Annotated in this window: 47 protein-coding genes, 4 pseudogenes and 1 riboswitch (2 of these 52 running past the window's edge); of the genes and pseudogenes, 35 read left to right on the top strand and 16 right to left on the bottom strand. The window is 59.9% G+C overall.

Annotation, left to right across the window (positions count from 1 at the left end; all coding sequences use genetic code 11):
* Positions 1-70, bottom strand: partial view of a response regulator gene (locus SBC1_RS34515; protein WP_165104768.1) — the 5' end (the start) only. Its footprint begins 701 nt before the window's first position; only the first 70 of its 771 coding nucleotides appear in the window; the start codon lies at positions 68-70; its stop codon lies beyond the left edge, outside the window.
* A gap of 247 nt (positions 71-317) precedes the next feature.
* Here SBC1_RS34515 and SBC1_RS34510 point away from each other — a divergent pair, with 247 nt between their 5' ends.
* The 4 genes from SBC1_RS34510 to SBC1_RS34495 all read left to right on the top strand — a co-directional run bounded on the left by SBC1_RS34510 (position 318) and on the right by SBC1_RS34495 (position 4,568).
* A complete protein-coding gene (locus SBC1_RS34510) occupies positions 318-1,067 on the top strand; it encodes a response regulator (protein ID WP_165104767.1) in 750 nt (249 codons plus the stop codon).
* Positions 1,068-1,243: 176 nt separating this feature from the next.
* Positions 1,244-1,588, top strand: a complete 345-nt coding sequence (locus SBC1_RS34505; RefSeq protein WP_165104766.1) for a hypothetical protein — start codon at positions 1,244-1,246, stop codon at positions 1,586-1,588.
* A gap of 284 nt (positions 1,589-1,872) precedes the next feature.
* Positions 1,873-2,250, top strand: coding sequence for a hypothetical protein (locus SBC1_RS34500; protein ID WP_165104765.1), 378 nt, complete (start codon positions 1,873-1,875; stop codon positions 2,248-2,250).
* A gap of 146 nt (positions 2,251-2,396) precedes the next feature.
* Positions 2,397-4,568 (top strand): hybrid sensor histidine kinase/response regulator, encoded by a 2,172-nt coding sequence (locus tag SBC1_RS34495; protein ID WP_165104764.1) that lies wholly within the window; start codon positions 2,397-2,399, stop codon positions 4,566-4,568.
* Positions 4,569-4,634: 66 nt separating this feature from the next.
* On the opposite strand, the gene SBC1_RS34490 is transcribed toward SBC1_RS34495, so the two are convergent.
* Together SBC1_RS34490 and SBC1_RS34485 are read right to left on the bottom strand one after the other, a co-directional pair.
* Entirely contained in the window at positions 4,635-5,228 is a 594-nt protein-coding gene (locus SBC1_RS34490) for a transglycosylase SLT domain-containing protein (protein ID WP_165104763.1), read from the bottom strand.
* A gap of 140 nt (positions 5,229-5,368) precedes the next feature.
* Positions 5,369-6,862 (bottom strand): diguanylate cyclase domain-containing protein, encoded by a 1,494-nt coding sequence (locus tag SBC1_RS34485; RefSeq protein WP_241202335.1) that lies wholly within the window; start codon positions 6,860-6,862, stop codon positions 5,369-5,371.
* Between SBC1_RS34485 and SBC1_RS34480 the strand changes: the two genes are divergently transcribed.
* Positions 6,861-7,121: a hypothetical protein gene (locus tag SBC1_RS34480; protein ID WP_165101771.1), complete on the top strand. Its 261-nt coding sequence runs from the start codon at positions 6,861-6,863 to the stop codon at positions 7,119-7,121. The two genes, SBC1_RS34485 and SBC1_RS34480, sit on opposite strands and share 2 nt — an antisense overlap.
* A 166-nt stretch (positions 7,122-7,287) precedes the next feature.
* Positions 7,288-7,415, top strand: a riboswitch (yybP-ykoY riboswitch).
* Between the two features lie 75 nt (positions 7,416-7,490).
* Positions 7,491-8,060 (top strand): manganese efflux pump MntP, encoded by a 570-nt coding sequence (gene mntP, locus SBC1_RS34475; protein WP_165104761.1) that lies wholly within the window; start codon positions 7,491-7,493, stop codon positions 8,058-8,060.
* A 479-nt stretch (positions 8,061-8,539) separates the two neighbouring features.
* Here mntP and SBC1_RS34470 read toward each other — a convergent pair whose 3' ends face one another.
* The gene (locus tag SBC1_RS34470; protein WP_165104760.1) at positions 8,540-10,078 is read right to left on the bottom strand and encodes a carbohydrate porin; all 1,539 of its coding nucleotides are present in this window, start codon (positions 10,076-10,078) and stop codon (positions 8,540-8,542) included.
* Between the two features lie 108 nt (positions 10,079-10,186).
* Entirely contained in the window at positions 10,187-10,504 is a 318-nt protein-coding gene (locus tag SBC1_RS34465; RefSeq protein WP_165104759.1) for a hypothetical protein, read from the bottom strand.
* Between the two features lie 1,011 nt (positions 10,505-11,515).
* Here SBC1_RS34465 and SBC1_RS34460 point away from each other — a divergent pair.
* The 5 genes and pseudogenes from SBC1_RS34460 (at position 11,516) to SBC1_RS34440 (ending at position 15,256) form a co-directional block, all read left to right on the top strand.
* Positions 11,516-11,662, top strand: coding sequence for a hypothetical protein (locus SBC1_RS34460; RefSeq protein WP_165104758.1), 147 nt, complete (start codon positions 11,516-11,518; stop codon positions 11,660-11,662).
* A gap of 123 nt (positions 11,663-11,785) precedes the next feature.
* Positions 11,786-12,616: pseudogene (locus SBC1_RS34455) on the top strand (NRAMP family divalent metal transporter); the annotation flags it as partial.
* A 150-nt stretch (positions 12,617-12,766) separates the two neighbouring features.
* Positions 12,767-13,993: an ISL3 family transposase gene (locus SBC1_RS34450; protein WP_165096086.1), complete on the top strand. Its 1,227-nt coding sequence runs from the start codon at positions 12,767-12,769 to the stop codon at positions 13,991-13,993.
* Positions 13,994-14,025: 32 nt separating this feature from the next.
* Positions 14,026-14,877 (top strand): annotated as a pseudogene (locus SBC1_RS34445) (divalent metal cation transporter); the annotation flags it as partial.
* Positions 14,878-15,004: 127 nt separating this feature from the next.
* The gene (locus tag SBC1_RS34440; protein ID WP_165104757.1) at positions 15,005-15,256 is read left to right on the top strand and encodes a hypothetical protein; all 252 of its coding nucleotides are present in this window, start codon (positions 15,005-15,007) and stop codon (positions 15,254-15,256) included.
* Between the two features lie 298 nt (positions 15,257-15,554).
* Here the strand turns inward: SBC1_RS34440 and SBC1_RS34435 are convergent, their stop codons facing one another.
* Positions 15,555-16,496, bottom strand: a complete 942-nt coding sequence (locus SBC1_RS34435) for a LysR substrate-binding domain-containing protein (protein ID WP_165104756.1) — start codon at positions 16,494-16,496, stop codon at positions 15,555-15,557.
* Positions 16,497-16,655: 159 nt separating this feature from the next.
* Between SBC1_RS34435 and SBC1_RS34430 the strand changes: the two genes are divergently transcribed.
* From SBC1_RS34430 to SBC1_RS34410, 5 genes are all read left to right on the top strand, one after another.
* Positions 16,656-17,708: an aromatic ring-hydroxylating dioxygenase subunit alpha gene (locus SBC1_RS34430; protein WP_165104755.1), complete on the top strand. Its 1,053-nt coding sequence runs from the start codon at positions 16,656-16,658 to the stop codon at positions 17,706-17,708.
* Between the two features lie 2 nt (positions 17,709-17,710).
* A complete protein-coding gene (locus tag SBC1_RS34425; protein ID WP_165104754.1) occupies positions 17,711-18,835 on the top strand; it encodes a 2Fe-2S iron-sulfur cluster-binding protein in 1,125 nt (374 codons plus the stop codon).
* A 49-nt stretch (positions 18,836-18,884) separates the two neighbouring features.
* Positions 18,885-19,988, top strand: coding sequence for a DUF2817 domain-containing protein (locus tag SBC1_RS34420; RefSeq protein WP_165104753.1), 1,104 nt, complete (start codon positions 18,885-18,887; stop codon positions 19,986-19,988).
* 114 nt (positions 19,989-20,102) lie between these two features.
* Entirely contained in the window at positions 20,103-20,888 is a 786-nt protein-coding gene (locus tag SBC1_RS34415) for an ABC transporter substrate-binding protein (protein ID WP_165104752.1), read from the top strand.
* 85 nt (positions 20,889-20,973) lie between these two features.
* A complete protein-coding gene (locus tag SBC1_RS34410; RefSeq protein ID WP_165104751.1) occupies positions 20,974-22,452 on the top strand; it encodes a M81 family metallopeptidase in 1,479 nt (492 codons plus the stop codon).
* 12 nt (positions 22,453-22,464) lie between these two features.
* Here the strand turns inward: SBC1_RS34410 and SBC1_RS34405 are convergent, their stop codons facing one another.
* Both SBC1_RS34405 and SBC1_RS34400 read right to left on the bottom strand, forming a co-directional pair.
* Positions 22,465-23,550, bottom strand: a complete 1,086-nt coding sequence (locus tag SBC1_RS34405) for an L-lactate dehydrogenase (protein WP_370469703.1) — start codon at positions 23,548-23,550, stop codon at positions 22,465-22,467.
* Positions 23,551-23,666: 116 nt separating this feature from the next.
* The gene (locus SBC1_RS34400) at positions 23,667-25,037 is read right to left on the bottom strand and encodes a leucine-rich repeat-containing protein kinase family protein (RefSeq protein WP_165104749.1); all 1,371 of its coding nucleotides are present in this window, start codon (positions 25,035-25,037) and stop codon (positions 23,667-23,669) included.
* Positions 25,038-25,551: 514 nt separating this feature from the next.
* Here SBC1_RS34400 and SBC1_RS34395 point away from each other — a divergent pair.
* Together SBC1_RS34395 and SBC1_RS34390 are read left to right on the top strand one after the other, a co-directional pair.
* The gene (locus SBC1_RS34395; protein WP_165104748.1) at positions 25,552-26,301 is read left to right on the top strand and encodes a hypothetical protein; all 750 of its coding nucleotides are present in this window, start codon (positions 25,552-25,554) and stop codon (positions 26,299-26,301) included.
* Between the two features lie 184 nt (positions 26,302-26,485).
* Entirely contained in the window at positions 26,486-26,953 is a 468-nt protein-coding gene (locus SBC1_RS34390) for a hypothetical protein (RefSeq protein WP_165104747.1), read from the top strand.
* Positions 26,954-27,109: 156 nt separating this feature from the next.
* On the opposite strand, the pseudogene SBC1_RS34385 reads toward SBC1_RS34390, so the two are convergent.
* Positions 27,110-27,833: pseudogene (locus SBC1_RS34385) on the bottom strand (SDR family NAD(P)-dependent oxidoreductase).
* A 285-nt stretch (positions 27,834-28,118) separates the two neighbouring features.
* Between SBC1_RS34385 and SBC1_RS34380 the strand changes: the two are divergent.
* Positions 28,119-28,754 (top strand): TetR/AcrR family transcriptional regulator, encoded by a 636-nt coding sequence (locus SBC1_RS34380; RefSeq protein WP_165989140.1) that lies wholly within the window; start codon positions 28,119-28,121, stop codon positions 28,752-28,754.
* 170 nt (positions 28,755-28,924) lie between these two features.
* The gene (locus SBC1_RS34375; RefSeq protein WP_241202334.1) at positions 28,925-31,480 is read left to right on the top strand and encodes a glycoside hydrolase family 2 protein; all 2,556 of its coding nucleotides are present in this window, start codon (positions 28,925-28,927) and stop codon (positions 31,478-31,480) included.
* 55 nt (positions 31,481-31,535) lie between these two features.
* Here the strand turns inward: SBC1_RS34375 and SBC1_RS34370 are convergent, their stop codons facing one another.
* A complete protein-coding gene (locus SBC1_RS34370) occupies positions 31,536-32,234 on the bottom strand; it encodes a TetR/AcrR family transcriptional regulator (protein ID WP_165104745.1) in 699 nt (232 codons plus the stop codon).
* A gap of 397 nt (positions 32,235-32,631) precedes the next feature.
* On the opposite strand from SBC1_RS34370, the gene SBC1_RS34365 reads away from it, so the two are divergent.
* The 6 genes and pseudogenes from SBC1_RS34365 to SBC1_RS34340 all read left to right on the top strand — a co-directional run.
* A complete protein-coding gene (locus SBC1_RS34365) occupies positions 32,632-34,086 on the top strand; it encodes a carbohydrate porin (protein WP_165104744.1) in 1,455 nt (484 codons plus the stop codon).
* 218 nt (positions 34,087-34,304) lie between these two features.
* Complete coding sequence (locus SBC1_RS34360; RefSeq protein WP_243830320.1) at positions 34,305-35,543, top strand: glycoside hydrolase family 1 protein; 1,239 nt, start codon at positions 34,305-34,307, stop codon at positions 35,541-35,543.
* Positions 35,543-36,361, top strand: a complete 819-nt coding sequence (locus tag SBC1_RS34355; protein ID WP_165104743.1) for a GDSL-type esterase/lipase family protein — start codon at positions 35,543-35,545, stop codon at positions 36,359-36,361. The genes SBC1_RS34360 and SBC1_RS34355 overlap by 1 nt, the downstream gene beginning before the upstream one ends.
* A gap of 149 nt (positions 36,362-36,510) precedes the next feature.
* Positions 36,511-38,151, top strand: a complete 1,641-nt coding sequence (locus tag SBC1_RS34350) for a 3-(methylthio)propionyl-CoA ligase (protein WP_165104742.1) — start codon at positions 36,511-36,513, stop codon at positions 38,149-38,151.
* 51 nt (positions 38,152-38,202) lie between these two features.
* Positions 38,203-39,624 (top strand): coniferyl aldehyde dehydrogenase, encoded by a 1,422-nt coding sequence (locus SBC1_RS34345; RefSeq protein WP_165104741.1) that lies wholly within the window; start codon positions 38,203-38,205, stop codon positions 39,622-39,624.
* Positions 39,625-39,674: 50 nt separating this feature from the next.
* Positions 39,675-39,833: pseudogene (locus SBC1_RS34340) on the top strand (lycopene cyclase family protein); the annotation flags it as partial.
* 41 nt (positions 39,834-39,874) lie between these two features.
* Here SBC1_RS34340 and SBC1_RS34335 read toward each other — a convergent pair.
* From SBC1_RS34335 to SBC1_RS34325, 3 genes are read right to left on the bottom strand one after another with little or no spacing between them, the layout of a single operon-like run.
* Positions 39,875-40,831 (bottom strand): alpha/beta fold hydrolase, encoded by a 957-nt coding sequence (locus SBC1_RS34335; protein WP_165104964.1) that lies wholly within the window; start codon positions 40,829-40,831, stop codon positions 39,875-39,877.
* Positions 40,832-40,855: 24 nt separating this feature from the next.
* On the bottom strand, positions 40,856-42,424 hold the full coding sequence (locus SBC1_RS34330; protein ID WP_165104740.1) for an NAD(P)/FAD-dependent oxidoreductase: 1,569 nt from the start codon (positions 42,422-42,424) through the stop codon (positions 40,856-40,858).
* Positions 42,421-43,329 carry an SDR family oxidoreductase gene (locus SBC1_RS34325; RefSeq protein ID WP_165104739.1) on the bottom strand — a complete coding sequence of 303 codons (909 nt, stop codon included), beginning with the start codon at positions 43,327-43,329 and terminating at the stop codon, positions 42,421-42,423. The genes SBC1_RS34330 and SBC1_RS34325 overlap by 4 nt, the downstream gene beginning before the upstream one ends.
* A 206-nt stretch (positions 43,330-43,535) precedes the next feature.
* On the opposite strand from SBC1_RS34325, the gene SBC1_RS34320 reads away from it, so the two are divergent.
* The 5 genes from SBC1_RS34320 to SBC1_RS34300 all read left to right on the top strand — a co-directional run bounded on the left by SBC1_RS34320 (position 43,536) and on the right by SBC1_RS34300 (position 49,383).
* Positions 43,536-44,582, top strand: coding sequence for an AraC family transcriptional regulator (locus SBC1_RS34320; protein WP_165104738.1), 1,047 nt, complete (start codon positions 43,536-43,538; stop codon positions 44,580-44,582).
* 418 nt (positions 44,583-45,000) lie between these two features.
* Positions 45,001-46,473, top strand: coding sequence for an MFS transporter (locus tag SBC1_RS34315; protein WP_165104737.1), 1,473 nt, complete (start codon positions 45,001-45,003; stop codon positions 46,471-46,473).
* A gap of 42 nt (positions 46,474-46,515) precedes the next feature.
* Positions 46,516-47,529 (top strand): alpha/beta hydrolase fold domain-containing protein, encoded by a 1,014-nt coding sequence (locus tag SBC1_RS34310; RefSeq protein WP_165104736.1) that lies wholly within the window; start codon positions 46,516-46,518, stop codon positions 47,527-47,529.
* A 210-nt stretch (positions 47,530-47,739) separates the two neighbouring features.
* The gene (locus SBC1_RS34305) at positions 47,740-48,939 is read left to right on the top strand and encodes an alanine--glyoxylate aminotransferase family protein (protein WP_243830319.1); all 1,200 of its coding nucleotides are present in this window, start codon (positions 47,740-47,742) and stop codon (positions 48,937-48,939) included.
* A 177-nt stretch (positions 48,940-49,116) separates the two neighbouring features.
* On the top strand, positions 49,117-49,383 hold the full coding sequence (locus tag SBC1_RS34300; protein ID WP_165104735.1) for a hypothetical protein: 267 nt from the start codon (positions 49,117-49,119) through the stop codon (positions 49,381-49,383).
* Positions 49,384-49,491: 108 nt separating this feature from the next.
* Here the strand turns inward: SBC1_RS34300 and SBC1_RS34295 are convergent, their stop codons facing one another.
* Positions 49,492-50,433: a GlxA family transcriptional regulator gene (locus SBC1_RS34295; RefSeq protein WP_165104734.1), complete on the bottom strand. Its 942-nt coding sequence runs from the start codon at positions 50,431-50,433 to the stop codon at positions 49,492-49,494.
* Between the two features lie 146 nt (positions 50,434-50,579).
* Here SBC1_RS34295 and SBC1_RS34290 point away from each other — a divergent pair, with 146 nt between their 5' ends.
* The 4 genes from SBC1_RS34290 (at position 50,580) to SBC1_RS34275 (ending at position 56,419) form a co-directional block, all read left to right on the top strand.
* Positions 50,580-51,395 (top strand): SDR family oxidoreductase, encoded by an 816-nt coding sequence (locus SBC1_RS34290; protein WP_165104733.1) that lies wholly within the window; start codon positions 50,580-50,582, stop codon positions 51,393-51,395.
* 430 nt (positions 51,396-51,825) lie between these two features.
* On the top strand, positions 51,826-53,976 hold the full coding sequence (locus tag SBC1_RS34285; RefSeq protein ID WP_165104732.1) for a tetratricopeptide repeat protein: 2,151 nt from the start codon (positions 51,826-51,828) through the stop codon (positions 53,974-53,976).
* Between the two features lie 146 nt (positions 53,977-54,122).
* Positions 54,123-54,785 (top strand): glutathione S-transferase family protein, encoded by a 663-nt coding sequence (locus SBC1_RS34280; RefSeq protein ID WP_165104731.1) that lies wholly within the window; start codon positions 54,123-54,125, stop codon positions 54,783-54,785.
* Between the two features lie 230 nt (positions 54,786-55,015).
* A complete protein-coding gene (locus SBC1_RS34275; RefSeq protein WP_165104730.1) occupies positions 55,016-56,419 on the top strand; it encodes a methyl-accepting chemotaxis protein in 1,404 nt (467 codons plus the stop codon).
* 26 nt (positions 56,420-56,445) lie between these two features.
* Here the strand turns inward: SBC1_RS34275 and SBC1_RS34270 are convergent, their stop codons facing one another.
* Positions 56,446-56,691, bottom strand: coding sequence for a DUF4148 domain-containing protein (locus SBC1_RS34270; protein WP_165104729.1), 246 nt, complete (start codon positions 56,689-56,691; stop codon positions 56,446-56,448).
* A gap of 236 nt (positions 56,692-56,927) precedes the next feature.
* Positions 56,928-57,671, bottom strand: the final stretch of a protein-coding gene (locus SBC1_RS34265) for a TonB family protein (protein ID WP_165104728.1). It continues 825 nt past the right edge of the window; the window shows 744 of its 1,569 coding nt (coding positions 826-1,569); the start codon falls outside the window, past its right edge — the gene reads right to left on this strand; the stop codon is at positions 56,928-56,930.

Genomic DNA, 57,671 nt, shown 5'->3' with positions numbered 1-57,671 from the left:
CTTTCAGGAAGCGGCTCAGGAGGTCGCATACGGCCAGGTCGTCGTCGACGATCAATACAGAGGTAGTCATTGTGAAATTTTAGCTAACATCGAAAACGTACGGTTTTTCATCGAGTCAAAGATGGTTACCGATTCTTACTCGAAACTCCCGCAAAAATGACCGGGAGGAGCGGCTTGAAAAGCCCGTGCGCGTTGACCCGGGCGGCTAAGCGCTTTGATCTGACGTATTGAACCGTTGCTTGCCGTGCAATTCGATGAAAGAAGCGGAAAGGAATCCGTGTCGCGAAAAAGCGCTTTGGCGTCTTAGAATGATTCGCATGACCCATCATGTTCTTCTCGTCGACGACGACCCCGTAGTGCGCGACCTCGTTCGCGAATATCTGCAAGGCAATGGCCTTGCAGTCTCGGTGCTGCACGACGGTACAGGCCTTAAACGGCGTCTTGACGCAGAGCGGCCGTCAATTGTCGTGCTCGACGTGATGATGCCCGAGCAGGACGGCATTAGTGCGCTGCGCGAATTACGTGCGGCGGGCGACGATATCCCCGTGATCTTCCTGACGGCGCGTTCGGATGTGATCGATCGCGTGATCGGCCTCGAACTGGGCGCGGACGATTACCTGGCCAAACCCTTCGATCCGCGCGAACTGCTGGCGCGCATTCGCACGGTCCTGAGACGTCGCGACGCGGCGGCGCCGGGTGCGCCGGAGGACCGGCCGCCTTACCGCTTCGGTCCCTACGAAGTTGATTTTGCTGCGCGCGAGCTGCGTCACAACGGCGAACGTGTGCCGTTGCGTTCCGGCGAATTTGCGACGCTGAAGATCTTCGTGAAAAACGAGATGGTCGTGCTGACGCGCGCGCAGTTGAACGAGAAGCTGCGGGGTCAGGCGGAAACGTATAGGGACCGCAGTCTCGATGTGTCCATATGGCGGCTAAGGCGCTTGCTCGAAGCCGATCCATCCGATCCGCGTTATGTCCAGACGGTCTGGGGACAGGGCTACATCTTCGTGCCGCACGGCGAAACCGGCGCGGTGGAGCGTGCTATCCGGCGGGCATCGACCGAGGCGTGAAGGACGCGGAGGCCTTCGAGTGAGGACTCGTCCGCAGCAAACGAAGCAGGAAACGAGGAAACGGCAGATGAATATGTATCCGCTGAAATGATCCGTTACCAACTGCATCAGTTATTTCTTCGGTACCCGCATAAGATCAGCTCCATAGTCCCGACCACGGGATCTGGAGAACTCAAATGAAACGCGTAGCTGCAGTGTTGGTGTTGGCCGGAAGTCTTGCCATGTCAGGTCAGGCGTCCGCGCACGGGGGTGGCGGAGATGGTGGTGCGGTAGTGGGCGCATTGCTGGGCGGCGCAGTGATTGGCGCACTGGTAGGGTCCGCCGTGGCTCAGCCGGTCTACGCACAACCTGTCTATGCGCAGCCGGTGTATCAGCCGGTCTACGCGCAACCCGCTTATGCACAACCGGTCTATGCGCAACCGGGCCCGCCGCCGGGATACTGCTTCGACAACTATCAGCGTGCTTATGTACCGTGCGGACCGCAACCGCAGCAAGGTTATTACCAGCAACAAGGCTGGTAAGACCGAAACGACCGAAATATTACGCAGTAAAGAAACCGGGCCCGCAAGCCCGGTTTCTTGTTTTGCGAGCCCCGAAATCAGTCGACATGGTGAGCAAAAGCTGGTCAAAAAATCAACCCAAGGTCACATCTACTGCTGGCGCACGTTCCCCGGAACGCCCGCCAGGCAAGCGTTACCGCCCGTCGATAAGTTGCTTGCGCGGCATGCCCCTTGCACTGGACAGAGAGCGAGCGTTGCGACATAAGTCCTGCGCAACGCACTCAACGGTGTTCAAGGAGGCTGCAATGAAACACGTATCGAAGAAGATTTTGGTGTCCGCGCTGGTGCTGGGTCTGTCGGGCGCTGCGGGTGGTGTTTACGCGCAGGCGGGCGGGGGAGGCGGTGCAGGCGGTGGTGCCGGTGGTGGTGGTGCGGGAGGCGGTTCAGCGGGCGGAGGGTCGGCTGGTGGCGCGGGCGTGGGCGGCGGCGGCATGGGCGGAGCCAACGCAGGCGGCTCCAACGGGGCGGGAATGAGTGGTGCGCCGGGCGGCAATGCCGTGGGTGGTGGAATGGGTACGGGGACAGGCGCCGCGCCTAATATGAAGAGCAATGGTTCCAGCGCAAATAGCAATTCGACCACTGCATCGCCAAATGGTAGTGGGACAATGTCAAAGCCGCAGTAACAGGGTTGGCTGTTTCGCCTGGTCGCCAGGGAATCGGGCTTACAGGTCTGCCAGTTGCTAACGGTTACTGACTGTTGGCAGGTCTGCTTCGAGCGCGAGCCGATCAACCTTGGCGCGAGCGAACCCAACCTTGGAGCCTTGACGCTTTGCACTCTTCGGATTCCGCTGCACTCGACTTGCCATTGCCGTTGCGCAATTTCGCCGCGACCCGGCGAATCCTGCTGGTCGTGCTGGCGGCGTCGATCCTCTTTCCGATCGTGTTCCTGCTTGGCTACGGTTATTACGATTTCCAGCGCCGCATGAGCGAATCCGACGATGTCGCCGACCGTGTGGCCCGTGTCGCCGACGAACAAGCCGTCAAGGTGCTCGACCTCAACCGCGAAATCTCGACGCGTATTGTGGAAATGCTCGCCGACAGCGACGACGCCCAGATCAGCGCGAATCAGAAAGCCATCCATGACCGCCTGAGCGAAATCGGCGAATCGTTTTCCCAGGTGGCCGGAATCACCATCTTTGGCGTGAAAGGCGAAATGCTCGCCAGCGACCGCTTTTTCCCCGTGCCAGCCGTCTCGATCGCCAATCGCGACGACTTCACTTCTGCTCGCTCCATCCGCCCGGATCCCTATTTTTCTCTGCCACTCCTCGGCAGCGTCCAGCAAACCGATGTATTCACGACCAGCGTTGGGCGCAGCCTGAACGACGGCCGTTTTGCGGGCGTCGTGTCGATCGCGCTCAAACGCGATTATTTCGCAGGCTTCTATCGCGATCTGTCGAATGGTGAAGCTGGCATGAGCGTCGGCTTGTTCCGGCGCGACGGCGGCATTCTGGTGCGCGAGCCGCCCAGCCGCGCCGGCATCACCCACGCCCGCGACACCGGGTTCACCAACGCCATGCGCAACAACGAACTGTTCGGGCGCGTGCGGATCCGCTCGAGTATTGACGGCGTTGAGCGCGTGGTGGCGTTTCGACGCGTGGGGGACTACCCGCTCTATGTGACAAGCGCCATTCCGACCGCCACGATCTTCGGGGAATGGCGGCAGCACTACACGTTGATCGTGGTGATCACGGCGGTGCCGTCTATCGCGGTCTGGGTGCTTGTGCTGTTTTCATTGCGCCAGTTGCGCGCGCAGCAGGCTGCATGGGAGCGCTGGCAGGCGGAAGTCGCGATGCGGCTCTCGGCCGAAGCATCCAGCCGGCAATTGCGGCGCATGGGCGCGCTCGGCAATCTGGTCGCCAACGTGGCGCACGACTTCAACAACTTGCTGATGGTGGTGGCGGCGAATATGGAGCTCGCTCGGCGCAAGAATTTCAATGGGCTTGAAAGGGAAGTCCTGGCAGTGGAGCGTGCCACCGCCGGTGCCGGAGCGCTCGCGCGGCGCTTGCTGAGCGTTGCGCGCAAGCAACCGCTCAAGCAGGAACCGATCGACCTCGCTGTCTGGCTGCCCGCGGCGGCCGGCCTGATCGAAACGGCGGCCGGCGAGAAGGTCCAAGTGAAGATACAAGTCTCGCCGGACATGTGGCAGGTTCGCGCGGACGCCACCGAACTTGAGTTCGCGATCATCAACATTGCTGTGAATGCCCGCGATGCGATGCCTCAAGGCGGCCGTTTTGTCATCCGCAGCCAGAATGTTCGCGTGACGGCCGACAACGCTTTGCCCGACGGTGAATACGCGCTGCTCGCCTTCACCGACAGCGGCGAGGGCATGTCGGAAATCACCGCACGGCGTGCATTCGAGCCGCTGTTCACGACCAAGCTGAGCGGCTCGGGCACGGGGCTTGGGTTGGCGCAAGTGCTGGCGGCATGCGAACAGGTGGGCGGTACTGCGCGTCTTGACAGCGTTCCGGGGCGCGGCACGACCGTGCGTCTTTATCTGCCTCGATACCACGGTCCAGCCGCCGCGTCGGTGATTGCGCCGGACGACGCTGCCCCCACGGCGGATTCCACGGGCAACGCTGCACCGGCCGGGCAGCATTCGGGTTCGATCTTGCTGGTGGAAGACAACGAGGAGGTTGCAGCGGGCGTGGCGGCGGTGCTCTCGACCTTTGGCTGCGAGGTGCGTCACGAGCTCACCGCCGACAAAGCCTTCGACCTGCTCAGCGACGGCAGCCGCTTCGACTTGGTGTTGTCGGATATCCAAATGCCTGGCCGGCTTAACGGTATCGACCTGGCTGAGAAAGTGCGCGGCGCGTGGCCCTCGCAGCGGATCGCGTTGATGACCGGGTATGCCGACGAATTTGAGCGCGCGCGCCACACCGGGGTGACCATTCTTGCGAAGCCGTTCAACATCGACGAACTGCGGGAGCTGGTGCTGGGCTAACTCATCGACGCGCTATTTGGTGATGGAAATAACCGCAGAACGCTGAAGCGGCGGGGAGTCAGGAAGTCAGTCGCCGGTCGTTTCAGTGTTGGTGTCTGCATCGCCATCAGCAACGGTGCCGGAGCCGAATTGCGGAGCGAACGCCTTGGCTCGCAGGCTGATCTTTTCCGCGTAGGCTTTCGAGCCGCCGTAACTCTTCAGGGCTGCGCCCACATCGCCGCGAGCGGACTGGACATAACCGTGAAGAATGGCCGATCCCGCTTCAATATTCGCGCTTGCTTCCGTCAGGTCGATGTTGCGCACGAGTTGCCTGTGGGCGGCTGGCACGACCTGCATCAGCCCGGTCGCACCATTAGAGCCGCGGGCCTTTTCCTTGAAGCGGGATTCAACGGAGATGATGGCGAGGAGGAGGGCGGGGGGGAGCGAGTATTTCGATGCTGCTGACATGACCGCGGCTGAAATCTGCTCCGCTTTTGCCCGCGCGACGCCGAACTTCTGGGAGATCAGGCGGGAGACCTGGTGAGTGGCCTCGACGGTGGCGTTGCTGGCTGCTGCGTCTTGCTGGGCGGCTTCCGGGGCACGTTCCTGAGCCACCGCGCCCTGCATGGGTCCTAGCGTCGCACCTAGTGTCAGCGCAGCAAGCAAAAGGAGTCTGCTCATGGGGAAGTGGCCTTGGAAGGGAAGGTCGCATTATACCGATGAGAAAAATCCTTGCAAATCATGTATTTGCTAGTGCGGCAGCGGGTCTGGGCGCTTTCGTCCGATATTTGATGTGCACGCCGGCATGCTCGCCGGCGCGCTCAGGAACTCACCGCCGCCGCCGCGTGGGCCTGCGGCCGGACGCAGTCGCGCCCTGCGGCCTTCGCTTTGTAGAGCTGCTGGTCGGCAGCGCCGAGCAGGCCGTACGCACCACCCAGGCCCGGCGGCGACGCCGTCGCGCAGCCAATGCTGACCGTCACCGTGCCGAGCGCGCTGGCCCGATGGGGGATCGCGCTGGCCTGCACGCGCTGCCGGATCGCTTCGGCAATATGCCGTGCACCTTCCAGGGGTGTATCGGGCAGCAGCACGACAAATTCTTCGCCGCCGTAGCGCGCCGGGACATCGCCCGGACGGCGCACCGCCGTGGCAATACTGTGCGCGACGGTGGCGAGCGCGTCGTCGCCGAGTGCGTGGCCGTAGGCGTCGTTGTAGGCCTTGAAATAATCCACGTCGATGAACAATACCGACAACGGCGTGCCCGCCCGGCGTCCGCGTCGCCATTCGTCGTCCATGCGTTCGTCGAACGCGCGCCGGTTCGGCAGGCCCGTGAGCGCATCCGTGCCAGCCAGCCGGACGAGCTCCTCTTGTGCGCTTGCGCGCTCGCGCAGCGACAGCGCAAGCAGCCACGACACCGCGATGAAACTTAACCCCGACAGCAGCGTCAGCGCGCCGACGATCCGGCTGCGTTCGCGCCAAGAGCCCAACACATCCTCTTCCGCCGGCGCAACGACCGCGATGAACGGTGTCCCAGGCACGTGCGAGAACGTGTAGAGGCGGCGCACGCCGTCGAGCGGGGAGGTCGCCGTGTACGATCCCGACGCGGCATTCACCATGCGTGCAAAAGTGGGCGAGCTGGCGACGCTCTGCCCGGCCATGTCGTCGTGAAAAGGCTTGCGGGCGATTATCGTGCCATCCTGATGGACGATGAAGATCGATCCCTCGGCGCCCACGTTGAGCTTGTCCAGCAGCGAGTTGAAATACGCGACGTTCATCGCCAGCAGCGCGATCCCGGCGAACGAACCGTCGGGTGCGTTGACGCGCCGGCTCATGCCAATCGTCGGGGTGCCGCGCAAACGCGACGCAAACGGATGCGAGAAGTACAGGCCGGGCGAGGGGCTGCGTTGCTGGGCATGGAAATATTCGCGGTCGGCGAAGGAGCCCGCCGGGAGGGGGCCATCCTTGCTTGCCGCCGTCACCTTGCCGTGCGCGTCCAGCACGTAGGCGCCGGTAATGTAAGCCGCGGAGATCGCTCGGTCGAAGAGGATCTGGCGGCGCAGGGCGGGCGAGATTGCCATCAGGGCCGGGTTCTGTGCGCCCTCGACTATCGCGTTGAGCGAGAGATTGTAGATTTCAACATTGCGGGCGAGGTCGTTGCCGATGATCGCGACCAAGTTCGCCGATGTTTCGTGCGCGTGGTCGAGTACGCCCTGGCGCCCCTGATACAACGTGCCGATGGACAAGCTCGCCATCAAGACCGCGACCACGGTGCCGGCGATGCCCGCGAGCATCGGATGGCGGGAGAGCGCGCTTGCCATGCCGACCGCCGTCCAGCGAGGCCTGATGCGGCGCTTCCGCAAACCTGTTACTGGGGGCGAGGCAGAACTCATCGCGTGCCGCTCGCCACGCATGGGCGGCGCAGAGAATGACTTGACGGGCGGCGGGGGGCGCGGTGTGGCGCTGGACACGCTTGGTCAGGCAGCGGTAGGGATTTCGGATTGGGCATCGCGCGGCAGGTTCGATCGGGAGGCTCGCCATTCTCGGCTGGCCGCATTGTATCGGCTTGAATCTTGGTGACCGATTTGCCGACCGGCAAGATTATCCGGATTTGTCCGCTGTGTGGACCGGTGCGGACCCTCGATTCATGTCGATATGCATGGCAGAAGCTACCTGCAGGCGTCCCCTCAGTGTCACTTCGCTCTGCCGGGGAAAGCTTACAAATTCATTTCGCGCATGGTAGCCTTCGTCCGTCTTTGGGGAGTAGCCGGCTTCCACTTGCTGGAAGCGCTCATGTCAACACGCTTGGTTCAATCGAACCGTGGCATGAGCCGCCGTTAGCTTTTTGGTTGGCAAGACCATCGATGTAGCGGTGAGACCGGTCGGGCTCGCCGCTGCATCGCATGTTCTCGCCCGACCCGAATGCCATAACGACATCCTGACATCCCCATGAATATTGCTTCTACTCTCCTGCTCGCCTTCGCCATGTCGACGGACGCCTTCGCTGCTGCGATTGGCAAGGGCGCCACACTGCATCGTCCCCGGATTCGCGAGGCGCTTCGCACCGGCCTGATCTTCGGCGTGATTGAAGCCATCACGCCGCTGGTCGGCTGGGCGCTCGGCAAGGCCGCCGCTCCGTATGTTGCCGCATGGGACCACTGGATCGCGTTCAGCCTGCTGCTCGTGCTCGGCGTACGTATGATCACCTCGGGCCTGCGCGCGCCCACACCGGAAGTCGAGAAGCCCAACAGTCACGGTTTCTGGCTGCTGGCGCTCACCGGATTTGCCACGAGTATCGACGCGATGGCGGTGGGCGCGGGACTCGCTTTTATCGATGTGAATATCTTGTCGACCGCCGCGACTATCGGATTGGCGACGCTGGTCATGGTGACGCTGGGCGTGATGGTCGGACGTTTTCTGGGCAAGGCTGTGGGGCAGCGCGCAGAGATTGCGGGCGGGCTCGTTCTTGTTGTCATAGGCTCGGTGATCCTGGCCGAGCATCTCGGATATATGAGTTGAAGCAGGGGATTGCCGATTGCGGTCGGCATGCCGCAAGGCGCGCCCTTTTTGAGTGGAGAGTCTTGCCGCGACTGCGTTCAATGCCCCGGGTAGAGCGGACGTCCGGCGGTCTGTGCAGGCAGTCGTGCAGCGAGCTGCCGAAATGAGTGGTTTGCTGATCGTGAGGTTCTTTGTTAATTAATAAGGGTTGCGAAATAATTGTGCCAGAGATTCACGCAATGGCGTCATGGCAGCATCCTTTCCATGAGGCGGTCGCGGTCTATCAACTGATGTTTCGCCGATTGGTTTCATCCGACGAGCAGCAGTCCTACTCGAACGCCCGTCGCGAGATCGCCGGTGTAACGGCGTGGCAGCGAGCGCGCGTTCAATGTCGAAAATAGCGTAATTCGCGGTGGCAAGCGAGCGGACGAGGCGACTGAACGAGAAGCCGCCGGGCGACGTCGAAACCCCGACCGCTTGCGCAGAATGTCAGCGCTTCCTTAAAAATTAACGACGGTGCGTACCCCGACCACCGCTTCGTCATGTACACGCTCGGACGGATTCGCGGGGTTCGGAATGCCTCCGGCCGGCCGGAACGCGTATTGAAAGTCGGCCTGCAATTGCCACCACGGCGCGACCTGATACTGATAGGTCGCTTCAAGCATCGTTTCAGCACTGCGCTGCGGATAACCGGGTGTCGAAAACGATGCGGTATCCCGATCGAGGCCCTGTGCATTCGACCCGATCCTGGCGTAGCCAATAGCAAGTCCGGCAATATCGTTGTCCCGGCCCTTGAACGGCGCTTTCAGGGTGACGCCTGCGTTCACGCCGAGGTCGACCAGGTTGCGGTCACCGGGCGCGCCCATCACGCGGGCGAACACGCCGACCGACTGCGGACTGTCCGCACTTGGACGCCAGACCATCTGATCTGCGACGGCGTAGACGCTATAGTCACCGCGATGACGCGCGGGGATTCCATTGGACGCGGGGTCGGCCAGCGACAAGCCGTTCGTGTCGTGCTGCAGGTCGGCGAAGTTCTGGGTGTTGTACCAGAAGCCGAGTTTGTAAGTGCCTGGGAGCCCGCTTGGCTGAGGTGCTTTCGCATCGGCGGGCGGTTGATTTATCGCGTACTGCACTTCTGCAATGAACAACGCGCCGTTGCTCAAATTGAAGTTCGTGCCGTGATTGTTCTGCTGTTGCGGGTCCCCGGTATTGCTTCCGGCCGGGTTGCCGTCGAACACACCTGCGAGCACGGTCATTGCGTCCGATGGCTTCGCCCGGAAACGAGCGCCGAGTGATGACAGCGGGTAAGCGGGGCCGCCCGAGGGCAGGTCGACGGATGGCAGGACGGGCCAGCCGAACGTCGCGTTCATGAACGGCGCGGCGTACTGGCTGACCATGAATTCCTGATCGAGACTTTGCTGACCAAGCTTTACATCGACCCGTCCGTCAAGCAGGGACTGCTGGTACCAAAGCTCCCACAGGCGCGTGCTTGCATCTGCTTCTATGCCGCTTGCGGACTGCAGCGTAAGCAGCGTGTGCTGGCTCAGGTTGCGGCCATGAATTTGCAGGCCGGAAACATTGAACGTACCGCCCGGTAGGCCGAATGCTTTCGATGTATCGACCTGGATGGATGCTTGAGTGAGGCCGTCGTACGCACCTTCACGCGACACGCCACCGGACAGGTTACGCAGATACTCGCTGGTCTCCTGCACGCTGAGGGTGACGCCGTAATTACCTAGCCATGGCCGCAGCCCTCCCATATCCCCGAACAAGGTCGAGCGCTCCCAAAGCCCGGTTGGCGTCGGTGCAGCTTGCGCGTCGGCAGGTTGTGCGTCGGCGGTACCGGCGCCCGGTGCGTCGACACTCGTCTGTGCCGCAGCGGTGGATAGTGCACCTACCGACAGTAATACGGATATCCCGTGGCGAACACTGGAACGCGCCAGTCTTGAGAGACGCGGCGCTTGTGCAGCGCAGGACGTTGGCGTTGGCGCGGTTTCGAGAAAACTGGAAGGCAAATTCTTAAGGTTTTTATTCATGGTCTGTGGAGAGATAGATGTTTTTACGATCTACATTTTTTTCTCGGTGAAAGTGAAAGGGCGGGTGAAAGGGCGAATGCAAGAATTGAGTACGTGCTGCGGCCACGCTCAGGCAAACCACCAGCTCAAACGCACGGCGCGTCCGAGCTCGTCGCCCACTGAGGTAGTGGATAAAGCGCCTGCGATAACAATGGCTGCAACGGTCAGCGCGATGAGCAAGCAGACTGTCGGCGTAAGCGGGCCGCTGGCGTAACCGGCCATGCGCCGCGCTGCACGAATCGCGTTGACCCCGAAGCGGCGAATGCACGCGTTGCCCGGCGTCGCCAGACAACGCTGAGCCTGCCCCAAGGACAGGTTAAGCATGAACAACCGATGTGCCGGCCGTGATACCGGACCGATGCGCGAGATAAGCGAAACGACAAACATGAGCAGACTCCCGTCCAGCTCGACTGAATCGAGCGACGTGCCAAGACATGACGCGGCCTTGCAAGTGAACTTGCAAGGAGCGATCAGACAAAGGGGAGCGTGCTGCAGACAGACGGGCCTGAAGCCAGTCCTGGATGAAGCGCGCTAACCCGACCAGGCGAGTTAGCGGCTAAGGAGTTTTCCTGTGACGCTATCTCGCGGATGCTTCGCCGGCGCTGGCCGGCATCGAACTTCTACTACTAGGGCATGTGTCCACGAGGGACTCCTTTTGATGAGACGGGCGGATTGTATTCTCGAGCCAAACTTATTGGCAAGTAAAAATGACGTAAGAAAATCAAGTCATGTATTGAGCGAGAGAGCATTCCCACCCGCATTCCCGTTGAGTCCGGAACAGGGCCGGATTAGACGATAAATTATTTCATTGTTCTTACGTGTACATTGCCGACAGTTTAAAAAACGACGCCTCAACAATGCATTAATCACGCGTCAAAACTATTTTTGCTCTGCTTAGCAAATGGGGTTGACTTGACATTTAGCGCGCGCCTAGAATCCGGGAATCGTCACAAACGGGGCCAATGCCTTGGACAGTTGTAGTAGTCGACCTTCGAAGTTTTTCTCTGCCTGACGGGCAGGACGTTCGCGCTTGATTCTTTAGCCGCCGTCTTGCCAGCAGGCAGACGGTGCGCGCCGCAGTAAATACACCGTGCACCTTGAAACAAGCGTATGGACGCCAGAATAGCTTGCGTCCATACGAATCGCGTTGCGAGCTAACCCCTCGCGACTGGTTCCGCTCGCGCCTTTGGAATAAAAAAGCGCGCCGTGCGGATGATGACGTGCGTGCATACGCAAAAGGAGCCGCCATGCCGGACAGTGACAGTTATCCCATACGCTGCAGCACCTTCATTTTTGCCCGGGAAGGCAAGTAGATCCATTTCGTCACACACACCGCGTGTCCGAACTCCGTTCTACTGGCTTTCCAACCACTGAAAAGCCATATGTCGGAGAAGCATCATGAACTTCGGTTTGCTCGTCTCACACCTTCCGCACGTCCAGGAATCACGCCTTCACTACAACGCCATGCTGTCGCTGGAATCGACCAGCCGGCACCGTTGCGCCAATGCATGGCGCACATTCCGCCAATTCGTGTTTCACGCCTGATTAACGTTCCCGCGTACACGCTTGGGTCTCCTGAGTTCTATCAAGGGATGACTCACGTCGTTCATATGCGGGACAAGCACGGCACTTCCTCTATCGGCCACCCACGCTTTCTGGAAAATAACAATGTCCACGCCATCTCGAGTTCTACCATCTCAAGTTCTACCACCACGCAGCGCGGTGCTAGATGACGCTCACGTTGGTGACATCAAGGGTGCACTCGGCACGATCGCCCAACATGACACAGGCGCACGCACCAATTGGTGGGCACGTATCCGCACGCTTCTGGCCATTCTGGGGCCCGGTCTGATCGTGATGGTGGGCGACAACGATGCCGGCGCTTTCGGAACCTACACGCAAGCGGGGCAGAACTACGGCACAACGTTGCTCTGGACGTTGCTGCTGCTGGTTCCCGTTTTATTCGTCAACCAGGAAATGGTGCTGCGTCTGGGAGCCGTTACCGGAGTCGGTCACGCCCGCCTGATCTTCGAACGCTTTGGAAAATTCTGGGGCGCCTTTAGCGTCATCGACCTGTTTATTCTTAACGCGCTCACTATTGTCACCGAGTTTATCGGCATCACGTTTGTCCTCGATTTCTTTGGCATTTCCAAAGTCCTGGGCGTGTGCATTGCCGCAGCCTTGACCATGGCGGCCGTCAGCACAGGAAACTTCAGACGCTTCGAGCGTTTCGCTATTGTTTTATGTCTGTTGAGCTTGCTGCTCGTTCCCGTGCTCGTGTCGATCCACCCACCTGTGTCGCAGATGGCAAGCAACTTCTTTGTGCCGACCTGGCCGGCGCAGTCGAAGCTGAGCGACGTGATGTTGCTCGTGATCGGTATTGTTGGCACCACCGTTGCACCGTGGCAATTGTTTTTCCAGCAGAGCTATGTAGTCGACAAGCGTATTACGCCGCGTTTCATGAAGTATGAGAAAGCCGACCTGTGGATCGGTATTGTGCCTCTTTTGAATTTGGAGTGGGTGGGTTTGGCGGGTCAAGGGCGGGCGTGAGCCCGGCGCAGCGAACCCTTGAGGCGCGCTCACCCAGTAAGATGATTCATGGGTGATTGCGGCAGAATGCGGGAATCACCCATGTAAAGCCAATCAGCTATGACGAATCAATTGTTCGAATCCGCCCTCGGTATCACGGCTCCTTGGTATGTCCGAAGTGTTGACTTCGATGCTGCTCAGCGGCAGCTCAACATCGCCGTTGACTTCGTTGCAGGCAGCCGATTTAGCTATGCCGGGGTTGCCGGCGAGCATCCCGTGCACGACACGCAAATCAAGCGCCTGCGGCATCTGAATTTCTTTCAGCACGAGTGCTTCCTCGAAGTGCGGGTGCCCAGGGTGCGCCTGCCCGATGGTTCAGTGCGTTTGGTTGAGCCAGGTTGGGTGGGCCAGCTCAGCGGCTTCACATTGTTGTTCGAGGCGTTAGTGCTGATGCTCGCGCAGCAGATGCCGTTCGCCGCCGTTGCACGCGCGGTCAATCTGTCGTGGCATCGAGTACATGCCATCTGTTCGCGGTATGTGGAGCTGGCACTCGCGGCCGCCGACCTGTCGGGTGTGACGGCCGTGGCGATTGACGAAACCTCGTACCGTCGCGGTCATGAGTATCTGACGCTGGTCGCCGACATGCAGGCGCGGCGGGTCGCGTTCGTCACCACAGGCAAGGATGCCAGCACGATAGAGCGCTTGGCCACCTACCTGAGCGAACACGGCGGCTCGCCCGAGCAAGTGAGCTCGGTCAGCATCGACATGTCGCCGGCTTTCATCAAGGGCGTCAATGAGCATCTCCCCGAAGCGCGAGTGACCTTTGACAAGTTCCACGTCGTCGCTCACGCGTCCAAGGCGCTCGACACAGTACGTCGGCAGCAGCAGAAACTGGACCCTCAGCTTAAAGGCATGCGTTGGACGTTGCTCAAGGACGCCGACAAACTGAACCTTGCGCAACTCACCGACCTTGAGGCGTTGGTCAGTCAGTACACGACCAATCGCACCGCCCGAGCCTGGCTTTACCGAGAACAATTGCGCGACATTCTCGAGCGCAAACAAATCAACGTCGTCTCCGAGATGCTGCATCAGTGGTGCACCAACGTCATGCGCTCCAAGGTCGAGCCCATGAAGGATGTCGTGCGTTTGGTTCGCAGACATTTCGATGGAATCGTTGCCTGGACCCAGACCCGTCAGACCAACGGTTTCATCGAGGCCATCAACGGCCTGTTTCAGGCAGCAAAGCGCAAGGCTCGTGGATATGCACGCTTTGAAACCATGCGCACGGTCTTGTTTCTCATTGCCGGAAAACTTAACTTCACCGCGTTCAACGCGCATGCCCGCTGAGCCGCATTACCCACTGAGTTTTCAAAAGAGCCGGTATTGTCTTCGTGATGATCGGCGGCGTGGCAATGATGTCCTTTTGCGCGGCGCTGTATGCCGGCAAGCCCGAGTTCGGCAACTTCACCGATGCAGGCGGGGTGATCGCGGGCTTGAGCAAATACGCGGGACGCACGAGCGCCACGCTGTTCGCCGTGGCTTTGCTTGACGCATGCATCATTGGTGCTGCTGCGGTGTCGCTGTCGACAGCCTATGCCATTGGCGACGTATTCAAGATTCGTCACTCGCTGCACCGTGGTGTGTCGGACGCAAAGGGTTTCTATCTGGTGTATTTCGGCGTCGTTGCTGCTGCCGCAGCACTCGTGCTTATTCCCGGCAGCCCGCTTGGACTATTGACGGAAGCGGTGCAAACACTCGCGGGAGTTTTGTTGCCTAGCGCAACGGTTTTTCTGCTGTTATTGTGCAACGACAAAGCGGTGCTGGGACCGTGGGCCAACTCGAAGAAGCTCAACGTTTTCACGGGCGCTGTTATTTGGGTCCTGGTAATGTTGTCGATTATCCTGACGGCATCCGTTGTGTACCCGGACATCAGCGGCGAGACCATTCTTGAAGTGCTGGGCGGTGGAACTGCATTGGCCGTGGTGGGATATCTGGCCATGGTGGTCTTGCGCAAGCGTGGCCACGAAGTATCAGGCAGCGCGCAAGGGCGCACCGAGCAGCGCTATCTGAAGGAAACACGGGATACGTGGCGCATGCCGCCGCTAGATGAGCTGCCACCGCCTAATCTCACGCTGACCAAGCGGATCTGGATGGGTGTGCTTCGCGGTTACCTGATCGTGGCGGTCGGGCTGGTGGTGGTAAAGGTCGTGCAGATGATCTGGTTGCACTAAAAGCAATGCGCGGACGTGGCTGCGTGCGTTATGACGGCGCCATGTCCACTCAATTTGGTCTTGGTGGGCTGACGTGTTTTATCGTAAGTTCATCAAGCCCGTTCAAGCCCGTTGAAGCGCGCAATCAATGCAAGCCGACGAAGGATTGGCGATGGACCAAAATCAGCTTCGCCGCACATTCAGCCTGGCGCGCCGCCTGATAGGGCTGGTCGTTCTTCTGCTAGTCGCCATTCTCAATCCCACTATGCGGTCGTTCACTCCCAACCTGATGCGCGTGTCGGCGCAGTCAGGTGTGACAGTTGAGAAAAGCCTGACCGTTCCGGTCCATTGCCGAATCTATGGAAAGTATTGCCTGGGCAAATTCCTCGGCGGCATGTAGGAAGCGCGGGAAGGTCGCTGGAAGCAATCCGCACGTTTGCATCGTCGAAATAAATCATACGGGGAGCGGTAATGCTAAGCCATCACGAGATTCCGGCTCTCCTGAGCATCGGCGATCGGGAGCCGGCCGTTCGCACCCTTGCTCCGGAGGTGCTCGCTTTGCGTCACCGGCGTTTGCTCAAGGTAAATCGCAGGGATAACGGCACTATGATCGTTCGACTGACCGATAGCGGTCGAGAGCTTGTAGGGCGCGTGCGTAGTGCAGTCGCCAGGGAGAACACGAGCGAGTAAAAAGGGCGCTACCCCGGACCAAGCAACCGGTCGTTAAGCGCTTGTTGTTCGCGGCTGCGCGTGAGAATCCAGCGATGGAAACCACGGCAGTGCGGCTGGTCGAAGCTGCTGGCCTGCCAGGTCAGGAAATAGGGCGAAGGAAGCGCGACGCCGACCGGAAAAGGCAACACGAGTCGGCCCGCGTTGAGGTCATCGACGATCATTGATGTCTGCGCCAGCACGAACCCATGACCTTCAATGGCGGCCTGTATGGCGAGTCCTGACAACGAAAACACCAGGCGATTGCTGCGCATGTCCTCGGGACAATCAATGCCATTGGTTGCAAACCATTCGCGCCAGGATGGCGGCGAGGAAAACTTGGGAAACCAGTCTATCGACAGCAACGGGTAAGCCAGGATGTCGTCCAGCTTGACGAGCGAGCGCCCAGTGTTGAGCAACCCGGGGCTGCATACGGGTACGACACTGTCGCGAAAGAGTTCGACCGTGGTGCCCGCATGATTGATGCGCTCGCCGTAGGTAATGCGGAAGTCGATCTCGGGGCCATCGGGCGACGGTTCCGAATGCGTGCCGTCCAGATACACATCGAGTTCCGGGTGCGCGCTTTGCCACTCGTAGATGCGCGGTGCAAGCCACTTTGACAGCAGCGAGGGTAGCGCGCTCACACTGAGGCTGCGCCTGTTCCTGACTCGCTCTATCTCGGCGCCCGCCACGCGGAGGCTTTCGAACGCCGCTGCGCAGGTCTCGTGATAACGCACGCCGGCCGCGGTCAGACGAAGCCGCTTGCCTTCTTTCGCCAGCAGCCGCATGCCCAATGAATCTTCCAGGATCTTGATCTGCTGGCTGACCGCGCCCGGCGAGACTCCAAGCCGGCGCGCTGTTTCGACCACTCCGCCGCAACGGCCCAGAGTGTCGAATACCTGTAACGCTCGCAGTGGCGGAAGTGTGTCCATGGCTAGCGGGTGGGGACCCAAGTCGTTTTAGAAATTCTAAACGATGCCAAAGCTTTAGCCCTCTGTTCTTTTCAATTTTGAGTTCCTAAGCTGAGTCTCAAGGGATTAGACGGATAGAACAACCGCAATGGTTGTCTTCCGAATGGAACGGAGAGGGCAATGTTCTTAAGAAACGCATGGTATGTGGCGGCGTGGAGCAGTGAGATTGGCGAAGGGCTGCACCCGTTGACCTTGCTTGGCGAGCCGGTGGTCTTATATCGCAAACCCGGAGGCGCAGTAGTCGCGCTGGAAGACGCATGTCCGCACCGGAAGCTGCCTTTGTCGATGGGACGCTTGCAGGACGGCCAGATTGAATGCGGTTACCACGGCCTCACGTTCGATTGCTCCGGAAGCTGCGTGCGCGCACCCGGCACGACAAAAATCCCGCCGGCGGCACGCGTTCGCGCCTACCCCATTGAAGAGCGTTATGGCCTGGTCTGGATCTGGATGGGCTCGCCGGAGCAGGCGAGTGCGGACACTATTTTCGCGGTCGAGGAATGGGACGACCCAGCCTGGGGCATGAACCAGGGGGATGCAATGACGGTCGCGTGCAATTATCTGTATGTGACGGACAACCTGCTTGATCCGTCCCACGTCGCGTGGGTTCATCCGTCCTCGTTCGGCAACGCGGCATGCGAATCCGAGCCGCTGAAAACGACGGTGACTGATGACGGCGTAGTGGTGTCGCGCTGGATGAGAGACGTGGATGTGGCGCCCTTCTACACGCGCTTCGTAAAATTCTCGGGACGCTGCGATCGCAAGCAGCATTACGAAGTGCGGTTTCCATCGCACGCGATCATCAAGGCGGTGTTCACGCCGGCCGGCACGGGGACCGACGAAGGTCCGCTGCACGAGCACGTCTTCCTGATGAACTCATACAACTTCATGACGCCGATAGATGAATCGAACACGCGTTATTTCTGGTTCCAGATGCGCAATTTCGATCAACGCGACGAAAACGTGTCGCGTCAGTTCAACGAGGACGTCCGTCATGCATTCGAAGAGGACCGCGTGATTCTGACCGCAGTCCACGCGGGCATGGCAAATCGGCGTACGCCTAATCTCGACCTGCCGCTCGACGCAGGGCCGATGCGCTTTCGACGAAGCCTGCAACGGCTGATCGAGACGGAGGCGCGGGCTCAGGAACCTGCAGCGCTCGACTACGTCCGATAGCCATGCAACAGGCAACAGAACAGGCAACAGAACCGCAAGCGTTCAAGCGGATGCGCGTAGCTGAGGTGCAGCGGGAAAGCAGCGTCATCAAATCGTTCGTGCTTGAAGCGGCGGACGGTACGTTGCTGCCGGCTTTCTTGCCGGGACAATTTGTTCAGGTGCGTATCACCGGGTCGGACGGACAGCGCCTGCTACGGCATTACAGCCTGTCCGGTGATCCTGCCGAACGCACACGCTGGCGTATTTCGGTCAAGCATCAGCTGGCGCCGTCGGGTCGAAGTGAACTGCCTGACGGGCTGGTATCGAGCCATCTACACGGGGTGATCGAGGCGGCCGCTACGCTTGATGTTGCAGGTCCAGCCGGTGCGTTTGTACTCGATGAGCTTAGCGATCGACCCGTCGTGTTGTTAAGCGGCGGCGTTGGCGTGACGCCGATGCTTAGCATGTTGCATCGTTTGTGTGCCACATCCCGGCGTCGCGTCTATTTCATCCACGCATGCGAAAACGGCGCGGTCCATGCGTTCCGGGATGAAGTGGCGCGCTTGCAGGCGAGCAGGGAGGGTGTATTGACGCATATCTGTTATCGCATGCCTGAATCACTGGACGTAGCCGGGCAGTGCTTTGACAGCCACGGCCTGATCACGCGCGAGACCATGCAACGCCTGCTGCCGCTCGACGACTACGACGTTTACCTGTGCGGTCCAACACGCTTCATGCAGACGAACTTCCGATTGCTACGGAGTCTTGGTGTCGAAAAAGCCCGCATCCGGCATGAGTTCTTCGGACCTGCCTCAGTGCTTGAACCGGAAGAGGTCGACGTGCCGTCTTCGCCCGAGCCTTCTGTTACATCCGAAGCGCCTGAAGCGTCCGTTCCCACGGTTTGTTTTATGCCTTCCGGCAAGACCGTTGCATGGGACCCGTCATGTCATTCATTGCTGGATTTTGCCGAAGCCGCGGGCCTTAAACCGCCGTTCAGTTGCCGCGCAGGATTGTGCGGGAGTTGTGCCAGTCAGTTGATCGACGGTACGGTCGAGTACTTCGAGCAACCGCTCGATGAACCGCGCGACGGAGAGCTGTTGCTGTGCTGCGCAAGGCCATCAACTGCGGTCACTATACAAATTGTTTAGCAAAGCAAACTAGTTTTCCACCAGCGATTAAAAATTTCGGAACGAAAAGATGAACCGGCATTTCATTGAAGCTCCAGGCTTTACCGCCCAGCGAGAGCGTTTTATCGAAGCCGCGCGGGCTGCCGGCGCCGAGCTCACGGAGTTCGAGCATCCAATGCGTGGCCCCCGCCGTGAAATGCTCGCCACCGACGTAGCAGTGATCGGCGATCCGCTCGCACCCAAGCGGTTCATCGTCGTCTCCGGGACGCATGGCATTGAAGGGTATTACGGCTCCGAATCGCAGATCGCACTCCTTGGTTCATTGCAAAAACGCGCGCTGCCAGCAGATGTCTGCGTGGTCATGGTGCACCTGATCAATCCTTGGGGAACGGCCTGGTTACGTCGAGTGAATGAGGACAATGTCGACCTTAACCGGAACTACGTCGCGTTTGACGAGCCGCTGCCGGACAATGCGCGCTATGAGGCTTTTCACAGTATCTATTTGTGCCGCGATCTCGACGGTCCCGCTCGCTGCCGCGCCGACGAACGGCTGGCAGATGAGATCGAAAGACTAGGTCTTGCCACGGTAATGAGCATTGTTGAGGCAGGGCAGTACGCTCACGCAGACGGCATCTTCTTCGGCGGTCAGCAGGCAACCTGGAGCAACCGTACGTTGCGGGCAATTGCGAAGCGTTTTATGGAAGGCGCGCGTACTGCAATGTGTTTCGACCTGCATACCGGCGCAGGCGCGTTCGGTCATGCCATGTTGATGGCGGTGGCGCAGGAAAGCTACCCCGCGCTCGCCAAGTCACAGTCGGTTTTCGGCCCATGGCTCTACACGGTCATCACCGGACCTGCAGCTACGACCGATTCAGGAATCGCGGCGACTGCGACTGGTTATACGTCACAGGCACTCCTCGATTCACTGCCTGGAACCGACCTGATGCAATTGGTTATCGAATGTGGAACCTACGATGGCGTCCGGGGACATCGCGCGCTAAGAGACGATCACTGGTTGCATCTGCACGGCGATCCTGAAGATGAAACGGGACGCCGGGTCAAGACGGCGCTAGCGGAACATTTCTATCCCGCCGATCAGGACTGGCGCGAATTGACCCAGCTACGCACGCGGCAGATTTTCGAACGTGGGCTCCTGGCTCTGCAGACAGCCTAGCGACCGAGCCTCGAGCAACGTCAAAAAACGCGCAACCCGCTGTAGAAGCGGTCTTATCAACCTTAGCCAGCAACGCATTCAACAATGCGGCTATTCCGTCGAACTGGAGCATCCATGAAAAAGGCACTTGTTGGTATGGCGTTTAGTATGGCGATGTCGCTCGCAGCGTTCTGCGTGCAAGCGAAAGACGCAAGCGAACTTCGCTTTGGCGTTGACCCGACCTATGCGCCGTTCGAATCGAAGGCGCCATCGGGGCAACTCGTGGGCTTCGAGATCGACCTGGGAAACGAAATCTGCAAGCGGCTCGATGTCAAATGCGTCTGGGTCGAAACGGGTTTCGACGGCATTATTCCGGCGCTGCAGGGCCGCAAGTTCGATGCCATCCTGTCCGCGATGTCGATCACCCCGAAGCGCGAGGAACAGGTTGCGTTTTCCGTGCCGTTGTTCAATACGCCTAGCCGGCTGATCGGAAAAGAGGGCGTGGATATCAAGCCGACGGTGGCATCGTTGAAGGGCAAGAAGGTCGGTGTCGCACAGGGCTCAACGCAAGAGGCTTACGCGAAGGCGAACTGGGCGCCGGCCGGGATCGAGGTGGTGTCGTATGCTAATCAGGAGCAGGTGTTCACGGACCTGCTGGCCGGCCGTATAGATGTAACCCTGACCGACATGATTGCCGGCAGCCAGGGGTTTCTTAAGACGCCGCAAGGCAAGGGCTTTGCGTTTGTCGGCGACCCTGTAAGCGACGCGAAGACCTTGGGTAAGGGCGCGGGTATCGGCGTGCGCAAGGACGATACGGCGTTGCGGACAAAACTCGACCACGCAATCGACTCGATGATGAAGGACGGAACCTATCGAAAAATCGAGCGACGCTACTTCGACTTCGATATTTCGGGGAGTTGAAAATGTATGATCGAGCGGGAGACGAACTCGCTCGCAGTGTGGGAAGGAGCGTTCGCGTGGTCTGAACCTTTTGACTGGAAGCCTCATGAAAATTCTTGTCGCGCGCATGAATCACGAGACCAATACGTTCTCGCCGGTGGCGACGCCGCTGGCGGCTTTCGGTCGTAACGGTCCCGCGTTTGGCGAGGACGCATACAACGAGAACAAGGGCATGCGAACCGCCATGTCCGCGTTCATCGACGCCGCCGAACGCGCGGGCGCGCAACTTGTCACGCCGGTTTCGGCGTCGGCGAATCCGAGCGGTCCGGTCGCAGCCGTTGCGTACGACACCATCTGCAACGCCATTGTGGATGCCGCGCACGGTTGCGATGCAGTCATGCTCGACCTGCACGGCGCAATGGTCGCCGACAATTCGAACGACGGCGAGGGCGACCTGCTTGAACGCGTGCGTGCTGTGTTGCCGCATGCGCCCATAGCCGTCGCGCTCGATCTGCATGCGAACGTCACACAGAAGATGATCGACAATGCGGATGTCATGGTCAGCTTCAAGACCTATCCGCACGTCGATATGTTCGAATGCGGCGCTCACGCGGCACGGCTGTTGTTCGATCTGATCGAAGGCCGTGCGCGGCCGGTGATCGCGTGGTCGCAGCCGCCGCTGCTCACGCACACGCTGCGCAGTGCGAGCGCTGCCGGGGCGATGAAACGTGCAGTGGAAGCGGCGCAGGCAGCGGAACGCGATGGCATGCTCGCCGTCTCCGTGCTGGCGGGATTTTCGCTCGCCGATATCCCGGCGCCTTGCATCAGCGTGGTGGTGGTCGGCGACGGTGATCGCGAGGCTGCCGCGCAAGTGGCGGAGTGTATTGCGCGGCAAATCTGGAGCGATCGCGAGGGATTCTTCTATCGTAGTCCGCCGCTCGCGGATTCCGTTGCCGAGGGCGCCGTGCTCGCACGTGGCGCCGATAAACCCGTGCTATTGCTCGACCACGGCGACAACTGCATGTCGGGCGGCACGTGCGACACCATGGATGTGTATGAGGAAGCCATCCGCCAGGGCTTGACGGGGATCGTGATGGGGCTGCTATGTGATCCCGGAGCCGTCGCTGCATTGTTCGCAGCGGGAGTGGGCGAGACCGTCACGTTGGCGGTGGGCAACAAGCTCAGCGGGGGAGCCGCGAAGCCGCGTCCGCCGGTCATGCTGACTGGCGCCGTGCGTGCGTTGACCGATGGGGAATACGTGATCAGTGGACCGACCTACACGGGGCAGCGCGCCCACATGGGCCGCGCCGCCGTGCTTGATATGGGTGTGGCGAAGATTGTGTTGACGGAGCGCACACACGAGCCTTGGGACCTTGGCGTGTTTGAAAGCGTTGGCATCGATCCGCGGCGCGCGACGTTCCTAATTCTGAAGTCGCGTATGTATTGTCGCCCGGTATTCGTACCGATCGCGCACGGCCTGGTTGAATGCGATAGCCGTGGCGTGACCAGTTCCGATTTCGGCTTGTTCGAATTCAGGAACGTCCGGCGGCCGGTCTATCCGCTGGACGCCGGCACGACCTGGTAACGGCACCCGCTTTCAAAAGGTCCCGGGCAGCAGGATCTGATTGTTCACGCGACGGATGTCGGTGTGCCCGCAAAAGGCCATGGTGGTGTCGAGTTCCTTGTGGATGACTTGCAGGCATCGCTCGACACCCGCTTCACCCATTGCGCCCAGCCCGTACAGGAAACTCCGGCCAATCAGCGTGCCCTTCGCGCCGAGCGCCACGGCTTTCAGCACGTCCTGTCCGCTGCGAATGCCACCATCCACCCACACTTCAATTCGATTCCCCACGTCGCTGGCAATCTCGGGTAACGCGGAGATGGACGATGGCGCACCGTCAAGCTGGCGGCCGCCGTGGTTGGAGACGATCATTGCGTCGGCGCCGCTGTCGGCGGCAAGGCGCGCGTCTTCCAGATCCATGATGCCCTTCAGGATGAGCTTGCCGCCCCATAGCTTCTTGACCCACTCGACATCTGCCCAGCTCAGGCCCGGATCGAATTGCTCGGCGGTCCATGAGCTCAGGGACGAGAGATCCCCCACGCCCTTTGCATGCCCGACAATGTTGCCGAAAGTGCGCCGCTTGGTGCCGAGCATGCCGAGGCACCAGCGTGGTTTGGTGGCGAGGTTCAGGAGGTTTGGGAGCGTCAGTTTGGGTGGTGCCGACAGCCCGTTCTTGATGTCTTTGTGGCGCTGACCGAGGATCTGCAAGTCGAGCGTGAGCATCAGGGCGCTGCACTTCGCCGCCCGGGCGCGCTCGATCAATCGCACGATAAAGTCGCGGTCGCGCATCATGTAGAGCTGGAACCAGAACGGTTTAGTGGTGTGTGCCGCCACGTCCTCGATCGAGCAGATGCTCATGGTGGACAAGGTGAACGGGACACCGAACTTCTCTGCTGCGCGCGCGGCGAGGATCTCGCCGTCCGCGTGCTGCATGCCGGTCAATCCCGTGGGTGCGAGCGCCACGGGCATCGCGACCTCCTGCCCGACCATTTCCGTGCGGGTGCTGCGACCCGCCATGTTGACCGCTACGCGCTGGCGCAGCTTGATACGCTGGAAATCGCTTTCATTGGCCCGGTAGGTACTCTCGGTCCACGAGCCGCTGTCGGCGTAATCGTAGAACATGCGCGGCACGCGCCGTTGCGCGAGCACGCGCAAATCCTCGATGCAGGTAATGACTGGCACGTTTTTCTCTCGCTACAGGAACGGGGAAATGAGTATACGTTTTAAAGCGCCTGAATTTAACTTGAAGTTGCCTCGTTCCGATGCGAATTCCTCAGCGCAGACAAGGTATTCACGATGTCGCCGAACAGGGGCCGGTCGCCGGTCTGCTCGCTGAGGCAGTCGTTCTTCAGGCTTGCGAGCGCTGCCATGCTGCTTTGCGCGGACTCTTGCACATCGCATCGATCGATCAATTCTTCGAGCAAGCAACCAAACGCTCTTACTTCAAGGCGCTGGAGTGCGGGGGCCAGCGCTTGATCGTCGGTTGCATAAAACGACGCCGCGCCAAAATCTCCCATTAGCGCCTGCCCCTGTCCGCCATGCAGGATGTTGTGGGCGTACAGGTCGCCATGCATGATGCCCTGCTGATGCAAATGCCGGGCGGCCGATGCGATTCCATGCGCAACGCTTAGCGCCGAAGTCAGGTCGAAGCGGGTATCGAGGTCATAGATATCGCGAGTGCAGGACTCGAGGCTCGGCGGCCCGGCAAGGTTCCTGAGCTGCGGGTTGATCAGTTCCATCACGAGACCATGGACGCCAGTGGGATGACCTTCTATCTTGCCGAGTACCGGGATCAGATTGGGATGTGCGCCCGCCGCAATGCAAGCAGCCATCTCGCAGTGCGGCAGACCATCGCTGGTCACAGCGCCCTTGAATAGCTTGACTGCGACGGGCTGGGTTCCATCGCTAATTGCCGGATATTCCGACCGATGTTCTGCTCGATGAATGACGCCCGATGCACCTTCACCCAGCCGATGCTGCAGATCCAGCGCCTGCCACGGGATATCGGCAACAGGCGTATCCGTCATTGCCTTGGCTTCCAGTTGTTCGTTGAATGGATTGCCCGCGCATGCCAGCCACGATAGCCGGGGCAAGGACGCCACCCAGACCGGCAGTTCGGTAAGCTGATTAGCCGAGAGCCGGATCAATTCGAGGCGAGAGCATTCCGCCAACTCCACTGGCAGCGTGCGCAACAGGTTGCCCGCCAACATCAGCTTTTGCAGCTGAGTGCAGTTTCCGATCTCGGGCGGCAGCGCCTCAACTTCATTGTCAGTGAGGATCAGCCAGCGAAGTTTGGGCGGTAGCGAAGCGCCTGATACCTTGCGTATGCGGTTTGCCTTGAACCCGACCATGCTCAATTGCGTGCACCGCCCGAGGACTTCGGGCAGCTCGACGAACTGATTGTTCGAGCAGAAGATAGTGTGCAGATTCGTCAGGCGCGGCAAATCGTCGGGCAGCGACGAAAGCGCATTGCCGGACAGGTCGAGGACTTCCAGCGTGTCAGACAGATCGAATATCTCGCGTGGAAATTCGGTCAGGCCGCAGGTTAGTGCCAGTCGCTGGGTACCGGCAAGTTGTCCGGTGCGAAGTTGTTCGAGTGTGCTTGTCACAGTAGCGGGAATATCCAGGATGGGCGGCAGGTTGGCGTTGCCCGTGCGGGATCGATTTTACTGAGTATTGGGCAGCCTATCGGTAATGTATTGGCGACACACACGCCTGGCCGCTCGAAAATGCCTTGAAGCTGCGATAGCAGGCAACGGTTTGTTTAAGCCTTCCACGCGGCCGGCGCTTGGAATGACCGCGCAGTTCCAGACCTTGTTCTGCAAATCAGCCATGTTGTATTTGACACTTCGCGGCTATTTTCTTCCTCGCCACAGCCAGCCTGGCCAATCATTTTTCGAGCGTTCTCAATCGGCTTTGATCCTGATAAGGGTGAGTGAGTATTAACTTCCATTCGCGGTTGGTTTCGCAACTGGTTGTACCTACATCTCTGCTTCGACCCACCCCGAAGGCCCGGAAATATGGAACATCATTTCGATTATTCAGTGAAATGAAATATTCATATGAACAATAAAATAGCGTGCTACCGTACGCGCTCAAACCACAAAAGAGAGGGCCGAAATCATGTCACTAGAGGATATTCAGGGCGACGTTCATCAAGCAGTTGATGTTGCGTTTTCAATCGCAGATTTGATCGGAAACTTGTTCTCAACAGTAAGGGATCCGAATCGTAAAGGGTCACCACACCACTTCAAACTGGGAGGGACGGTAGGGGGGCCGCAGGTGGTATTGGCATTCACTGGCGCAGCCGGCGAACCTCCGTCTTTGCAGTGCTCGGGCAATGCCGCAGCGGTCGTGACGGTTACTTCGCCGGAGCCGCTTCTTTCTGGTCAGGATGCTGTGAATAAGGGTCCGTTGCCTCTTTATTCGCAGGCGATTTATGTCCCGCAGAACAGCAGCGTCCCTCTGACGAACTTCAACAAGATGACCAAGGGTGTGTTCACCGCCTCCCTTGTTCCGGTCGCGGACCCGGGATATCCGGTCATTCTCATGGGACTGAACGGGCGCAATTTCTTGTCGCATGAGTCGCAACTAACATCAGATTTGTCCGTAACGCTGAATTCGGCCGGGATCACGTTGGCGTCGCAGTCTGGAGCGCCGTATCAGATGACGGCCAACGTAACCTCGGCAGCCCCAATTCGGTCTCAAACACATGTCGCCGCCATTCCACAAGGCGAGTTTTCGACAACCGTTCCGTTCGACCCGGCTGATTTTGCCGCATCTGCGATCGCGACCGTCTCCTACGTATTGTCGGGGCCATTCAGCATGCTTCCGGTTGCGCCTGCCAATGCCCGGAGGATTGCGGTCGGTTAGTCCAGTACGGGCTCGCACCCTGCTCTCTGTTCAAGAGAAATGGAAAAGATGAATAGGGGCGCATGACGCACCATACGTTGTTCAATGCTCCCAATAAATCAAATGATCGGGCGTAGCCACTTAGGCGTACAGACTGAGTGGTGCGCCCACATCAATGCCATAAATATCTATTGAAGGATTGTTTATGATTATCGTTTGCACCACAGATCAAAACATTGTCCAATATGCTCAATCGCAAGGTTCAGGTGCTGCGCAATGGGGAAACGTGAATGTGCTAGCTGCTGCGAACAATCTCGCAGGGACAATTGCGCAGCTTCAGCCCAACGAACCTTTGTGCCTTTGTGCTCACGGCAACAATTCAGAAATCGGCGACGACAACGCACAGGGTTGGGGATGGACTTATAGTCAAATCGCGACGATTTTGGCGGCGAACGTGCCTGCGGGTTTCTCTACGGTCCTGATCTACGCGTGCGCGACAAACGTCGCGAATTTCTCTGCTGCTCTCGCAGTGGAACTGGAGAATAATCAGGCTTTGAACGGGCTTTGGTGCTACGGTTGGAATACGCCTTTGGATATTGGAACCGCCTATCCGGCTCCTGCAAACCTTGCCAACCAAGTCGCGTTGCAGGGATCACAGGTTAATTTCAGCTGATCAGAATCAGCCGTCTCCAAGCCCCTTCGGGGGCTTTATTTTCTGAAAGTCACATCGTCCGAACATGCTGTGCCCGGGAATACGAGAGGCACTTCGTGACGGTCGCCTTGAGGAGATTGCTCCAGCGTCGTGGACCATTCGCGACCAGCTTGTTCTCTAGATCTGCGCGGACCCACCATCGACGAACGGTTCGCTTCCGGTGACAAAGCTGCTGTCATCCGAAGCAAGGATCAATGCCGCACTCGCGGTCTCCGCGGGAGCGCCAAGGCGGCCAAGCGGTGTTGTGGTCTGCACGAACCTGATCATCTCCTTGCTCGCTTCTTCCGAGGTGGCGAGGCCATGCCATCCCGGCGTGGAGGTTGCTCCCGGAGCGAGCACGTTAACGCGGATCTTGCGCGGCGCGAGATCGACGATCCAGCTTCGCGCGAAAGTTGCGGATCGCTGCCTTGCTCGCACTGTAGACGCTGAATGACGGGGTGCCGGTGACCGCGGCAGTCGATCCGGTAAGAATGACCGAGGCGCCGTCCCTGAGCAGCGGAAGCGCCTTCTGCGCCGCGAAAAGCGTACCCTTTACGTTGGTCGCGAAGGTTTTATCGAAGTGTTCCTCCGTGATCTCGCCGAGCGCGGCAAATTCGCCACCGCTGGCGTTGGCGAACAGGACATCGATCGTTCCTGCTTCGTCTTTTACGACGGCAAAAAGACGATCCAGGTCCGCGAGTCTGGATACGTCGCCCTGAATGCCGCGGGCGGTTTCTCCAACCTCGGCCACGGCCGCATCGAGTTCCTTCTGGCGCCGGCCGCTCATGAAAACCCGCGCACCTTCCTGCGCAAAAAGCTTTGCCTTCGCGAGGCCAATTCCGCTATTCGCGCCCGTTACCACTGTCACTTTCCGCTGAGCTTGCCCATCTGAAGTCTCCTGGTCGAGTTTGGAGATCCATTATGGTCGAGTACATTCTGTTAGGCTAGGGAACGCATAGATGGTTTGCTGCTGGACAAGACAAAGACCGAATAGATGATGTTTGGTGTACTGATGAATAGGATGTGATCAAGCGCGTGGATTGGCGCCGCTGACTCTGGCTCGTTTGCGTGGACCGACGAACCGGACGGGCCGCACAATGCGCCCCAACCATGTCCTGCTGGATAAAACTCAACAATGGCAACCGATGTGAAAACCAACTCCGCCTCGCCCGATCCTGACCATGTGCCTCGCAGCCGCTTGAGCGGCGCTGAGCGGCGCGAGCGCTTTCTCGACATGGCGGCGGAAATCATTGTCGAGAGCGGGGTGTCGGCGGTGACCATGGAATCCGTGGCGGCGCGCTCCAGCGTCGACAAGCGGTTGGGCTACCGATACTTCACGAACCGCGACGATCTCATAGGCGCACTCGTCGAACGTGAGTTCGAGGTCATGAGGCAACGTGTCCATGCAGAGCTTCCCGTGATTACGAGCTTCGAAGAACGCTTGCGAGTCAATACGCGCTTATGGCTGGCAACAATCGCCGAGCGCGGGCCGTTGTTGCGCCGCTTGCTCTACGGCGAGGGCCCGCATGAGCACTACGCGAGCACTATCCTGAACGCTGCGGTTGCCGACTGGGCCGCGATGATCGCCACGGAAACGGGCCTCGACAAGACGGTCGCGGAGATCGTGACTCGCATGCTGCTCGCTGCCATGTCCGGCGCTGTCGACGTCATGCAGACGGGCGTCAAATCCCTCGACGAAGTCGCCGAGCTCTATTCCACGATTGCGCTGGCCGGTATGCGAGCGGTCGCTCAAGGTGCCGGCGAAGGCGGCTTGCGCGGATAGAACCGAGCGCCGTCAGTTCATCGTGCCATTTGCTCTCGTTTATAAGTCACGGTATAGTGACTTATAAATTCTGGCTGCTATCAAGTAACAAGCGGGGAGACATTTCATGAACCGTCTGTCAGCAGCCAGCCATTGATTTGCAATCCATGAACGGGCGAGGAATACAAACAGTGGCAGAGACTACCGCCGGCCCTGTCGGGCACGTTTTGCTGGGCGACTGGGAGATCAAGGATTACGCGCCTGGCGAGGTTGAGGCAGCGGAACTGTTCGCTGGCGGCGATGGCTGGATACCTGCCTCTGCACCCGGCGACACCTATCTGGCATTACACGTTGCCGGCCGGATTCCTCATCCTTTTGCCGAGCAAAACGAAGGCGCCTGTGCGTGGGTGAAAGACCGTGAGTGGTGGTGGCGTACACAATTTCCCGCCATGAAGCCAGGGCCCGGCGAACGTTTGATGTTGACGTTCGAAGGCCTGGACACGTATGCGTCGATCTGGCTTAACGGAAGTCTTCTAGGCAAGACCGACAACATGTTCGCGGCGATTAGCTTTGACGCCGGCTCGCTGCTGCGTAACGACGAACCGAACCTGCTGCTGATCCGTTTCACTCCGCCTGCACTGATGGTGGCCGACAAATCGATGGAAACCTGGGAGATCATTGCAGACCCGATCAAAGAATCGAAACGCAATTTTCATCGAAAAGCGCAGTTTGGCTGGGGCTGGGATTGGGGTCCGCGACTGCCCAGCGTAGGCATCTGGCGCCCGGTTCGTCTGGAGCGCGAGCGAATCGCGGTGATACAGGATGTCCGCTTTAGCACGATTGCAATTGAACCCGTAGCCCGGATCGATCTTGCGATAACCATTGACGCCTTCGCCGCTGATAGTGATTCGAGCGAGCCTCTGCGCGCGATGATCGAGTTGATTGATCCGGACGGTGCGTTTGCCGCCGGCACGACGCTTACGTTTGACGGGGCGAGCCGATCCGCGACGTGGCAGCCGGCCATCGACACACCGAGTTTATGGTGGACGCCCGAGCTCGGTGTACCTTCGCTGTACACATTGCGCGTCGAACTTACGCAGGGGGCGCAGCGGCTGGACCAGCGCACGCTGAAGGTCGGCATTCGCAGCGTCGTGCTCGACACGTCGGCGGATCCCGATGAACCCAGCTGTGACTTCTTTCGCTTCATTCTGAACGGCGTGCCGATCTTCGCGCGCGGCGTGAACTGGATACCGGCGAGTTCGTTCGTTGGCGCAACCACTGCTGCGGACCATGATGCCTTGCTCGCGGATGCGGTCGCCGCGAACGTCAACATGATCCGCGTGTGGGGCGGCGGCCTGTACGAAGCCGATGCGTTCTACGACGCCTGTGATCGCCTGGGCCTGCTCGTCTGGCAAGACTTCATGTTCGCCTGCGCGCCGTATCCCGAGCACGAACCTGCTCTTGTCGAAAGCGTGCAGCGTGAGGTCGATCATCAAATTGCCCGGCTGCGAAATCATCCGTCGCTGGCGTTATGGTGCGGCAACAACGAGGGGCAGGCAGTTCATCAGTTCATCGCCCGGATGACCGGGTCGAATGCATCGTATCCCGGCGATCTGTTTTTCCAACAGATGATTCCGCAAGCACTGAAGACACTCGATCCGTCCACGCCTTATTGGCCGGGTAGCCCTTACGGTGGTCCCAGTCACAACAGCATGCGTGCAGGCGATGTCCATAACTGGACGGTCTGGCATGGACTGCCGCCTGTTCCCGACGAGCTTCCGGTGGGCGATTTCAGCCACGGCCCGGAGGCAGTGGCCTATACCCGTTACGCCGAAGACAAAGCGCGTTTCGTCAGCGAATTCGGCATCCAGGCGTCGCCGGCCGAGAGCACGCTGGCGCGCTGGCTCGCGCCTGACCAGATGTCGCTCGGCAGCGATGGTTTCCTCAACCGCATCAAGGACCACCCTCAAGACAAGGTGAACGCGATGCTGATTCCGGTGACCGGTTTGCCGGACACCCTCAGCCAATATGTTGTCTTCACCCAGTTGGTACAGGCCGAGGGATTGAAGTTCGGTATTGAACACTATCGTCGCCGCAAGCCGCATTGTTCGGGCACGCTGATCTGGCAATACAACGACTGCTGGCCGGGCATTAGCTGGAGCCTGATTGACTACGACCGCGTGCGCAAGGCGAGCTGGTTCTACGTCGCCCGCGCTTATGCGCCGGTACTTGGGTCGTTCAGGACGCTGGACGATGGCGTGATCGAACTATGGGTCACCAATGACACGCGTGAGAGGGTCGAATTCGAGTCGACCTTGACCATGACGAATTTCGACGGCAAGACACTGTGGGAGGAAGTTGTCACGGGAAGCGTGCCGGCAACCGAGAGCCGCGCGGTCTGGCGTGGCGAGACCGCGCGCATGGCAGCGGACCCCGCGAAGGTGCTCGTCGTTCGTTCAAACCGATTCGCCGACAACCGCCTGTTTTTCGCGCCGGTCAAGGACTTGCCCTTCTCTCCGGACGAACCGAAGATGCACGCGCAGATAGCCGATGACCACTCGCTGTCCGTAACGTTGACAGGTGTTGGCTACCATCACTTCGTACATCTTTCGGCTCAGCAGCCAGCCACTGTTTTCAGCGACAACTACTTCGACTTGCAACCCGGTGAGACGCGCACGGTGCACGTTGTGCTGCCCGGTGCAACGCTTGAGCCAGCTGATATCACGCTGGCTTCATTTCATCGCTGACGCCGATGACGCTGAGGAACAAGCATAAGACGGGGTTCATCGGCCCCGATCGAATTCAGTTGCTCTGCTGCGCGGGCTCGGCTTCCATCTCGGGGTAGAGAAGACGCAGCAACTCGCTCAGCACTGCGACCGAGTTTTCAGCGTCGGCCCGGTCACGCCTGAAGAGCGCTTCGAGCGACAGTCCGCGTATGGCCGCGACAAACAAGCGGTGAATCGCCTCGCCGTTTGGACGATCGCGCAAACCCGCCGCTTCCAGGCGCTCGATGATCCACGGATGCGATAGACGGTCGATAGCGTTCTGCATTGAACGCAGCTTGTCGGCCAGTTCGGGATCCGAGCGGGAGGCCAGCATGATCTCGATGACGGCGGTTCCCGAAGGCTGGCTCATCACTTCCCACATGGTCGCCGGCAGCTCGCGTATCCATTGCATCGGCGTTTTCTCATTGACCGTGCGCTCGTAATGCCGGACGTCCTGTTCGAACACCGCTTCGACGACGGCCAGCATCAAGTCGGTCCGAGTTGGATATTGATGGGTCATTGCGCCGCGGCTTACCCCGGCTTCGTCCGCCACCATGGTCACCGACGTCGCGCTGTAGCCGAACCGGTGCAGGCAGGAAATGGCCGCTGCAATGAGCTTGGCCTGTGTCTCCGCGCTTCGCTGGGCTTGCGGCCGCCGCGCTGGTTCTCCAACGGGTTCCGGAGCGGTTTGGAGCGGTAACGTCCGAAGCGGCTTTTCTCTCGTCTGTTGTCTCATGGCTGGTTGGGTTACGTCTCTCTGTTTAGTTGACTTCATCGTCGTTTTTATCTGCTCGTACTTGCCAAGATTGCCCAGCACAACAATAGACGAAAACAAACAAACAAGTCTATTGGTTTTTATCGCAAGAGGAACCTGCCTGGGTGTCAGTGGGCGCTAGCTCACCGCGCATTGAGCTGAATCTGTCCGGAAAGCCTTATTTTATGGGACTTTCCGGCTTCATCCCAGACTTCCACATAGGGCCGCAAAACGTCAGGCGGCGCTCTTCAGCCCCGTTTTCCGATCGGGAAATACCCTCGCACATTCACAAACAGTCTTGCCTGTTTGTTATTATCGAATTACTGTGACGCACTTGCTTCAGGCAAGTAACCAGAAAAACATCAGGAGACGAGCAACCATGAGAATGACCCCTGTGCGGAGGTCGGCGAAGTCTGCCGATGCGCGTAGTAATGTCGTAGAGCAATCGAAGAAAATGGCGCTGCGGTTTGCGGCGCACGCGGAAGTGCGCCGGGTTTTCGGAGCGCGGGACAGCGGGAAAAAACTGCTGCACGTGGCGGGTCTTGGGCTCGCACTGAGCCTTTCCGCGACGCTCGCACGAGCCGACGACAGCATCGCTCAAGCAGCGAAGACCACGAACTGCCTCGCCTACGACCAGGATCGCGAGCGGGGTATCGAGACTCCGCTGTCAACCACTTGCGACAGCGTTTCGCCGAGCATGGGCGGTCTGCGCGAGAAGATGTACGAGAACGGCTGGTTGCTTCAGGGTGGTATCTCCAGCGGCTTAACTTATGACCTGCTGCATCCGGATAGCAGTGTCCCGCAGTCCTATACCGGTCAACGTGCAACTTACGCTCAATCGGCGCTGGCCATTCTGACCTACGACCTCTCTCGGGTTGGCTTCAGCAAGGATTCGCAGTTCATCATCTCCGGACTTTGGGACGAAACCAGCTATCTTGGATCGGGTATTCGTAGCGCATATGTCGGGGAATTGGCGATCGAACAGGAGTTCGATAACCATCAAATACGTATCAAGTACGGATTTCAGACGCCGTCGAACAGCTTTTACGGCTTTACGTTGGGAACGACCGTTGCATCGTCCGCGCTGGGTCCCGCCAGTAGTATGTTTTACGAACTAGGTGTTCCGTCGGTCAAGCCGGCTCCTACTTTCGACATTCGCCTGTACACACCCGACATGCGGTTCTATAACCATTTCGCCGTTACGCGAAGCATGAGCCCGCAGGGGTTCCAGGCAGATTCCCAGGCGAATTCATCGGGTCTGGACTTTAGCGTTCCTGGTGCAAGGGCTCTTTATATCGACGAAGCGGGGTATCGGATCACGTCCGCCGCGAACCAGCGTGCTTTCTGGTTGAGAGCTGGCGCCGTGTACAACACGAGCGACTATTTTGACTATGGGGTCGGCAAGCCGACTTACGGTAACAAAGGGTTCTACGTCGCTATTACCCGGCAGTTCACCCAGCCCGATCAGTTCTACACCTATCGCGGTATTTACGCGGATGTCAAAGTGGACTTCGCGGATGCAAGCAAGAATCCGTTTAGCCGGGACGTTGCAGCCACGCTTTATAGTCTCGGCCCGTTTGACTCCCGTCCCTACGACATGATCAGCATCGGCTACACCCATCAATGGATTAGTCAAAAAACTCAGCAGTACATAAATTTGGTGACGACCGAGACCGCCATTACAGGCAGCAATACGTTCTCGCTGTCCTATGCGTTCCACGTGGCCCGGGGCGTCTACTGGACCAATAGCCTTGCGTATACCACGCAGCCTGTGTTGTTCCCTTCGCATGCAGCGGCTCTTTTGCTGACCACCGGCGCAACCGTGGTGTTCTGATTGATCACGTCTTGCAGGCATCACTCCAGGGGAAGGGCGGCGCAGCGGGCCGGGTCATCGGGACTCGTTGCAGCAACACGGGCTTTTGCCCAAGGTTCTATTCAGGCGAGATCGAACGGATGCTGAAAACCCAGTAACTGTATCCGGCGAACTGCTGCGTCTTCTCTATCCCGATGATCGATGACGCGACGAAACCGTAACAGACGGAGGAAGTGATTTTGATCAATGACAAAGCGCCACGCGCGGTACCCAAGGACTTTTTGTGGGGCGTGGCAATATCGGCGCATCAGAGCGAAGGCAATAACGTCAGCTCGGATGTGTGGCTCGCCGAGCATGTGAGCCCCACCGTTTTCCGCGAGCCATCACGTGACGCGTGCGACAGTTATCACCGCTTCGACGAAGACATCGCCATTGCCGCCGACCTGGGTTTCAACTGCTATAGAGTTGGAATCGAGTGGGCGCGCATAGAACCGGAACCCGGCCAATTTTCGATGGCTGAACTGGATCGATACGCGCGCTTGCTCGACTGCTGCCTTGAGCGTGGATTAGCGCCGATGCTCACCTATAGCCATTTCACGGTGCCGCGCTGGTTCGCGGCGCGCGGCGGTTTCGAGGTCAAGGACGGCGCCGATCTGTTCGCACGCTTCGCGGAAGTGGCAACCCGGCGTCTGGGCGAGAATCTGGCGGCCGCCACGACCTTCAACGAGGCCAACATCCAGCGTCTGATCAAGGTCCTTCTGATGACGCCCGAATCCAAGCCGGCCATCAGTGCAATGCTGGCCGCTTGCGCACAGCGTTGTGGCTCGACGCAGTTTTCATCACTGCTTTTCGCCGATGTCGAGAAGACGGAATCCGTGTTGATCGATGCCCACCGCAAGGCGGCGCAAGCCATCAAGGCAGGGCCGGGTAATTTTCCGGTCGGCCTCAATCTGACGATGCAGGAAGTGCAAGGCGTGGGCGAAGGGAATCTGGCCGAGTACATTACCGACAGCCTCTATGGCCCCTGGCTAGACGAAGCGGCGCTGACCGATTTCATCGGCGTGCAGACCTACACCCGCGTACGCGTGGATGCACGCGGACAAGCTGAACTCGCGCCCGGTACGGAGATGACGGCGGCCGGTTACGAGTTCTATCCGCAGGCGCTGGGAGCGACAATCCGCTTGGCCGCAAGCCGCACCGGGCGACCCGTCTACGTCACCGAAAGCGGTATCGCAACTAACGACGATACGCGTCGCGTGGCCTATATTGATGCCGCTCTCGCGGAAGTACGCCAGTGCCTGGACGAAGGGTTCGACGTGCGCAGCTACATTCACTGGTCCTTGCTGGACAACTTCGAATGGACGTCGGGCTACGATCAGCATTTCGGTCTCGTCGAGGTCGATTTTGAAACTTTCGAGCGCAGGCCCAAGCCGAGCGCGTTTCATTTAGGCGCCATTGCGCGCCGCGGAGAACTCTGATGAGCGACGCAGTACCCATACCAACGGCCGGCATGGTCGACCAGCTCGACTCGCACGGCAGTGGTCCGACCGAGGACGAAATTCGGTTCGTGAATGCCTATGTGGCGCCCGGTCCCTTCGATGCCGACTTGCTCGCCCGGGCGCATGACCCCGCGGTGCTGGCCGCGCGTGAGGCCCGTGAAGAAGCACTGCGAGCGCGGGACTGGCCCAATCTTGGTCAGTACCGGGACGCGAACCGCACGCTTGCGGGAGTGTCGCCGAAGGCGGTGTTCATCGGCGATTCGCTGACTGAATTCTGGCTCGCGGGCGACCCGGGAATGTTCCGTTATGGCCTCATTAGCGGCGGCGTGATCAACCGTGGCATTAGCGGACAAACCAGCCCGCAGATCCTGCTGCGCTTCATGGCCGATGTCATTCAACTGAAGCCCGCCGTGGTCCACCTGCTGTGCGGAGGAAACGATCTCGCCGGCAACACCGGACCTACGACGTTCGCGGACTACCAGAACAACATCATCGCGATGGTCACGCTGGCGCGCGCCTTCGACGTGCGCGTGATTCTCGGCAGCGTCACCCCGGCGGGCAGTTTTGCCTGGCGTCCGGGCATCGATCCGCGTGCCCGCATTGCCGAGATCAATGCGTGGCTCAGGGCCGTGGCCGCTGAGCGTGGACTTGTTTTCGCGGATTATCATTCAGCGCTCGCGGCACCGGACGGCAGCTTGCGCGCCGAATTGACGCGCGACGGGGTGCATCCCACGGCGGCGGGATACGACGTGATGCGTCCTATCGCACTCGCCGCTCTGACCGAGGCAACGCAATGAGGGCACATGCTCATGGGGAGATACCCCTAGAGCATGGATTTTGGCCCGAATACTAAAGCAAGTGTCCCAATAGACCATTGGTGGTTGGCCGTCCCGACGACACCATGTAGCCGGACGAGCTGCCACTCAAGGCGGCCGGAGGAAATGCAATGCTGGGAAACATGCAGGGCCACGCCCTGAGCGTAGCGTCGCTTCTCGAGTTTGCGGATCGCTGCCACGGCGACAGTGAGATTGTCAGCAGGCGGGTGGAGGGCGATCTGCATCGCACGAACTGGAACGGTGTAGCGGGCCGCGCGCGACGGTTTGCGCGATGGCTTGACACGACCGGAACAAGTCACGGGGAGCGTGTGGCGACCCTTGCCTGGAACGGTTACCGGCACCTTGAGATTTACTACGGGGTTTCGGCGTCGGGACGTGTATTGCACACGCTCAATCCGCGCTTGCCGCAAGCGCAGCTGGCCTGGATCATCAACGATGCGCAGGACGAGGTGGTCTGCTTCGACCTGACGTTCCTGCCGCTGGTGGAAGCCATTCAATCGCAGTGCCCCGGCGTTCGCCACTGGGTCGCGCTATGCGATCAGGACCGCGTGACAGAGGGCATGACTGCGCACGGCATTGCGTGCTACGAGAGTCTGATCGACGGCTTCCCAGATGCCTCCTATCCGTGGCCGTCGTTCGACGAGAACTCAGCGTCCAGCCTTTGTTACACGAGCGGGACCACCGGCAATCCAAAAGGTGTTTTGTATAGCCATCGCTCGACGGTCCTGCATGCCTACGCTGTAGCGCTTCCCGATTCAATGAATCTGTCGGCCAGGAATGCGGTGCTTCCGGTCGTCCCCATGTTCCATGTCAACGCATGGGGTTTGCCGTATTCCGCCGCGCTGACCGGCGCGAAGCTAGTGTTCCCGGGGCCGGCACTCGATGGCAAGTCGGTGTACGAACTGATCGAGTCAGAGGCTGTGGATCTTGCCGCGGGTGTGCCCACTGTCTGGCAAATGCTTTTGAACCATGTGCAGAGCAACAATCTTCGCTTCTCTACGCTCAAGCGAACGATCGTGGGTGGCTCGGCTTGTCCTGCCGCCATGATCGACACGTTCGCGGACGACTACGGAATAGAGGTCGCGCATGCCTGGGGCATGACCGAGCTTTCGCCCTTGGGCACCGTCAATACGCTCAAGCGCAAGCATCTCGCGCTGCCTAAGGAGCAGCAACGGGCGTTACGGCTCAAGCAGGGCCGCCCGGTCTTTGGCATGGATCTCCGCATTGTGGATAGCGACGGTCAGGAGCTGCCGCAAGATGGCGCGAGTTCCGGTGAACTGATGGTTCGCGGACCCTGGGTGGTCGATGGTTATTTCAAGCAGGACCACGAGAATCTGGACGACGGCTGGTTTCGCACCGGCGACATTGCCACTATCGACTCAGACGGTTTCCTGCAGATCACGGATCGGGCCAAGGACGTGATCAAGTCGGGTGGGGAATGGATCAGTTCCATCGACATCGAGAACGTCGCCATGGCTCATCCTGGCGTGGCGATGGCTGCGTGTATTGCAGTACCTCACCCGAAGTGGGACGAACGCCCGTTGCTCGTGGTCGTTCCAAAGTCAAACGTCCTGCTGAGCACGGGCGAAATGCTGGCTTTCTTCGAGGGGCGCGTGGCGAAGTGGCAGGTGCCGGACGACGTGATTTTTGTCGATGCACTTCCGATTGGCGCCACGGGGAAAGTCGTCAAGCATCAGTTGCGCGAGCAGTTCAAAGGGCACCACGGCCGTCCGCAATCGGCAACTGCCTGACCCGGTACCAAGCGCGTAAGCTAGCGTCATTCCACACACAGGAAACAGACCATGCAGGTCAGCTCGCCTTCTTTCCTGGAAGAACGCTTCGAGATGCAACGCCGGGCGTTCGCGGGGGAATCGAATCCACCGCTACACGTTCGCATGGACCGCTTGAACCGGCTGCTTGCGCTGACGGAGAATCATGAAAGCGACTTCGTGCGTGCGATCGACGCCGATTTCGGCGGGCGGTCCGCTCATGAGACGCGGATCGCCGAGTTGTTTGTCGTGCGCGCCGGAATCCGCCACGCGCGCAAACATCTGAAGCACTGGATGAGTCTGCAGCGAGTCGCGACCGGCCTGCACTTCCGGCCTGGCTATAACCGCCTGTTGCGGCAACCGCTTGGCGTGATCGGCATCGTATCGCCGTGGAATTACCCCATTCAACTATCTTTGGGGCCGGCGCTGGCGGCCCTTGCCGCTGGTAACCGGGTGCTCCTCAAACCGTCCGAACTGACCCCGCGCTTTTCCGAGCTGCTGGATCACCTGGTTAGCGCTTCGTTCGCGCCGGATGAGCTGAGCGTAGTGAGTGGCGGCGTGGACATAGGTCAGGCGTTTGCCGGGCTGCCGTTCGATCACTTGTTCTTTACCGGATCGACGCAAGTCGGCCGGCAAGTCGCCCAGGCCGCCGCGGCAAACCTTACCCCGGTGACGCTTGAACTCGGCGGAAAATCGCCCGCAATAATCGATGCCTCCTGCGACATCCCTGCCGCCGTGGCGAGCATTGCTTACGGCAAGTTCCTGAACGCGGGACAGACCTGCATTGCTCCGGATTATGTCCTCGTGCCGGCGGGTCTGGCGGACAGCGTCGCCGATCAACTCAAGGCGGCCATTACGCGCCTCTATCCCACGCTGATCTCCAATCCCGACTACACGGCGATCATCAGCATGAGGCATCGTGAGCGGCTGCTGGCGATACTGCGGGAAGCGCGTGATGGCGGTGCGCGCATTGTCGAAGTCAATCCGGGCCGCGAACGCTTCGACGAAGGCACCCGCAAATTCCCACCAACGCTGGTGGTCGGTGCGGCCGCAAGCTCACGTCTGATGCGCGAGGAAATCTTTGGGCCGCTGCTGCCCATTATCGAATACGACGGGCTTAACCAGGCCATTGCCATGGTGAACCGGGGCGACCGGCCTCTTGCGCTTTACTGGTTTGGCCGAAGCGTCGCTAATCGTGACCGGGTGCTGCATGAAACGGTGTCGGGCGGTGTCACGATCAACGACTGTCTGTGGCATCTGGCGCAGGAAGCGCAGCCGTTCGGCGGAGTTGGCCCGAGCGGCATGGGCGCTTATCACGGCGAATGGGGTTTCCGTACCTTCAGCAAGGAGAAACCCGTTTTCTATCAGGCGCGCCTCAATGGCACCCGTCTTTTCCATCCACCTTACGGCAAGACCTTCGACCTGATGCTGCGGCTGATCAAGCGCATTACGTAATCAAAACGCCAGCGGCGTGACGTGCGCCGACTACAGGGCAGGAGACCAGAGTGAGTGACCTTTTCGATTTCGTCGTGATCGGCGCAGGCTCGGCTGGGTGTGTCGTCGCAGGACGGCTGACGGAGGATCCTGCAGTCACGGTCTGCGTTCTTGAAGCGGGAGGAAGCGGCAACAGCGCGCTCGTGAACATAGCGGCGGCTGCCGTCGCCAACCGCGGCGCCGGTCAACCAACCTGGAAACTTGGCGACCATCACGCGACTGGAGAAACAGGTGTCGTCAGCGTTTCGTCGGCGATCGTCCGAAGCCACTCCATTGTCACTAACGGGGCCGTTACCGGCAGCATATGGCCGCCGTCGATCAATCGCAGATTTGTCTTATCCAGCTTTCGTTTGAGCGCTTCGCCGTGACTCTGCCAATCCAATATCCTGTCCTCGCGGCCGTAAAGCACGTCTACGGGCAGGCGCAAACCTGCATAACGGTTTTCCATGCCCGGGAGTTCTCCGGCCACTGCCATCAGGTCGGACGACGCCGCATAGAAACTGCGAGGCCTCAAGCTAAGCAACCCACCTCCTTTGATACCGAAGTCCCTGGGGACGGGATCGGGACCAAACACGATATCCATGATCGCGCGATTGCCCTTGATAGCGAACGGAGTGGCCACCGTGACCGATACGATCCGCCGTATCAGCGAGGATTGGATCATCAGGCCGCCGAAGGCGTGACCGGCTTCAACCAGGTGGGTGAGCGGGGCGATTAACGCCAGCCGGCTGACGCTGTCCGGATGATTGAGGCCGACCGCCAGCGCGATGGCGCCGCCCAATGAATGTCCGACCAGCACCGGCTTGTCCAGGCCCATCGCGTCGATGAACATCGCCACGGTTCGTGCCTGTGCCGAGATGCTGGCGGACGATCCTGCGCCTCGCGTTGAATGCCCCGAGCCTGGCCGGTCGATGACGATCACCCTATGCGTTTGCGCGAGCGTATTCATGTGCAGATACGCGAAGTTGCGTAACTGTCCGCTTAACCCGTGGACGAAGACAATGGGCGGGCCGCTCCCGTATTCGACGTAATGAATACGGTCCGCACCTATGTCGATGAACTGACCCTGCGGGGGCAGCGCCTGTCCGACACGGCGCGCAATGTACAGAGAAAAAGCAACAAGCCCCGCGATCACGATGACGCAAACAGCGACGATGGACAGGAAAATAAACGTCACGTGTTACCTCTGTTTTTATGCGTGCTCTTGCGCTTCGCGCTTAAGCCTGACTGTTGTTATGGGGCGTCGCTCGAACTGCATGACACCGTCGCTCAAGGCACCGAACCTGAGCGACGCAAGATCGAGCAGGTAGTTCTGATGGTACTTCCATGGCTTGTGAAGCCCTTGCTTGGGCAGGATGTTCGACGCTCTCTGAATGTAGCCAGACGTCAGGTCAACGGCGGGCAGCGAACCCATTTCGTTGTCTCTCAGACGCGGCACACAAACATCGTAGTGGTTCGCCTTCATGTGATTGACAAGCCGGCAGACATACTGCGCGATCAACTCGGCCTTCAGGGTCCACGAAGCGTTGGTATAGCCGAACGACGACGCAAGATTTGGTACATCGCTATACATCATGCCCTTGTACGACACCGTGTCTCCGAGGGAAATCTGGCGTCCGTCAATGGAGATCACTGATCCACCGAGCATCTTGAGTTTCAGTCCTGTAGCGGTAATCACCAGGTCGGCGTCGAGATGCTGACCGCTTCGCAGCCGCACGCCGGTCTCCGTGAAGCGTTCGATCTCGTCGGTGGCGATCGATGCCTTGCCGGCGCGCACCGCCTTGAACAGGTCTCCGTTCGGGACAAGACACAGGCGCTGGTCCCACGGGTTGTATCGAGGCGTCATGTGTTTGCCGACGTCGAACTCGGGTCCTAGCTGCTTGCCTGCCGCCCTGATGAGCAACTGTTTGGTTTCTTCCGGCTTGCGTCGCGCGCGGTTGTACAAGTACATAGTCAGCAGCACGTTCTTGCTGCGGATAAGCCTGTGCGCGAGCGTTGACGGTAGCCATTTGCGCAGCGTGTTTGCCATCTTGTCGCGTGCAGGCAGCGAAAAAATGTAAGTGGGCGAGCGCTGCAGCATGGTCACATGTTTCGCCGTGTCCGCCATTGCCGGCACCAGGGTCACCGCCGTGGCGCCGCTGCCGATCACAATAACGCGCTTGTTCGCATAGGTCAGGTCGGCGGGCCAATGCTGCGGATGGACTATGCGGCCTTTGAACTTCTCCATGTCGGGCCAACGCGGTGCGTGACCTTCGTCGTAGTCGTAATAACCACTGCACATGTAGAGGAACTTGCAGGTGTAGCGCGTTTCTGTTTCGACATGGCCGTCGGTACGCTGAACCTGCACCGTCCAGCGTGCGGCCTGCGAATCCCAGTTCGCGCCCGTCACCTTGTGAGCGAACTTGATGGTCTTGTCGATGCCGGATGCTTGAGCCGCGCCCCGGATGTAGTCGAGGATCGTCTGACCATCGGATATCGATTTGTCGCTATGCCACGGGCGAAAGCTGTAGCCGAGCGTGAACATGTCAGAGTCGGAGCGCACGCCGGGATAGCGGAACAGGTCCCACGTGCCGCCCATCGTGGAGCGGCTTTCAAGTATGGCGAACCGGGCGGAGGGGCAGCGCTCGCGCAGGTAGTGCGCCGCGGCCACGCCGGACAAACCGGCGCCCACGATGAGCACGTCAAAGTCAACATCGGCGCGCGATGAAAGCGAAGATGAAGATGAAGGCGAGGGGCCGCTCGCGTGGGTAGCCGGTCTCATGCAATATCCTTGTGCGTCGAAGCGGCGGTTTGAGTGGGCCGAGCAGCATGCGGATTGTTCGCGCGACGTTCCTGCATCTTGCGATGAAAACGCAGTACATAGGTCTGGTAAGCCGAGCCCATTAGCCGCGAGATGAAATCGACACGCCGGGCGTCGCTGCCTATCAGCACGCGGCGCGCATTGCGCTGGACGCCTGCAAGAATCTGGCGCGCTGCATCGTCTGGCTTGGTCGCGTTGATCAGGCGATTAGCCTGGCGGCGATGTGCGTCCGCGTCCTGGCCCGTCAGCAACTTGATGTTGTCGTCGATCCGCGATGCGGTTGCGATGTTGGTCGCAACACCGCCGGGATGAACACAGGTAGCACTCACAGGCACGCCCTCCATTTCTAGTTCCATCCGCAACGCCTCGGTGTAGCCGCGGACTGCGAATTTGCTGGCATTGTATGCGCCCTGTGTCGGCATAGCGATAATGCCGAACAGACTCGACGTGTTGATCACATGCCCGTCGCCCGACGCGCGCAGGTAGGGCAGGAAGGCCTGCGTGCCATGCACCACGCCCCAGAAATTAATGCCCATGATCCACTCGAAGTCTTCAATCCTTGCCGTCTCGGCCGGAGCCGCGAGCGATACCCCCGCGTTGTTGAAGATCAGGTTGATGCGCCGATGATCTTCCGAGACTTGCCGCGCCCATGAAAAAACGGCTGCGCGGTCGGAGACATCCAGGCGCTGCAATGTAACGCGCACTCCATGGACGACGCATTCTTTCACGGTCTGGACCAACCCTGCTTCGTTGATGTCGCTCAACGCAAGGTGACAACCTCGCCGAGCGAGCTCGACCGCCAGGGTGCGACCCATGCCCGACCCGGCGCCCGTGATCGCGGCGACTTTCCCCTCAAAGCTTTTCATGAACGCGTCCCTTGGTAACTCTGCCCTTAAGCCTTTTCAATTGCGAAATCCCGCACGCCGCGTGTGAGCGCACAGGTTCTGCGGCTGCGTTGAATGCCAGTTCAGTGGAGATGCATAGTGGGGTTGCAGCGGGAATACACCAATGGCGCAACGGGACAGGTGTTTTAGTATTTGGGCCAAATTTCGTCCTTTAAGGGTATCCACTGATGAGTTTCTGGGACTTCAGACGCGGCCCTGCACGCACCCGGCTATTGGTCGACTACGCTCGCTCGAAGGGCTTTTCGCCCGCAAGGCTGCTCGAGGGCAGCGGCCTTGCGCTCACGCAACTCGATGATCCCAATGCCGAACTATCAGCCGCGCAGGAGCTGCGCGTCATCAGCAACCTGTTGAAGCTGACGGGCGCGCCGGATCAACTCGGGATCGAACTGGGACTTCGCCATCACTTCTCGGCTTACGGTGTGTGGGGCTACGGCCTGATCAGCAGCGCGACCATGAGAGATGCGTTGACGCTCGCGCTTCGTTTCATTCCGCTTACCTTCGCGTTCACGTTGATCTCGTATCACGAGGAAGGCAATCTCGGCGTACTGACATTCGGCGAGCCGGACCTGGGACGCGACCTGACGCGCTTTCTTGTGGAAGGCGACATGGCGGGCGCTGCGGTGCTGCTCTCCGAAATTGCCGGCCCGGATTTTAGAATCGAGCGGCTGACGTTCAGGGCGGAGCCGAACCGGACGAATCCCCGGCGCGGGAAGGCACGCGGTGTGTTCGGGGCGACCCCGCATTACGGGGCCAAGATGAACAGTTTGTCGTTTGATCTGGCGTATCTGGACCGGCGGCTGCCGCAGGCCAATCCGATCACCGCAACCATGTGCGAGCAGATGTGCGCAGAGCTTATCGAGCGCCGCCGAGCGCGGTCCGGGACATCGACGATCGTCCGGCAATACCTTAGCGTTCCCGGTAGTTCGTTGCCGGATCTTGCTGCGATGGCCAGGATCATCAATGTGAGTGAACGCACCTTGAAACGCCGTCTTAAGGAAGAGGGTACGTCGTTCAGGACGCTCTTGATGGAGTCGCGACGCGCAGTGGCGGAGGAGTTGCTAAAGGACCGGCAGCTCAGCATGGCGGACATTGCCTTGCGCCTCGGCTTTAGCGATTCGTCGACATTTTCCCAAGCCTTTAAACGCTGGCATGGCGTGGCGCCGAATGTTTATCGGAAAGCAGTTCGGAGTTCTGTTCCGGTTGCGCTTACTTAGGACTATCGATGGGGCGATGCTAATGCTGCTTGGTCTTTTAGGGCGTCCTTGAAGGGAGCTTAGCGATTCTTAATGTCCCGGCGTCCAGGTGGCAGACCTAAGCTGCAGCGCTAAGCGGGGCTGATGATTGAGCGCGACGGTAGCTGGAAATTTGGCCCGATGCATTGCGTTGCACAATAAAACAGACTTTCCTGTTTGCAAATTAGCGGCTATTATCGGCGCAACTTTCAGCGGCAACGCAGTCATCCGGGCGAACTTAGCAGGGACGCAGAGTGCGTTCTTCAATACGCGTCGTCCGGTCGTTTCCACCTGCTGTGATCAAGCAAATCCTTGGGGCCGGCCCGCGTGACTCGCCGCGCTTTTCTGATGATGCAACGGCACAACGCCCCAGTGGTCGGTACCCCTTATGAGCGCAGTCGTGACAACGCCCGATATCACCCCGGACCATCTCATCGATGCAACCACGCTACGGCATAAGCCGCTGCCTTTGTTACCCAAGATTGCCTATAGCGCGGGCTCGTTCGTTGATGCAGTGACCAACAATGTCATGACCGTGTTCGGGTTGTTCTACGTGACGGCGGTATGCGGTGTGTCCGGTGGATCAGCTGGTGTGGCGCTGTCGGCGGGTCTTGTCGTCGATGCGATCCTGGACCCGCTGATCGGCTCGATATCCGACGGATGGCGCTCGCGGCTCGGACGGCGGCTGCCATTCATGATGTTGGGCCTGCCGCTGTCCATGATCGCCTTCGTGATGATTTTCTCGTTGCCCAAAGGTGTGCCCGCAACAACCTTGTTCGTCACGCTGCTTCTGCTCTCAGTAGTATTGCGTGTGTCGGTCTCACTCTTCAATCTGCCATTCCTCGCGCTTGGTGCCGAGCTGACCGACGACTACACGGAACGATCACGCGTCGCAGCATGGCGCTGGGGGCTTGGCATGATCGGCGGACTAGCCACGGTTCTGATCGGCTTCGGACTCTTCTTCAAGGGACCCGACGGGTTGGCGCAGAAGTCAGCCTATACGCCCTTTGCAATGACCTGCGCGGCGGTCGCTATTGGCGGCGCGCTCGCCGCCATGTGGGGAACGTTTGTCTTGCGCGATCGGGCACATCCGATTGCCGTGAATCGGCCGGGCTGGTTGCGCGCATTGCTGGCAGGACTCGCCGAAATTTTTCGCAACCGGTCATTTCGCGTCCTGTTCAGTTCATCGGTGCTGTTTTTTGTCGCGCAAGGCGTGGCGCTTTCGCTCGGACTGCACGCCAATACCTATTTCTGGCGGTTATCCGGTGACGGCATCAAGGTCGTGATGCTCGCCTACTTCTGCGGCTTGCTGGCCGGTGCGCCGCTGATCGGCATGTTTGCTCATCTATTCGACAAGAAACGCATGTTGCTGATCAGCCTCGGCATCCTGATCGTGACTCAGGCACTGCCTGCGAGCTTGCGGCTAGCCGGGTTGCTGCATATGGAAGGCATGCCCCTGGTAGTAACGCTTGCGTGCAACGCTGCGATTGGCGGGCTGGGCCTCACTGCTGCGGCTATCGCCGTCTCGTCGATGCTGGCAGATGCTGCCGATGAGCACGAGTACCTTTTCGGCTCCCGGCGCGAGGGCTTGTATTTCGCCGGATGGGCTTTCGCAGGGAAGGTTGCGACGGGCGGCGGCGCGCTGATTGCAGGGCTGGTCTTGCAGTTCAGCGGATTTCCCAGCGGCGCGGCGGCAAACGCGGGCGCGCTGGTTGCCCTTCGCCCCGAGACGGTCACGCTGCTTGGCCTGTGTTATGGGCCTGGTTCGGCCCTGTTCTCGATAGCGGGTGTGTTGATCTTGCTGTTGTATCGTCTCGATCGGCCCACGCATGCAAGGATTATCGAACAGCTGATACAGCAGCGGGCGAGCTGATTAAAATCTAATTAGTATTCTTGAGTAATTGACGGAATAAACATGTCAGAGATCGAGCAGGGAAAGGACACCACGCCGTTGCAGTTCGTTCTACCGTCGACCGTTTCAGCGCAGTGGAAGGAAGCGTTCGGCCGCATGGTCGCGGAGGTGATGAAGACTGGCGGACTACAACCTCAGCCGCTCACTAACGATCCGTACGAATGGGCTGCCGCTAACGCGCGTTCCAACGGGTTGGCGGAGGCGTTGGCTGCGCCGGTTCTCGCCCGACTGGGCACACGAACTGTGGAACACGACATGGGCGGCGTGCCCGTCGTGGAATATATTCCGGGGGCGCAACATCGTGAACGAGCGAGGGTTATCTACACGCACGGCGGCGGCTACACGGGTGGTTCTGCGAGGGCTAACGCAGTCGCCCCCGCGGTGATCGCGGATCTACTGGGAGAGTCCGTCCTGTCGATCGATTACACGCTGGCGCCCCGCGGACGCTACGACACCGTCACCGACGAAGTGGTCGCGGTCTTCGACGCCTTGACGCATGACGGGACGCCTGCTAACCAGACCGTGCTGTTCGGCGACTCGGCGGGAGGCGGTCTTGCTGCTGCCTCGACACTCAAGCTTAGGGACCAGGGCAAGCCGATGCCGGCTGCGCTCGCGTTGTGGTCGCCGTTTGTAGACTTACGATGCGAGGGCGACACCATCCGGACACTGCTTCACGCAGACTTCTTCGATCCCGAAAAATTGGCCTCCAACATGAACATGTATGCGGGTCCCGACCATCTGATGCATCCGTACGCATCGCCCATTCATGGCGACTTCAGCAAGGGATTTCCCCCCACTCTGATCCAGGCAGGAACGCGCGAGATCTTGCTAAGCGATTCCGTGCGTTTATACCGGGCGCTGGATGCTGCTGGGGGCATCGTGAAACTGGATATTTACGAGGGTATGCCTCACGTGCACCAGTCCTGGCCCACCGGTACGGAGACGCCTGAGGCCATGCTCGCCTGCTGGAAGACCACGCAGTTCCTGCAACGCTGGCTGCAGCATTCAACGGCTTAGTGCATGAGGGCCCTTGGGCTTGAGATCGTCTTCGACAAGATACCCATTCTTGGATTCGCTGGGTAAGCGAATCCAAAGTGCATGCACCGGCGCGGCCCTGTAGAATCTTTTTGACCAACAATTAGCCAGGGTTGCAATGAAACTGACTGACGACAAAACTCAAGCGCGCTCAAGCTCCTGCGTGAACCACCCATTTCGAAGCCTCATGGCATGAACAGCATGAACGACTTCGCCCGTTTGCCCGGTCATCGCTTTCTGCATTCGCCGGGACCTAGCCGTGTGCCGGATGAAGTCTTGCACGCAATGAGCCGTCAGCCGATGGACCTGGCTGACCCGCGACTGGATCGCTGTATTGCTGCCTGCGAAGCGGGCCTGAAGCGCGTGCTGCAGACGGAGCAGTCGGACGTTTTCCTCTATGCCGCGAACGGGCACGGTGCATGGGAAGCGGTCATCGCCAACCTGGTTGCGCCGGGTCAGGCTGTGCTCGTTGCAGGCACCGGCCACTTCTCGGAGTCGTGGGCGGTGCAGACCGAAGCAATGGGCGGTCATGTGATCCGGACACCCTGGGTCGAAGGACGTCCAATCGATCCAGCGGATATCGAGGCTGTGCTGCGGGAGGATGTGAAGCGCGAGATTGTCGCGGTCTTCATCGTTCACACGGACACGGCAAGCGGTATCACCAACGATCTGCCAGCCATGCGGACGGCGATCGACCGGGCCGATCACCCGGCGCTGCTCGTGGTCGACGTGGTTGCATCGCTTGCAGCCGCGCCGTTCGACATGGATGCAACGCGCATTAACGTGGTTCTCGGCGCGAGTCAGAAGGCGTTGATGGTGCCACCGGGACTCGCGTTCGTCGCGGTCGACGCAGCGGCAATGGAGGTCGCGCGCCGCAACTTGACGCCGCGTTTCTACTGGGACTGGGAGCGGCGAAAAAGTCCGCTGTCGTACCGCAAGTTTTGCGGCACGCCGCCGCAAAGCCTGATCGCCGGGCTGGAGGCGTCGCTCGGGCTGATCTTTCGGGAAGGCTTGGCCGAGGTGCTGGAACGCCATCGGCGAATCGCGGAAGCGGTGCATGCTGCGGTGGAATGCTGGAGCGAGATGGGCGCGTTGCGCTTTTTCTGCGAGGTGCCGGCGGCGCGCTCGGTGTCGGTGACGACCATAGAGGTGAGCGAGGGTATCGATCCGGAAGCAATCCGCAGCGTTGCGCGCGAGCGCTTCGAAGTCGCGATTGCCGGCGGTCTCGGGCCACTTGCGGGCCGCGCATTCCGTATCGGGCATCTAGGCGACATCAACCCCGCAATGATCCTTGGATGTCTCGGGGGCGTCGAAGCCGCCATGACCGTGCAGGGTGTTCCGTTCGGCCGCGGTGGCGTGGAGCGTGCGATTGCACGGTTGGCTTTGGACTGAAAACCCGGGCAGGCAGTCGGCAGATGTTCTTCGGGTTAGCCGAAATACGTTTAGTGACCCGAAGAAGATTACTGCTCCTGAATGCACCCGGAAGAGAATTGATCCAAGTGTGTTCTTCCGAACCGCCAAGGGTGCGCCGCGTTGCTATAAAACGAGGGCGAACTCGGGGAGAACACCATGACAGAAGAACAAGCACGCGGCATTCTTGCCGCGAAAACGGCTGCTCGCGAGTATCTGCTTCGACGGCTTGTCGAAGACAAGGCTTGGGAGCTTCGGACCAGTTCCGCGATGACTGCGACAATTGTCCGTGATAGTTTTGACGGCCTTGCCAGACTAACCAATGCTCAATTGGCCAAGGCTGCTTACGACGCGGGAATTTCAGATAGTGACCAGCAGGTCATGAGCATGACGATCGTGCTCGCACAGTTGGCGCCGGCGGTATAGCTGCGGCCTGAGCACAAAGACGCGGTCAGCCCTTGTTGATTCAGCAAGCGTGTTTAACGGGGACTTAGCCCGGACATGAACCGCCTGCCGCGCAAAACCGGCCGTTCATCAAATCAACTGTGACTCCGTCATCCGTCGCATTGCTTGCGGCGATTGTCCAAACGCACGCAGGAACGCGCGCCGCATCCGTTCGCGATCGCCGAAACCACTCTCGCGTGCGACCACATCGACCGAATGCCGTCCCGCTTCCATCATCAGGCGAGCAGCCTCCACGCGTAGATTTTCTATGGCCCGGGCGGGCGACTGTCCAGTCTCGTCGGTGAAGACCCGGCTGAACTGGCGCGGGCTGAGGTGGGCAACCTCCGCCAGCTCTTCTATCGACAGCTTCGCTGTCAGGTTGGACTTTGCATAGGCCAGCGCGGTCTGCACCCGATCCGATTTCGCGTCGAGTTCGAGCAGCGCGGAGTACTGCGACTGGCCGCCAGCGCGACGATGATAGACCACCAGTTTTTTCGCCACGAGCCGCGCCGTTTCGCGGCCCAGGTCTTTCTCGACGAGCGCCAGCGCAAGGTCGATCCCGGCACTTGCACCGGCGGACGTCCAGATCGGGCCGTCGACAATGAAAATCCGGTCCTCCTCCATCTTGACCTGCGGATACGCGCGCTGAAGGGCCCGCGCGTAGTACCAGTGCGTGGTAGCGCGGCGGCCGTCCAGCAAGCCCGCCTCGGCCAGCACAAACGCGCCGGTGCAGGTCGCTGCGATGCGTTGGGATGTCTTCAGCGCGTCGCGAAGAAATGCGGCCACGCCGGCCGAATGCGGGGTGCCCGTGTTGTCGCCGGTGACGATCAGAGTGTGGAATTCGCTGCCCTTGAAACTCGCGGTCTCAATGCCGAAGCCTAGCGAAGAGCGCACGGAGCCGCCGTGTTCCGATAACAACCGCACCTCGTAGGCGGGTTCTTCCACCGTTGCGTTGGCAAATTCGAACACGGTCGAGACCGCCAGCCCCAGCACTTGAAAGTCCGGATAAACAATGATTCCGATCGTTTTCATATGGCCTCCTGCGGGTCGGGAACGGGATCTCGGGCGATGTCCTAAAAAGTTGCATATATGTCATTGAGGACATGATCGCACACTTCTACTATTCCGTTCACACACCGGCGTATCTGCTGGAACACTTGAAAAACTGGAGAACGGAAATGAGCAATGTAGCGAACAAAGGCACGGCCCTCGTGACGGGCGCTTCAACCGGCATTGGCGCGATCTACGCGAAGCGGCTGGCCGAACGGGGTTATGACGTCATCCTGGTGGCACGCAATCGCGACCGTTTGAACGCGCTGGCAACGGAGCTGACAACGTCCACTGGACGAAATTTCGAGGTTGTCGTCGCGGATTTGGGGACGCCCCAAGGCGTGCGAAAGGTTGAAGACGTCCTGCGTAATGACTCCAGCATCACGATGCTTGTGAACAATGCCGGCGTGGGCGCGACCGCGTCGCTCGTAGATTCGGACATCGACAAAATGGACGCGATGATCACGCTCAATGTGATCGCGCTCACGCATTTGACGAAGGCGGTCGTACCGGGTTTTGTCGCACGTGGCGGCGGAACGATCGTGAACATTGCATCGATTGTCGCTGTGTCGCCGGAGACGCTGAACGGTGTGTACGGCGGCAGCAAGGCGTATGTGCTCGCATTGACCCAGTCGCTGCACCACGAACTCGGCGCGAAGGGAGTGCGGGTCCAGGCCGTGTTGCCCGGCGCAACCAGCACGGAGTTCTGGGACATCGCGGGCACGCCGGTGAGCTATCTGCCCGAAGGGATTGTGATGACGTCCGAGGACATGGTGGACGCAGCGCTCGCGGGCCTCGACCAAGGGGAGTTGGTAACGATTCCCTCGCTACCGGAAGCGGCCGACTGGAACGCGTTCGAGGCCGCTCGCCAGGCATTGGCGCCTAACCTTTCGCATCGGCTGCCCGCGGCACGTTATGGCGTAACGAGCGGTACGCAGCGCTAAGCGACAAGTGTAGTGAGCGGCCCAATGCCAGTGCGTTCTCTTTAAGGGTAGATCACCGCTCTTGAAGGGCGAACGAGATCGCGTGCATTGGGCTGTGTTGAAGAATCCTCAGGCCTATTTGTAAGCTTCGATTCAGCCAAGCTGAATACAGCGGTGGCGATTCACCAAGCCTTTTTACAGCTGACCAGACGCTATTGCGGTAGATCGCCAACGCTGTCGAAACGCTCTTTAGCGTCCCCATCCTTCGAATAGCGTGCGGCAATGCGCTCATTTCCCGCCGTCACGTCCATAACAACTATCGTAACCTTCGTGATGCGCGTTTCCCTTTTCGCGCAGACGTTCGAACCACGGCGCATCAGTTTCATGCCACGTGGCGCGGAGTGATCGCACCCGACCAGAATCTGCTGATCCAAGCTTCGAAAACCTATTCATGACATCTGTCCCAACAATCGCGCCTCCCATTGCGGACTGGCATCAGTCGGCTGCTTCGCTATGCCTGGCCGGACACTATGCGCAAGCGTTGTCGACCGTCAAACCGATGCTCGAACCGCATCCGGCCTTGACGGGAACTGCGCTGGCGGAGGCCTTGAATTTAGCGGCGGTCTGTTCGTTAGGCCTGGGCCAACCGGCGGACGCGCAAGCATATTGGCGGCAGGCTATCGAGGCCAAGCCCGATTTCATCGATGCTTACAACAATCTCGGCATGTTGCTCAAGGGACTGGGCTCTCTGGTGGAGGCGGAGGTTATCTACCGGCAATTGCTGGGCATTCGCCCGGACCTTGCAGAGGCCAGCAACAATTTGGGCGCGGTGCTCTACGATCTCGGGCGCCTGCGTGACGCCGAGACGGCGTACCGGCAAGCGCTTGCAATCCGTGCGGACTATGCGCAGGCGCATTACAACCTGGGCATCGTGCTCTATGACATGCGCCGTTGGCACGAAGCGGAGAGGGCCTACCGGCAGGCATTGGTTCTATCTCCCGATGCAGGGGCTTTCAACAATCTGGGCAACGTGCTGAAGGAACTCGCCCGCCTGCCGGAAGCCGAGGCGGCGTACCGGCAGGCGCTGGTTCTCCGGCCTCAATACGCCGATGCGCTCAACAACCTGGCAAACGTGCTTAAGGAACTAGGCCGCCTGCCCGAGGCCGAGCTGGCTTGCCGGATGGCGCTGACTATCCGCCCGGATTTCGCTGAAGCTCACCTTAACCTGGGCGCCTTGATGGTCGCCTTCAAGCGCCTTCCCGAAGCGGAAGTGTCTTACCGGCAGGCGCTTGCAGTCCGGCCCGACTATGCGGAAGCCCACTACAACCTGGGCATCGTGCTGCAGGCGCTTGACCGGCTGCCCGAGGCCGAGGCGGCTTACGGCCAAGCGTTGCTGATCCGACCGGATATTGTTGAAGCCCATAACAACCTGGGCAATGTGCTGTGGGCGCTGCATCGCCCGGCTGACGCCGTTGCGGCGTACCGGCGAGCGCTTGCTCTTCGACCCGATCTCGCCGAGGGGCACCACAACCTTGGCAACGTGCTGGAGGAGCTTGGCCATCTGACCGACGCAGAGGCAGCCTTCCGGCGAGCACTGGCGATCCGCGCCGACTATCACGATGCAAAAGTCAGTCTTTCAACGCTGCTGCTCAGCATGGGCGAATTCGAAGAGGGATGGCGGCTCTACGACTCCCGTTATGAGCAGCTGGGATTTATTCATCACCAGACTCAGTCGTGGCTGAAGTGTCCACGCTGGCGAGGTGAAGCGCTTGCGGGCAAGTCGCTTCTGCTCTGGCAGGAAGATGGTCTTGGCGACATGGTCCAGTTCGGCCGCTACTTGCCTCAGCTCAAGGCACAGGGCGCGAGCCATGTCGCATTTGCCTGCGCCCCTGCGCTGCATCGGCTATTCGCGGCTGTGGAAGGCGTCGATGCGGTCCTCGACCACGAGGCCGCGCAAGGCCGGGCGCACGAGTACGATTATTGGGCGAGTCCGATGAGCGCGCCGCTGCATCTGCGCACGACCCCGGACACCATTCCCGATCCCATCCGCCTGACGCCCGACCCCTTGCTCGTCGAACACTGGCGCACGCGGCTGGCGACGCTTCCACCGGGCCGCAAAGTCGGCCTGGTCTGGAAGGGCAATCCCAAACATCACAACGATGCCAACCGTTCGCTGCCGTCGCTTGCAACGTTTGCGCCTCTCTGGAGCGTGTCCGGGGTCAGCTTCGTGAGCCTGCAAAAAGGGCAGGGAGAAGAAGAGGGGCAGTCGCCGCCCGCAGGTCTCCCGCTGCTGCACCTCGGCACAGACCTGCGCGATTTCGCCGATACCGCCGCCATCATCGGCGAGCTCGATCTGTTGATCTGCGTGGACACCGCCGCAGCGCACATTGCTGCGTCGCTGGGCAAGCCGTGCTGGGTGTTGCTGCCGCGAGAGGACATCGACTGGCGCTGGATGCGCGAGCGTGATGATTCTCCGTGGTATCCGCAGACGCTGCGCCTGTTCCGGCAAGCGGCCGATGAGAGCTGGTCCACGGCTGTCGAGCGGGTGCGGCTGGCGTGCATCGCGGCATTCTCGAGCCGGGCTCCTTCGCCGCAAGGATGAAGCAAATATTGCCCGCTTCCGAAACGGTTTTGTAAAGAAAACGCTCACCGTGGCAGCGTTTATGAAATGCTTGAGGATGGATGTCGATTTTCGACAGCCTCGTTCGTCGTCAGGGAAAGCAGTCTTTCTCAACCCGAGGTGATCCGATGACATTGAAACTCTACGCCCATCCTTTTTCGTCGTACTGCCAGAAGGTGCTGGTCGCGCTGTACGAGAACGACACGCCGTTCGAGTGGCGCGCGTTGTCGCATGAGAACCCGCAGGTGATGGAGGAGCTGACGGCGCTCTGGCCAATGAAGCGCTTCCCCGTGCTCGTGGATGCCGGCCGCACCGTGGTCGAGGCGAGCATCATCATCGAGCACCTTGGGTTGTATCATCCGGGCCCCGTGCCGCTGCTGCCTGAAGATGCTCGCAGCGCAATGGAAGTGCGCAGCATGGATCGCTTCTTCGACAATTACATTTCGACCCCGCAGCAGAAGATCGTGGGCGACAGCCTGCGGCCGCAAACGGAACGGGACCCGCGAGGCGTTGCCGATGCCCGCGCGATGCTCGAGACCGCCTACGGCTGGCTCGATGCCGTCATGGCCGAGCGTGAGTGGGCAGCAGGCGCTCACTTCAGCCTGGCCGATTGCGGCGCTGCGCCGTTCCTGTTTTATGCGGACTGGACGCATAGAATTGACGCGTCGTTCCCGCACGTGATTGCGTACCGGCAACGACTGCTGGCGCGCCCGTCATTCGCGCGTGCGGTTGACGAGGCGCGGCCGTATCGGCCGCTGTTTCCGTTGGGTGCGCCTGTCGATCGCGATTGAATCCCGGAGCCCCGGGGGGCCTGCGGGTCGTTTTTACGTGATCCGCACTGGCCGCATGCCGCGCCTGACGCAGGGCAAACCCGATGTATCGCATCCGTCGCCTCGCGCCCCTTTAGTTTTTCCTTCAATCGGACGATATACCGAGGGACGTCACGCGGAATTCGACGAACCCCGGCATGTCGAGACGCAACCGGGGAGTTCCACGCAAATTAAAACACCGGGGGCACGGGATGACGGGTTTCGGATTCGGGCAACGTGGGCGCACGCTGGCGGTGGTCGCCAAGATCGCCGAGCATGCGGGCAAGCTGGGTATAGAGATATGCGATGTATCGGGGCACGTCGAGGAGGTGGCGGCCCGCGCTACCCGTCAGGCGGATTTGTGCCATGGCTTGCAGCGTTCCGCATTGTCGACCATGGAAGGCAATCAGCGGATTGCCGCGGCAGCGCGTCAGATGCGTATCGTGGCAGATCAGGCGGCGTCCGACGTCAGCCAGTCCCAGGAGACGGTCAGGGTGTCACTGGCAGACATCCATGGTCTGGTGGACAGCGTCTCGGTGATGGCGGCGGAGATCGAGACCTTGCGAGAGTCATTGAGCGACGTCAGCAAGATCTCCGAAGAAATTTCGATCATTGCGCGCCAGACTAATCTACTGGCCTTGAACGCTGCAATAGAAGCCGCCCGCGCGGGCGAGTCCGGGAAGAGCTTTGCCGTGGTCGCTGCTGAAGTGAAGGCGTTGTCCGCCAAGACCGCGCAGGCCACGTCGGAGATCGGGACAACGCTCACCAGGCTGTCGGGTCAGGCCGACCTGCTGATGGCCGAAGGTTCGGCGAGCGCGGTGCGTGCACAGCGAGTCAAAGAGGGTACGCATGCGATCGGCGATGTTGTGTCGGCGACGGGCAAAGCGATCACTGAGTTGAGTGTTGAAGCGGAGCAAATCGCTTCGCAAACCGAAGCGATTGATCAGCAATGCAGCGGGCTTGCGTCTCAAGTCTCCGAGATGGTCGCAGGCGTCGAGCAGTCAAGCGGCAGCTTCACGAAGGCGCGCGATCAGTTGAGCAAGCTGTTGGGCGTGTCCGAAACCTTGATCGAGCTGACGGCGGAAGCGGGGATAGAGACACCCGATACGCGGTTTATAGACGCGGTCATGACCGCCGCGCAGAAGATCGGGCGGGCGTTCGAGCAGGCCATTTCGCGCGGCGAGATCACGGCGGCTGACCTTTTCGATCATGCATATAACCCGATTGCCGGTACCAATCCCGAGCAATTCACGACCCGCTATATCCAGCTTGCCGATCGCATCCTGCCGGAAATACAGGAGCCCTTGCTGGCGCTGGATCAGCGCGTGGTGTTCTGTGCAGCCGTCGATACCAAGGGCTACTTGCCCACGCACAACAAGAAGTTTTCGCAATCACAAGGCTCCGATCCTGCCTGGAACGCCGCCCATTCGCGCAACCGGCGCATCTTCAATGACCGCACTGGCCTGGCTTCGGGGTCACACACCAAGCCGTTCTTGTTGCAGACATATCGGCGCGATATGGGCGCCGGGGAATATGCGCTGATGAAAGACGTGTCCGCACCGATCATGGTCGCAGGCCGTCACTGGGGCGGATTGCGGCTCGCCTATAGCGTTTGATTGGTCAGCGCGCGTTGAAGATCTGCTTAGCCATGCGAATAAAGCGTGGAGTTCAGATACGCAAGCTGGCCATCCTGCTCTGCGTGTACGAGCTCTTGATAGACCTGTGCACGTGTCTTCGGTGCGACGGCTTGTCCATACGGCGGAACCCATTGACCGGCGACCTGGATGTTGGTCTGGCCTGTCTGCGTCGGCGGTGCGCTCTGTGCCGCGAATGCGGAGCCGGTGGCCAACAATCCTGCAAAGGCGAGGGCGATCATTGAGGTCTTCATGGTGTTCTCCTGGAACGAGGGTTAGCGAGTCACCGGACTGGCAACGAACCGTCGTTGTTGTCCGGTTCATGCAGATTAATGACTCGGCCCTATCCCGAAGGCGGCGCATTCATGAAGTTTTATTTAGACGCGGCTCGACGATTGACTGGATGCCAATAACGTATTGCCAGTGCAGGTCGGGGATCTCCTGACCTCGTGCATAAGCTCATGGCAGCAGTCGTTCATCGCCGCCAAAACTAACCGGCCGCTGGCCGCAACGTGATAGAAAACATGGGCGGCGTGCGCCCGTCGGTATCGAGCGGCATCGGATCAGACCGCTGGATCGCCCGCAAAGCCGCCATATCCCAGCTCGCGTTACCGCTGCTACGGGAAATGACCACGGAGAGCAAGGTCCCGGTCGGCGCGCATCGCACGCTCACGACTGTCTCCAGATCGAGTGTCGGACCGGCCCACACAATGTTGGGCCGTATGCGTTGTTGAACCCGCGTCACAAAATCGTTCGAAGGTAGCGCGCCGGGTGAGCTCGCGCCCGGCATGAGCGGCTGCGCAATTGAAGCTAACCGGGTCTTCGCATCAATGCTGGCAGCGACAATCGACCAGTCGCGAAAGGGCTGCGGGGTCGCGAGCAACGCACGGTTATAGACGCGAGCGTTGCGGCACCAGACTTCGGCGGTGACGCCGGTCGGATCGACCACCGCAGCGGCAACGTCGCGTGTGCCCTGGGTATTATTCTTCAACAGGTCCTGCAAGGAGTGCACCACAGCCAGTTGCCCCTGCGCACGCTGTTCTTGCGTCACTTGAGCGAACGGGGTTTGCAATGCCGATTGTTTCAGCATCGCGAACGTGATCCCGAAGTAGGTGTCGACATCGGCATTGGACATGGTCGCGAGCGACATGTAGCGTGACATCACCAGCGGTGCGCTCTTGATACCGCCGCAATCGGGCGGCGCATTGTCGAATGCGTCCGATGCGAGTTCGGC

It is taken from the genome of Caballeronia sp. SBC1 (assembly GCF_011493005.1).
Classification (GTDB): domain Bacteria; phylum Pseudomonadota; class Gammaproteobacteria; order Burkholderiales; family Burkholderiaceae; genus Caballeronia.
Note: the sequence above shows the minus strand (reverse complement) of the source record. Positions and strands in the feature narration are given on the sequence as shown.

Excerpts from the sequence above, each read along its gene's own strand:
- SBC1_RS34275 (WP_165104730.1), top strand. The coding sequence starts at position 55,016 with ATGACGGGTTTCGGATTCGGGCAACGTGGGCGCACGCTGGCGGTGGTC.
- SBC1_RS34325 (WP_165104739.1), bottom strand. The coding sequence starts at position 43,329 with ATGAAAAGCTTTGAGGGGAAAGTCGCCGCGATCACGGGCGCCGGGTCG.
- SBC1_RS34480 (WP_165101771.1), top strand. The coding sequence starts at position 6,861 with ATGCCGACCGCCGTCCAGCGAGGCCTGATGCGGCGCTTCCGCAAACCT.
- SBC1_RS34300 (WP_165104735.1), top strand. The coding sequence starts at position 49,117 with ATGACAGAAGAACAAGCACGCGGCATTCTTGCCGCGAAAACGGCTGCT.
- SBC1_RS34435 (WP_165104756.1), bottom strand. The coding sequence starts at position 16,496 with ATGGACACACTTCCGCCACTGCGAGCGTTACAGGTATTCGACACTCTG.
- SBC1_RS34460 (WP_165104758.1), top strand. The coding sequence starts at position 11,516 with ATGAACTTCGGTTTGCTCGTCTCACACCTTCCGCACGTCCAGGAATCA.
- SBC1_RS34405 (WP_370469703.1), bottom strand. The coding sequence starts at position 23,550 with ATGTTCTACGATTACGCCGACAGCGGCTCGTGGACCGAGAGTACCTAC.
- SBC1_RS34395 (WP_165104748.1), top strand. The coding sequence starts at position 25,552 with ATGTCACTAGAGGATATTCAGGGCGACGTTCATCAAGCAGTTGATGTT.
- SBC1_RS34370 (WP_165104745.1), bottom strand. The coding sequence starts at position 32,234 with ATGAGACAACAGACGAGAGAAAAGCCGCTTCGGACGTTACCGCTCCAA.
- SBC1_RS34290 (WP_165104733.1), top strand. The coding sequence starts at position 50,580 with ATGAGCAATGTAGCGAACAAAGGCACGGCCCTCGTGACGGGCGCTTCA.
- SBC1_RS34345 (WP_165104741.1), top strand. The coding sequence starts at position 38,203 with ATGCAGGTCAGCTCGCCTTCTTTCCTGGAAGAACGCTTCGAGATGCAA.
- SBC1_RS34420 (WP_165104753.1), top strand. The coding sequence starts at position 18,885 with ATGAACCGGCATTTCATTGAAGCTCCAGGCTTTACCGCCCAGCGAGAG.
- SBC1_RS34490 (WP_165104763.1), bottom strand. The coding sequence starts at position 5,228 with ATGAGCAGACTCCTTTTGCTTGCTGCGCTGACACTAGGTGCGACGCTA.
- SBC1_RS34280 (WP_165104731.1), top strand. The coding sequence starts at position 54,123 with ATGACATTGAAACTCTACGCCCATCCTTTTTCGTCGTACTGCCAGAAG.
- SBC1_RS34450 (WP_165096086.1), top strand. The coding sequence starts at position 12,767 with ATGACGAATCAATTGTTCGAATCCGCCCTCGGTATCACGGCTCCTTGG.
- SBC1_RS34310 (WP_165104736.1), top strand. The coding sequence starts at position 46,516 with ATGTCAGAGATCGAGCAGGGAAAGGACACCACGCCGTTGCAGTTCGTT.
- SBC1_RS34415 (WP_165104752.1), top strand. The coding sequence starts at position 20,103 with ATGAAAAAGGCACTTGTTGGTATGGCGTTTAGTATGGCGATGTCGCTC.
- SBC1_RS34430 (WP_165104755.1), top strand. The coding sequence starts at position 16,656 with ATGTTCTTAAGAAACGCATGGTATGTGGCGGCGTGGAGCAGTGAGATT.
- SBC1_RS34305 (WP_243830319.1), top strand. The coding sequence starts at position 47,740 with ATGAACAGCATGAACGACTTCGCCCGTTTGCCCGGTCATCGCTTTCTG.
- SBC1_RS34410 (WP_165104751.1), top strand. The coding sequence starts at position 20,974 with ATGAAAATTCTTGTCGCGCGCATGAATCACGAGACCAATACGTTCTCG.
- SBC1_RS34295 (WP_165104734.1), bottom strand. The coding sequence starts at position 50,433 with ATGAAAACGATCGGAATCATTGTTTATCCGGACTTTCAAGTGCTGGGG.
- SBC1_RS34440 (WP_165104757.1), top strand. The coding sequence starts at position 15,005 with ATGCAAGCCGACGAAGGATTGGCGATGGACCAAAATCAGCTTCGCCGC.
- SBC1_RS34350 (WP_165104742.1), top strand. The coding sequence starts at position 36,511 with ATGCTGGGAAACATGCAGGGCCACGCCCTGAGCGTAGCGTCGCTTCTC.
- mntP (WP_165104761.1), top strand. The coding sequence starts at position 7,491 with ATGAATATTGCTTCTACTCTCCTGCTCGCCTTCGCCATGTCGACGGAC.
- SBC1_RS34330 (WP_165104740.1), bottom strand. The coding sequence starts at position 42,424 with ATGAGACCGGCTACCCACGCGAGCGGCCCCTCGCCTTCATCTTCATCT.
- SBC1_RS34505 (WP_165104766.1), top strand. The coding sequence starts at position 1,244 with ATGAAACGCGTAGCTGCAGTGTTGGTGTTGGCCGGAAGTCTTGCCATG.
- SBC1_RS34285 (WP_165104732.1), top strand. The coding sequence starts at position 51,826 with ATGACATCTGTCCCAACAATCGCGCCTCCCATTGCGGACTGGCATCAG.
- SBC1_RS34470 (WP_165104760.1), bottom strand. The coding sequence starts at position 10,078 with ATGAATAAAAACCTTAAGAATTTGCCTTCCAGTTTTCTCGAAACCGCG.
- SBC1_RS34465 (WP_165104759.1), bottom strand. The coding sequence starts at position 10,504 with ATGTTTGTCGTTTCGCTTATCTCGCGCATCGGTCCGGTATCACGGCCG.
- SBC1_RS34510 (WP_165104767.1), top strand. The coding sequence starts at position 318 with ATGACCCATCATGTTCTTCTCGTCGACGACGACCCCGTAGTGCGCGAC.
- SBC1_RS34485 (WP_241202335.1), bottom strand. The coding sequence starts at position 6,862 with ATGGCAAGCGCGCTCTCCCGCCATCCGATGCTCGCGGGCATCGCCGGC.
- SBC1_RS34270 (WP_165104729.1), bottom strand. The coding sequence starts at position 56,691 with ATGAAGACCTCAATGATCGCCCTCGCCTTTGCAGGATTGTTGGCCACC.
- SBC1_RS34425 (WP_165104754.1), top strand. The coding sequence starts at position 17,711 with ATGCAACAGGCAACAGAACAGGCAACAGAACCGCAAGCGTTCAAGCGG.
- SBC1_RS34500 (WP_165104765.1), top strand. The coding sequence starts at position 1,873 with ATGAAACACGTATCGAAGAAGATTTTGGTGTCCGCGCTGGTGCTGGGT.
- SBC1_RS34320 (WP_165104738.1), top strand. The coding sequence starts at position 43,536 with ATGAGTTTCTGGGACTTCAGACGCGGCCCTGCACGCACCCGGCTATTG.
- SBC1_RS34355 (WP_165104743.1), top strand. The coding sequence starts at position 35,543 with ATGAGCGACGCAGTACCCATACCAACGGCCGGCATGGTCGACCAGCTC.
- SBC1_RS34365 (WP_165104744.1), top strand. The coding sequence starts at position 32,632 with ATGAGAATGACCCCTGTGCGGAGGTCGGCGAAGTCTGCCGATGCGCGT.
- SBC1_RS34390 (WP_165104747.1), top strand. The coding sequence starts at position 26,486 with ATGATTATCGTTTGCACCACAGATCAAAACATTGTCCAATATGCTCAA.